The sequence below is a fragment of the Cupriavidus sp. L7L genome (assembly GCF_004353535.1).
Lineage (GTDB): Bacteria > Pseudomonadota > Gammaproteobacteria > Burkholderiales > Burkholderiaceae > Cupriavidus > Cupriavidus oxalaticus_A.
This window is the reverse complement of record NZ_SMNY01000014.1, coordinates 1-53,231: the sequence shown is the minus strand read 5'-3', so window position 1 is coordinate 53,231 and position 53,231 is coordinate 1. Positions and strand designations below refer to the sequence as shown.

At 68.3% G+C, this 53,231-nt stretch carries 55 protein-coding genes and 1 pseudogene; 21 read left to right on the top strand and 35 right to left on the bottom strand.

Annotation, left to right across the window (positions count from 1 at the left end; genetic code table 11):
* The 3 genes from E1J61_RS15885 to E1J61_RS15875 form a co-directional block, all read right to left on the bottom strand.
* Positions 1 to 243 (bottom strand): acyl-CoA dehydrogenase family protein (locus tag E1J61_RS15885; protein ID WP_207951216.1); only part of this gene is annotated, 243 nt, incomplete at its 3' end.
* 37 nt (positions 244 to 280) lie between these two features.
* Entirely contained in the window at positions 281 to 775 is a 495-nt protein-coding gene (locus E1J61_RS15880) for a PaaI family thioesterase (protein WP_133095013.1), read from the bottom strand.
* Between the two features lie 92 nt (positions 776 to 867).
* Positions 868 to 1,332, bottom strand: a complete 465-nt coding sequence (locus tag E1J61_RS15875; protein ID WP_133095012.1) for a MerR family DNA-binding transcriptional regulator — start codon at positions 1,330 to 1,332, stop codon at positions 868 to 870.
* A 207-nt stretch (positions 1,333 to 1,539) separates the two neighbouring features.
* Here E1J61_RS15875 and E1J61_RS15870 point away from each other — a divergent pair, with 207 nt between their 5' ends.
* Positions 1,540 to 2,616, top strand: a complete 1,077-nt coding sequence (locus E1J61_RS15870) for an MBL fold metallo-hydrolase (RefSeq protein WP_133095011.1) — start codon at positions 1,540 to 1,542, stop codon at positions 2,614 to 2,616.
* A 9-nt stretch (positions 2,617 to 2,625) separates the two neighbouring features.
* On the opposite strand, the gene E1J61_RS15865 is transcribed toward E1J61_RS15870, so the two are convergent.
* The 5 genes from E1J61_RS15865 to argS form a co-directional block, all read right to left on the bottom strand.
* On the bottom strand, positions 2,626 to 3,459 hold the full coding sequence (locus E1J61_RS15865; protein ID WP_133095010.1) for a helical backbone metal receptor: 834 nt from the start codon (positions 3,457 to 3,459) through the stop codon (positions 2,626 to 2,628).
* Between the two features lie 2 nt (positions 3,460 to 3,461).
* Complete coding sequence (locus E1J61_RS15860; RefSeq protein ID WP_133095009.1) at positions 3,462 to 4,265, bottom strand: SDR family oxidoreductase; 804 nt, start codon at positions 4,263 to 4,265, stop codon at positions 3,462 to 3,464.
* A 93-nt stretch (positions 4,266 to 4,358) separates the two neighbouring features.
* Positions 4,359 to 4,994: a thiol:disulfide interchange protein DsbA/DsbL gene (locus tag E1J61_RS15855; protein ID WP_133095008.1), complete on the bottom strand. Its 636-nt coding sequence runs from the start codon at positions 4,992 to 4,994 to the stop codon at positions 4,359 to 4,361.
* 184 nt (positions 4,995 to 5,178) lie between these two features.
* The gene (locus E1J61_RS15850) at positions 5,179 to 5,937 is read right to left on the bottom strand and encodes an SPOR domain-containing protein (RefSeq protein ID WP_133095007.1); all 759 of its coding nucleotides are present in this window, start codon (positions 5,935 to 5,937) and stop codon (positions 5,179 to 5,181) included.
* Positions 5,938 to 6,025: 88 nt separating this feature from the next.
* Positions 6,026 to 7,822 carry an arginine--tRNA ligase gene (argS, locus tag E1J61_RS15845; protein ID WP_133095006.1) on the bottom strand — a complete coding sequence of 599 codons (1,797 nt, stop codon included), beginning with the start codon at positions 7,820 to 7,822 and terminating at the stop codon, positions 6,026 to 6,028.
* 278 nt (positions 7,823 to 8,100) lie between these two features.
* Here argS and E1J61_RS15840 point away from each other — a divergent pair, with 278 nt between their 5' ends.
* Entirely contained in the window at positions 8,101 to 8,424 is a 324-nt protein-coding gene (locus tag E1J61_RS15840; RefSeq protein WP_063239886.1) for a DUF1840 domain-containing protein, read from the top strand.
* Between the two features lie 160 nt (positions 8,425 to 8,584).
* Here the strand turns inward: E1J61_RS15840 and E1J61_RS15835 are convergent, their stop codons facing one another.
* On the bottom strand, positions 8,585 to 9,010 hold the full coding sequence (locus E1J61_RS15835) for a DUF883 family protein (RefSeq protein WP_133095005.1): 426 nt from the start codon (positions 9,008 to 9,010) through the stop codon (positions 8,585 to 8,587).
* A gap of 49 nt (positions 9,011 to 9,059) precedes the next feature.
* Positions 9,060 to 9,224 carry a DUF1328 domain-containing protein gene (locus tag E1J61_RS15830; RefSeq protein ID WP_029047756.1) on the bottom strand — a complete coding sequence of 55 codons (165 nt, stop codon included), beginning with the start codon at positions 9,222 to 9,224 and terminating at the stop codon, positions 9,060 to 9,062.
* A gap of 285 nt (positions 9,225 to 9,509) precedes the next feature.
* Here E1J61_RS15830 and E1J61_RS15825 point away from each other — a divergent pair, with 285 nt between their 5' ends.
* On the top strand, positions 9,510 to 10,913 hold the full coding sequence (locus E1J61_RS15825) for a CHASE3 domain-containing protein (RefSeq protein WP_133095004.1): 1,404 nt from the start codon (positions 9,510 to 9,512) through the stop codon (positions 10,911 to 10,913).
* Positions 10,914 to 10,943: 30 nt separating this feature from the next.
* On the opposite strand, the gene E1J61_RS15820 is transcribed toward E1J61_RS15825, so the two are convergent.
* From E1J61_RS15820 to E1J61_RS15800, 5 genes are all read right to left on the bottom strand, one after another.
* Positions 10,944 to 11,351: a response regulator gene (locus E1J61_RS15820; RefSeq protein ID WP_133095003.1), complete on the bottom strand. Its 408-nt coding sequence runs from the start codon at positions 11,349 to 11,351 to the stop codon at positions 10,944 to 10,946.
* Positions 11,352 to 11,417: 66 nt separating this feature from the next.
* Positions 11,418 to 12,050 (bottom strand): response regulator transcription factor, encoded by a 633-nt coding sequence (locus E1J61_RS15815; RefSeq protein WP_133095002.1) that lies wholly within the window; start codon positions 12,048 to 12,050, stop codon positions 11,418 to 11,420.
* 309 nt (positions 12,051 to 12,359) lie between these two features.
* Positions 12,360 to 12,803 carry a hypothetical protein gene (locus E1J61_RS15810; protein WP_133095001.1) on the bottom strand — a complete coding sequence of 148 codons (444 nt, stop codon included), beginning with the start codon at positions 12,801 to 12,803 and terminating at the stop codon, positions 12,360 to 12,362.
* A 265-nt stretch (positions 12,804 to 13,068) separates the two neighbouring features.
* The gene (gene metH / locus E1J61_RS15805) at positions 13,069 to 15,816 is read right to left on the bottom strand and encodes a methionine synthase (protein WP_133095000.1); all 2,748 of its coding nucleotides are present in this window, start codon (positions 15,814 to 15,816) and stop codon (positions 13,069 to 13,071) included.
* A 16-nt stretch (positions 15,817 to 15,832) separates the two neighbouring features.
* Positions 15,833 to 16,894 (bottom strand): homocysteine S-methyltransferase family protein, encoded by a 1,062-nt coding sequence (locus E1J61_RS15800; RefSeq protein WP_133094999.1) that lies wholly within the window; start codon positions 16,892 to 16,894, stop codon positions 15,833 to 15,835.
* Between the two features lie 208 nt (positions 16,895 to 17,102).
* Between E1J61_RS15800 and E1J61_RS15795 the strand changes: the two genes are divergently transcribed.
* Positions 17,103 to 17,495, top strand: coding sequence for a rhodanese-like domain-containing protein (locus E1J61_RS15795; protein ID WP_133094998.1), 393 nt, complete (start codon positions 17,103 to 17,105; stop codon positions 17,493 to 17,495).
* Between the two features lie 93 nt (positions 17,496 to 17,588).
* Here the strand turns inward: E1J61_RS15795 and E1J61_RS15790 are convergent, their stop codons facing one another.
* From E1J61_RS15790 to E1J61_RS15775, 4 genes are all read right to left on the bottom strand, one after another.
* Positions 17,589 to 17,846 (bottom strand): DUF3567 domain-containing protein, encoded by a 258-nt coding sequence (locus tag E1J61_RS15790; protein WP_133094997.1) that lies wholly within the window; start codon positions 17,844 to 17,846, stop codon positions 17,589 to 17,591.
* A gap of 234 nt (positions 17,847 to 18,080) precedes the next feature.
* Entirely contained in the window at positions 18,081 to 18,923 is an 843-nt protein-coding gene (locus tag E1J61_RS15785) for an alpha/beta fold hydrolase (RefSeq protein ID WP_133094996.1), read from the bottom strand.
* A gap of 128 nt (positions 18,924 to 19,051) precedes the next feature.
* The gene (locus E1J61_RS15780) at positions 19,052 to 20,047 is read right to left on the bottom strand and encodes a DUF3108 domain-containing protein (RefSeq protein WP_243736886.1); all 996 of its coding nucleotides are present in this window, start codon (positions 20,045 to 20,047) and stop codon (positions 19,052 to 19,054) included.
* A gap of 58 nt (positions 20,048 to 20,105) precedes the next feature.
* Positions 20,106 to 20,939 (bottom strand): IclR family transcriptional regulator, encoded by an 834-nt coding sequence (locus E1J61_RS15775; protein WP_195427779.1) that lies wholly within the window; start codon positions 20,937 to 20,939, stop codon positions 20,106 to 20,108.
* Positions 20,940 to 21,192: 253 nt separating this feature from the next.
* Between E1J61_RS15775 and E1J61_RS15770 the strand changes: the two genes are divergently transcribed.
* The 7 genes from E1J61_RS15770 (at position 21,193) to rfaE2 (ending at position 28,484) form a co-directional block, all read left to right on the top strand.
* Positions 21,193 to 22,155: a tripartite tricarboxylate transporter substrate binding protein gene (locus E1J61_RS15770; protein WP_243736885.1), complete on the top strand. Its 963-nt coding sequence runs from the start codon at positions 21,193 to 21,195 to the stop codon at positions 22,153 to 22,155.
* A 91-nt stretch (positions 22,156 to 22,246) separates the two neighbouring features.
* Positions 22,247 to 23,227 (top strand): fumarylacetoacetate hydrolase family protein, encoded by a 981-nt coding sequence (locus tag E1J61_RS15765; protein WP_133094993.1) that lies wholly within the window; start codon positions 22,247 to 22,249, stop codon positions 23,225 to 23,227.
* Between the two features lie 142 nt (positions 23,228 to 23,369).
* A complete protein-coding gene (locus E1J61_RS15760; RefSeq protein WP_133094992.1) occupies positions 23,370 to 24,206 on the top strand; it encodes an enoyl-CoA hydratase/isomerase family protein in 837 nt (278 codons plus the stop codon).
* A gap of 65 nt (positions 24,207 to 24,271) precedes the next feature.
* Positions 24,272 to 25,138, top strand: coding sequence for a PhaM family polyhydroxyalkanoate granule multifunctional regulatory protein (locus E1J61_RS15755; protein ID WP_133094991.1), 867 nt, complete (start codon positions 24,272 to 24,274; stop codon positions 25,136 to 25,138).
* 58 nt (positions 25,139 to 25,196) lie between these two features.
* The gene (locus E1J61_RS15750) at positions 25,197 to 26,483 is read left to right on the top strand and encodes a patatin-like phospholipase family protein (RefSeq protein WP_371704215.1); all 1,287 of its coding nucleotides are present in this window, start codon (positions 25,197 to 25,199) and stop codon (positions 26,481 to 26,483) included.
* Between the two features lie 186 nt (positions 26,484 to 26,669).
* A complete protein-coding gene (locus tag E1J61_RS15745) occupies positions 26,670 to 27,533 on the top strand; it encodes a ferritin-like domain-containing protein (RefSeq protein ID WP_133094990.1) in 864 nt (287 codons plus the stop codon).
* A 456-nt stretch (positions 27,534 to 27,989) separates the two neighbouring features.
* Positions 27,990 to 28,484, top strand: a complete 495-nt coding sequence (gene rfaE2, locus E1J61_RS15740; RefSeq protein ID WP_133094989.1) for a D-glycero-beta-D-manno-heptose 1-phosphate adenylyltransferase — start codon at positions 27,990 to 27,992, stop codon at positions 28,482 to 28,484.
* Between the two features lie 9 nt (positions 28,485 to 28,493).
* Here the strand turns inward: rfaE2 and E1J61_RS15735 are convergent, their stop codons facing one another.
* From E1J61_RS15735 to E1J61_RS15725, 3 genes are read right to left on the bottom strand one after another with little or no spacing between them, the layout of a single operon-like run.
* Complete coding sequence (locus E1J61_RS15735; RefSeq protein WP_133094988.1) at positions 28,494 to 28,742, bottom strand: hypothetical protein; 249 nt, start codon at positions 28,740 to 28,742, stop codon at positions 28,494 to 28,496.
* 47 nt (positions 28,743 to 28,789) lie between these two features.
* The gene (locus E1J61_RS15730) at positions 28,790 to 29,629 is read right to left on the bottom strand and encodes a type III pantothenate kinase (protein ID WP_133094987.1); all 840 of its coding nucleotides are present in this window, start codon (positions 29,627 to 29,629) and stop codon (positions 28,790 to 28,792) included.
* A complete protein-coding gene (locus tag E1J61_RS15725; protein WP_133094986.1) occupies positions 29,626 to 30,507 on the bottom strand; it encodes a biotin--[acetyl-CoA-carboxylase] ligase in 882 nt (293 codons plus the stop codon). The genes E1J61_RS15730 and E1J61_RS15725 overlap by 4 nt, the downstream gene beginning before the upstream one ends.
* Before the next feature lie 193 nt (positions 30,508 to 30,700).
* Here E1J61_RS15725 and E1J61_RS15720 point away from each other — a divergent pair, with 193 nt between their 5' ends.
* From E1J61_RS15720 to E1J61_RS15700, 5 genes are read left to right on the top strand one after another with little or no spacing between them, the layout of a single operon-like run.
* Positions 30,701 to 31,831: an ABC transporter permease gene (locus tag E1J61_RS15720; RefSeq protein WP_133094985.1), complete on the top strand. Its 1,131-nt coding sequence runs from the start codon at positions 30,701 to 30,703 to the stop codon at positions 31,829 to 31,831.
* The gene (locus E1J61_RS15715) at positions 31,828 to 32,682 is read left to right on the top strand and encodes an ABC transporter ATP-binding protein (protein WP_205751645.1); all 855 of its coding nucleotides are present in this window, start codon (positions 31,828 to 31,830) and stop codon (positions 32,680 to 32,682) included. Before E1J61_RS15720 ends, E1J61_RS15715 begins: the two co-directional genes overlap by 4 nt.
* Entirely contained in the window at positions 32,679 to 33,620 is a 942-nt protein-coding gene (locus E1J61_RS15710; protein WP_133094984.1) for an MlaD family protein, read from the top strand. The genes E1J61_RS15715 and E1J61_RS15710 overlap by 4 nt, the downstream gene beginning before the upstream one ends.
* A 42-nt stretch (positions 33,621 to 33,662) precedes the next feature.
* Positions 33,663 to 34,346: an ABC-type transport auxiliary lipoprotein family protein gene (locus E1J61_RS15705; RefSeq protein WP_133094983.1), complete on the top strand. Its 684-nt coding sequence runs from the start codon at positions 33,663 to 33,665 to the stop codon at positions 34,344 to 34,346.
* A 20-nt stretch (positions 34,347 to 34,366) separates the two neighbouring features.
* Entirely contained in the window at positions 34,367 to 35,665 is a 1,299-nt protein-coding gene (locus tag E1J61_RS15700; protein ID WP_133094982.1) for a VanZ family protein, read from the top strand.
* Positions 35,666 to 35,695: 30 nt separating this feature from the next.
* Here the strand turns inward: E1J61_RS15700 and pxpA are convergent, their stop codons facing one another.
* From pxpA to E1J61_RS15670, 6 genes are all read right to left on the bottom strand, one after another.
* Entirely contained in the window at positions 35,696 to 36,436 is a 741-nt protein-coding gene (gene pxpA, locus E1J61_RS15695) for a 5-oxoprolinase subunit PxpA (RefSeq protein ID WP_133094981.1), read from the bottom strand.
* Between the two features lie 76 nt (positions 36,437 to 36,512).
* The gene (locus tag E1J61_RS15690; protein WP_133094980.1) at positions 36,513 to 37,532 is read right to left on the bottom strand and encodes a biotin-dependent carboxyltransferase family protein; all 1,020 of its coding nucleotides are present in this window, start codon (positions 37,530 to 37,532) and stop codon (positions 36,513 to 36,515) included.
* Positions 37,529 to 38,179, bottom strand: coding sequence for a 5-oxoprolinase subunit PxpB (gene pxpB / locus E1J61_RS15685; RefSeq protein WP_133094979.1), 651 nt, complete (start codon positions 38,177 to 38,179; stop codon positions 37,529 to 37,531). The genes E1J61_RS15690 and pxpB overlap by 4 nt, the downstream gene beginning before the upstream one ends.
* A gap of 120 nt (positions 38,180 to 38,299) precedes the next feature.
* The gene (gene lipA / locus E1J61_RS15680; RefSeq protein ID WP_133094978.1) at positions 38,300 to 39,295 is read right to left on the bottom strand and encodes a lipoyl synthase; all 996 of its coding nucleotides are present in this window, start codon (positions 39,293 to 39,295) and stop codon (positions 38,300 to 38,302) included.
* A gap of 40 nt (positions 39,296 to 39,335) precedes the next feature.
* The gene (gene lipB, locus E1J61_RS15675) at positions 39,336 to 40,073 is read right to left on the bottom strand and encodes a lipoyl(octanoyl) transferase LipB (RefSeq protein ID WP_133094977.1); all 738 of its coding nucleotides are present in this window, start codon (positions 40,071 to 40,073) and stop codon (positions 39,336 to 39,338) included.
* Positions 40,074 to 40,238: 165 nt separating this feature from the next.
* Positions 40,239 to 40,607: a DUF2917 domain-containing protein gene (locus E1J61_RS15670; protein ID WP_029047785.1), complete on the bottom strand. Its 369-nt coding sequence runs from the start codon at positions 40,605 to 40,607 to the stop codon at positions 40,239 to 40,241.
* Positions 40,608 to 40,856: 249 nt separating this feature from the next.
* Here E1J61_RS15670 and E1J61_RS15665 point away from each other — a divergent pair, with 249 nt between their 5' ends.
* Positions 40,857 to 41,813 (top strand): transcriptional regulator GcvA, encoded by a 957-nt coding sequence (locus E1J61_RS15665; RefSeq protein ID WP_133094976.1) that lies wholly within the window; start codon positions 40,857 to 40,859, stop codon positions 41,811 to 41,813.
* A gap of 1 nt (position 41,814) precedes the next feature.
* Here E1J61_RS15665 and E1J61_RS15660 read toward each other — a convergent pair whose 3' ends face one another.
* The 7 genes from E1J61_RS15660 to E1J61_RS15630 form a co-directional block, all read right to left on the bottom strand.
* Positions 41,815 to 42,948: a tyrosine recombinase XerC gene (locus E1J61_RS15660; RefSeq protein WP_133094975.1), complete on the bottom strand. Its 1,134-nt coding sequence runs from the start codon at positions 42,946 to 42,948 to the stop codon at positions 41,815 to 41,817.
* Between the two features lie 10 nt (positions 42,949 to 42,958).
* Positions 42,959 to 43,639, bottom strand: a complete 681-nt coding sequence (locus tag E1J61_RS15655) for a DUF484 family protein (RefSeq protein WP_133094974.1) — start codon at positions 43,637 to 43,639, stop codon at positions 42,959 to 42,961.
* A 79-nt stretch (positions 43,640 to 43,718) separates the two neighbouring features.
* Positions 43,719 to 44,861, bottom strand: coding sequence for a rod shape-determining protein RodA (gene rodA, locus E1J61_RS15650; RefSeq protein WP_133094973.1), 1,143 nt, complete (start codon positions 44,859 to 44,861; stop codon positions 43,719 to 43,721).
* A gap of 11 nt (positions 44,862 to 44,872) precedes the next feature.
* Entirely contained in the window at positions 44,873 to 47,176 is a 2,304-nt protein-coding gene (gene mrdA / locus E1J61_RS15645) for a penicillin-binding protein 2 (protein ID WP_133094972.1), read from the bottom strand.
* Positions 47,177 to 47,222: 46 nt separating this feature from the next.
* Entirely contained in the window at positions 47,223 to 47,735 is a 513-nt protein-coding gene (gene mreD, locus E1J61_RS15640) for a rod shape-determining protein MreD (protein WP_029047791.1), read from the bottom strand.
* A complete protein-coding gene (mreC, locus tag E1J61_RS15635) occupies positions 47,732 to 48,733 on the bottom strand; it encodes a rod shape-determining protein MreC (RefSeq protein WP_133094971.1) in 1,002 nt (333 codons plus the stop codon). The genes mreD and mreC overlap by 4 nt, the downstream gene beginning before the upstream one ends.
* A gap of 196 nt (positions 48,734 to 48,929) precedes the next feature.
* Positions 48,930 to 49,973, bottom strand: coding sequence for a rod shape-determining protein (locus tag E1J61_RS15630; protein ID WP_008648066.1), 1,044 nt, complete (start codon positions 49,971 to 49,973; stop codon positions 48,930 to 48,932).
* Positions 49,974 to 50,607: 634 nt separating this feature from the next.
* On the opposite strand from E1J61_RS15630, the gene gatC reads away from it, so the two are divergent.
* The 4 genes and pseudogenes from gatC to E1J61_RS15610 all read left to right on the top strand — a co-directional run.
* On the top strand, positions 50,608 to 50,907 hold the full coding sequence (gene gatC / locus E1J61_RS15625) for an Asp-tRNA(Asn)/Glu-tRNA(Gln) amidotransferase subunit GatC (RefSeq protein WP_133094970.1): 300 nt from the start codon (positions 50,608 to 50,610) through the stop codon (positions 50,905 to 50,907).
* A 103-nt stretch (positions 50,908 to 51,010) separates the two neighbouring features.
* Positions 51,011 to 52,516 (top strand): Asp-tRNA(Asn)/Glu-tRNA(Gln) amidotransferase subunit GatA, encoded by a 1,506-nt coding sequence (gatA, locus tag E1J61_RS15620; RefSeq protein ID WP_133094969.1) that lies wholly within the window; start codon positions 51,011 to 51,013, stop codon positions 52,514 to 52,516.
* 2 nt (positions 52,517 to 52,518) lie between these two features.
* Positions 52,519 to 52,977, top strand: coding sequence for a hypothetical protein (locus tag E1J61_RS15615; RefSeq protein WP_133094968.1), 459 nt, complete (start codon positions 52,519 to 52,521; stop codon positions 52,975 to 52,977).
* 23 nt (positions 52,978 to 53,000) lie between these two features.
* A pseudogene (locus tag E1J61_RS15610) lies at positions 53,001 to 53,231 on the top strand (dienelactone hydrolase family protein); the annotation flags it as partial.

The window sequence follows — 53,231 nt, the reverse complement described above, 5'->3', positions numbered from 1 at the left end:
CTCTTCCATCGCGATCATGTGCGCCAGGTAGCCCATGTTGGCGCCGCCGTATTCCTCGGCCACGGTGATGCCGAGCACGCCGAGGTCGCCCATCTTCTTCCAGGCGTCCATCGGGAACTGGTCGGTGCGGTCGATCTCCCCCGCGCGCGGGGCCAGCTCGGCCTGGGCCCAGGTACGCACGGAATCGCGCAGCATCTCGATGTCTTCGCCGAGGTCGAATTTCAGGCCTGGCAGTTCGGTCATGTCGGTCTCCTGTTTGGATTCGCTTTGTATTCGTGCTTCAGACGTGATCCAGGGTCTTGACCACGCACAGCGTCATCAGCATGGTGGCCACCTGCTTGCGGCGGCCCTGCTGCGCCGCCTGTTCGACGTAGACCTCGCCCTGCGCCACGATCAGTGTGCGCCCGGGCTTCAGCACCCGCCCCACCGCGACCAGGCGTTCGCCTTGCGCGGGGGACAGCAGGTTGATCTTGTATTCGGCGGTCAGGCCCGCCTCGCCCTCGCCCACCATCGACAGCGCGGCATAGCCGCAGGCGCTGTCGGCCAGCGCGCCAACTACGCCGCCGTGGAAGAAACCGTGCTGCTGGGTCACTCCATCGGACCACGGCATCGCGATCTCGACTTCGCCGCGCTCCACCCGCTGCAGCGTAGCGCCAAAGCTGGTCATCAGCCCCTGGCGCGAGAAACTGGTGGCGATGGCATCGGCGCGCGCGGCGGACAGCGCGTCAGGTTCGGCACTTTCGGCAGCAAGGGCACTGGTGTTGGCAGGCGTCATGGCTGGGTTCCGGTGTGGAGCGTTGGAGTATTCTATTTACGTTTACGTAAACGTCAATCCAAATCGGCACGGAAGCCGTGCCAGGTGATGCATCAGGCCGATCGCTTCCGGGCCGGGGCATCGCCGCCCTCCGTGGCCGCGGGCTTGCCGCCGGTCTGGGCGGCCAGCAAGTCCCGGCAATGGCGCTCGTGCTGGTCGATCTCGGCGAGTTGCGCCTGCAGGTCTTCCATCTGCCGTTCCAGCGCGCCGCGGTGGGCGGCAAGCGCGTGCAGGAAGCGTTCGAGCTGCGGTGCGGTGTCGCGCGGCGACTCGTAGAGATCCAGGATCTCGCGGATCTCGTTGAGAGTGAGCCCTAACCGCTTGCCGCGCAACGTCAGCTTCAGCCGGGTCCGCTCGCGGCTGTTGTAGACCCGCTTGCGGCCGCCCGGGCCTTCGCGCTCCGGCGACAGCAGGCCCTGGTCTTCGTAGAAGCGGATGGCGCGGGGCGTGACATCGAACTCGCGGGCGAGGTCGGTGATGGTGTAGGTTGCGGAGGCTGGAGGTTGCGTGACTGCCATGGGTGCGCCCAGTAAAGTGAACGGTCGTTCGTTGCGAAGTCAAGTTTTCGCTTAAGATGGAGACGAACCGCCAGAGTTGACGTTTACGTTAGCGTCAACCCTGGCGACTGGCAACTGGCGCGAACCGGAACGTTACGCCCGCGCGCCCCGCAACGAGAAAGCCTGCCTGCCCCCGCCCGGCACAAGGCTTCGAACAAGAGACTCCTCATGAACGCACTCGAACACCAGCTCCAATACCCGTTCGGCGACACCATGCCCGATCCCGGCACCAAGCAGGAAGTCGCCCCCGGCGTCTACTGGCTGCGCATGCCGCTGCCGTTCGCGCTCGACCATATCAACCTGTGGCTGCTGCGCGACCGCCTGGACGGGCGCGACGGCTGGACCATCATCGACTGCGGCATTACCAACGACACCATCAAGGCGCATTGGGAAACCATCTTCGCCAACGAGCTGGAAGGGCTGCCGGTGGTGCGCGTGCTGGTGACCCACAGCCACCCCGATCACGTCGGCCTGGCGCACTGGCTGTGCAAGCGCTTCGGCGTGCGGCTGTGGATGAGCCTGGGCGACTACATGAGCGCGCGCGTGATGGGCACCGGCACCGGTGCCGGCTCCAGCGCGGGCGGCGACGCGGCCGCCGCGCACTTCGCGCGGCATGGCCTGACCGATCCCGACAGCCAGGAAAAGCTGCGCGCGCGCAAGACCTACTACCCGTCGCTGGTGCCCGACCTGCCGGCGCAGTACCGCCGCCTGATGGAAGGCGACACGGTGCGGATCGGCACTGACGCGGCCACCTCGGGCTGGCGCGTGATAACCGGCTTCGGCCATTCGCCCGAGCACGTGGCGCTGTACAACGAAGCGACCAACGTGCTGGTGTCCGGCGACATGGTGCTGCCGCGCATCTCGACCAACGTCAGCGTGTTCGACATGGAGCCGGAAGGCAATTCGCTGCAGCTCTACCTGGACTCGCTTACCCGCTACGAGCCGCTGCCGCAGGACGTGCTGATCCTCCCGTCGCACGGCCGCCCGTTCCGCAACCTGCATACCCGCATCATGCAGCTGCGCGAGCACCATGCCGACCGCCTCGCCGAAACGCTGGAAGCCTGCCGCGAGAAGCCGTGCTGCGCGCACGATATCGTCAGCGTGATCTTCAAGCGCCAGTTCGACATCCACCAGATGACCTTCGCCATGGGCGAATCGCTGGCGCACCTGCATTGCCTGTGGCACCGCGGCGAGCTGGTGCGGCAACTGGATGACGACGGCGTGTACCGCTTCCGCGCCGCCTGATCGCGCAAGTCAGTTGGCGGCCGCCAGCGCCGCCAGGTAGCGCACGCCGTCCACCGCGCGGCTGCCGTACCACGACAGCATCTCGCCGTCGACCAGCAGCACCGGCTTGCCGAGCTGGCGCTCGAGCGCGTCGGCGTGGTCTTCGGTGAAGCGATAGGGTTCGGTCGACAGCAGCACCAGGTCGAGCTCGCGCACCAGCGCATCGCTCCAGCGGAAGGTGGGATAGCGTTCGCCGGGCGCGTTGGGGCGGCTGCAATCGCCGCCCGCGCACGCCTGCACGGCGCCCGCGCCGCCTGGCCAGGTCTGCCAGTTGGCCAGCGCCAGCATGCGGCTGATATAGGTGTCGCGCGACACCGTCATCCACGGGTCCTGCCAGATCGCGTAGAGCACGCGGCGCGCCGGCCAGGCACGCGCGCGGATGGCATCCAGCTCGGCCTGCAAGGCCGCGCACAGCGATTCGGCCTCGGTATGACGGCCAAAAATGCCGCCCAGCAGCCGGTACAGCGGCAAATTATCTTCCGGCGCGCACGGATGCGTGACGATCACGTTGGGCACGAAGGCGCGGATCTCGTCGACGGTCTCGCGCCGGTTCTCGTCGATATTGACCACCACATGCGTGGGCGCCAGCTCGCGCAGCCGCGCCACCCTGACGTCCTTGGTGCCGCCGACCTTGGGCACCGCGCGCACGGCCGGTTCCGGGTGGATGCAGAAGCCGGTGCGCGCCACCATCTGCGATTCCAGCCCGAGCGCGAACAGCAGTTCTGTCACCGATGGCACCAGCGAGGCAATGCGCACCTCGCCGCTTGCGGCGGCGTGCTGCTCTCCAATGGCATCGGTCCACATCGTCAGGGCTCCTTGCTTTCCCCGCGCCGCGGCTTGCGCGGCGCGCCGGTCGCCACCATGTCGTACAGCCAGCGCGGCATCACGTGCATCAGCCCCGCCACCACGCCCATCTGCCACGGGATCACGCGGAAGCGCCGGCCGGCGGCGATCACGCGCGCGGCCTTGCGCGCGAACACGTCGGCATCGGTCAGGAACGGCATCCGGTACGGGTTCTTCGCGGTCATCGGCGTGCGGATATAGCCCGGCGCGATCGTGACCACGCGGATGCCAAGCGGGCGCTGCTCCAGCCGCAGGCTCTCCAGCAGCTTGATCACAGCCGACTTCGACGCGCTGTATGCACCGGCGCCCGGCAGCCCGCGCACGCCGGCGACGCTGGCGATGCCGACCAGCGTGCCGCGCCGGCCGCCGGGCCCGGGCTCGCGCTGCTGCATCGCGTGCAGGAAAGGCTGGAACGTGGTCAGCACGCCGAACCAGTTGGTGTCCATCACCTGCCGGAAGGCGTCGAGGTCCTCGCGTTCGCTGGCGACGGTGCCGACCGAGACGCCGGCATTGGCGATCACCACGTCGGGGCAGCCGAAATGGCCGAGAAAGTCTTCCGCCGCGCGCGCCATCGCATCGGCATCGCGCACATCGGCGCCATAGACGCGCACCGCGCCCGGGTTAGGCAGCGTCGCCACGAATTCGCGCAGCGCGTCTTCGCGCCGGGCCACCAGGCCGAGGATGGCGCCCTGCGACGCGTATTCGCGCGCCAGCGCCTGGCCGAGTCCGCTGGAGGCGCCGGTGAGGAAGACTTTGAGGGGACGCATGGATGGAAGAAGGCTGTCCGAAATGAAAAACGGCTGGTACAGGATACCAGCCGTTCGGCAAACCACCGGCCTGTTCAAGGCCGCCAGTCGGATTTACATCTTCTTCGCCTTCACCTGCTCCACCAGGTAATCCATGGCCTGGATCGCGCCCTGCTTGTTGCCGGTGATCGACGGCGAGGTCACGTACTTGCCCTGCACCACCACGGTCGGCACGCCGTCGATCTTGTAGGCGTCGGCGATCTTGTTGGCGCGCTGGGCGTTGGTGGTCACCGTGAACGAGTTATACGCGTCCAGGAAAGCCTTGCGGTCGACGCCGTTCTTGGCCATGAAGTCGGCGATCTCGTTGCTGTCGAGCAGGCGCTTGCGCTCGACGTGGATGGCGTTGAAGACCTTCATGTTCATGGCGTCGAGCTTGCCGATGGCTTCGAGCGCATAGAAGATCTTGGTGTGCGGCAGCAGGTCGTCGCGGAAGGCGACCGGCACGCGCTTGAACACGACATTGCCGCCCTGCTTCTTGACCCAGGCTTCCAGGTCGGGCTCGAAGTCGAAGCAGTGCGGGCAGCCGTACCAGAAGAACTCGGTGACCTCGATCTTGCCCGGCGTGACCGGCTGCGGCGCCTTCAGGACCTGGTATTCCTTGCCCTCGGTGGGCGCAGCCTGGGACGGCGCGGACATCAGCAGGCCGCCCACGGCGGCGAACATGGCGAACAGTGCGGCGAGTTTCTTCATCTTGGTGCGGCCTTGCGGTTGGGTCGATGAGCGTATGACCGCGGCGGCGGCGTCCGGTTCAGCCCGGGCGCCGCCGCCGCAGTGACAAGGGTGTTGCGTTGGTTACGGCGTATTTATGACGCTTTCGTGGCCGGGTGTGCCCCGCCCAGGCGCATAACGCCCGAGCCGGGGTTCCCGCTGACCATTACTGCTTGGTGAAGCGGATCACGGACGCCTCGAAGCCCTGCGACTGCAGCCGCTCGCGCGTCTTGTTCATGTCTTCGATGCGATTGTATGGGCCCATGCGCACGCGGTACATCTTGACGCCGTTGACGTCGCGCTCGGTGATGCGGGCCTCGAAGCCCTGCATCGCCAGGTTGGCTTTCTGGCGGTCGGCGTCGTCGGCCGAGCGGAACGCGCCCACCTGCAGCAGGTAGCCGACCTTGTTGGCGTCGGCCTGGGCGATCTCGGCGATCGGGTCGGACACCGGCTTTTCCGCCGGCTTGGTTGCGACAGGCTTGTCGGCGGGTTTTTCGGCCGGCTTCTCGACGGGCTTCTCCGCCGGGCGGGTGACCGCCACCGGCGGCTCGCCGTTCTGGCGGCCGTTCTGGTGACCGTTCTGCTGGCTTGGCTGGCTCGGCTGGATGCCCGGCCTGGGTTCTGGCTCGGGCGCCTGGCCCACCGGCTTGGCCGGCGTCTTGCTCCACAGCGGCTTGTTCGGGTCGCTCGGCCCCTGGTCGGCGGGCTGCGCCGGCGGCGGCAGCTGGCTGGCGACGTTGCCCGGCTCGCTCGGCCGCGGCGCGCTCTTCTGCTGGAACGGCGTCGGCGACTTGGTGATGTAGAGGGCGACCACCACGGCGATGGCCAGCCCGACGATCAGCCCGAGCACAAGGCCCAGGAACGTCCCGCCGCGCTGCTGGCTGCGGCGGGCCTTGCGCGCATCGCGCTTGCGTTGCTGTTGCATGAAGTCCTCTTAGGTGATGCCGGGATTATAGGGCCACCGCCGGGCAGCCCTGTGGGTCCCACCGGGCGCCCCGCTGGGCGCCCGTCGATTACATGCGGCGCGGCGCCGAGACGCCGATCACCGCCAGGCCGTTGCGCAGCACCTGGCGTGTCGCGGCCAGCAGCGCCAGCCGGGCGCGCTTGACCGCCTCGTCGTCGACCAGCACGCGGTCGGCATTGTAGAAGGCGTGGAAATCGCCGGCCAGGTCGCGCAGGTAGAAGGCAACCGCATGCGGCGCCAGTTCGGAGGCAGCGTCCGACAGCATGTCGGGGAACTCGGCCAGGCGTCGGGCCAGCGCCTGCGCCTGGGCGCCGGCCTCGGGGCCGGTCACGGCCGACAGGTCGGCGCCGGCCAGCTCGGCCAGGCGGCTCTCCCAGTCGGCGCCGCCCCACGACTCGAAGATCGAGCAGATGCGGGCGTGGGCATACTGCACGTAGTACACCGGGTTCTCGTCGTTCTGCTTGAGCGCCAGGTCGACGTCGAACACGAACTCGGTATCGGCCTTGCGCGACAGCAGGAAGAAGCGCACCGCGTCGCGGCCGCGCGTGAAGTGCGCCGGCCAGTCGGCCACGCCCTGCTCCAGGCAGCCGCGGATGGTCTCGCAGGTGTCATCCTGGCCGTTGGACCATTCGATCAGGTCGCGCACCGTGACGTACGAGCCGGCGCGCTTGGAGATCTTGACCTCCTCGCCGTTCTTCATCACGGTGACCATCTTGTGCAGCACGTAGTCGGGGTAGCCCTTGGGAATCCCCATGTCCAGGCCCTGCAGGCCGGCGCGCACGCGCGCGATGGTGCCGTGGTGGTCGCTGCCCTGCACGTTGATGACCTTGGTGAAGCCGCGCTCCCACTTGGTGGTGTGGTAGGCCACGTCCGGCACGAAGTACGTGTAGGTGCCGTCGGTCTTCTTCATGACGCGGTCCTTGTCGTCGCCGTCGTCGGTGGTGCGCAGCCACAGCGCGCCTTCGCTCTCGTAGGTCTTGCCCTTGGCGACCAGCGACTGCACCGAGGCCTCGACGCGGCCGTCGCTGTACAGCGACGACTCCAGGTAGTAGCGGTCGAACTTGACGCCGAAGGCCTGCAGGTCGATGTCCTGCTCGTTGCGCAGGTAGGTCACGGCGAACTTGCGGATCGAATCGATATCCTCGACGTTGCCCGACGCGGTCACGGGCTCGCCGTCGGAGGCGCTGACGGTCTTGCCGGCGAGGAAATCGGCGGCGATGTCGGCGATGTAGTCGCCGTTGTAGGCCGACTCGGGCCAGCTGGCGTCGCCCGGCTTCAGGCCGCGCGCGCGCGCCTGCACCGACAGCGCCAGGGTCTGGATCTGTACGCCGGCATCGTTGTAGTAGAACTCGCGGTGCACATGGAAGCCCTGCCACGACAGCAGGTTGGCGAGCGCGTCGCCCAGCGCCGCCTGGCGCCCGTGGCCCACGTGCAGCGGGCCGGTCGGGTTGGCCGAGACGAACTCGACCAGTACCTGGCCCTGCACGCCGCGCTCGCGCGCGCCGTAGTGGTCGCCCTCGGCCAGCACCGCGCGCAGCACGTCGGCCTTGGCGGCTGCGGTCAGGCGCAGGTTGATGAAGCCGGGACCGGCGATCTCCATGGCCTCGACCAGGCCCTGCGCGCGCGCATCGGCCTGCACTGCGGCGACGATGCGCTGCGCCAGCTCGCGCGGATTGCTCTTGAGCGCGCGCGCCACCTGCATGGCGATGTTGCAGGCAAGGTCGCCATGGGCGGCCGCCTTGGGCCGCTCGAAAGTGACGGCGGGCAGGGTGGCATCGGCCGGGGCGAGCACGCGCACGGCATCGGTGAACGCGGCGGCGAGATTGGAGGTCTGAACAGGCAGCATGGATGTCGGAAGCCCTGTGGGCAAGTATTCAGGCGCCGCGTAAATGCGGCACCAACTGCGGCACCAACGTGCGGCACCAACGCCCGAAGCGGCATGTGACGGCAAAGGTACGCCGCGCCGCTCAACAGGCATTGAAACAGGCATTGGAATCGGGAACGCGGAATTTTATCAGGTGCTATGCTGACATCATGCGCGAAGATGGCCCCGGGCCACAATCCATGCGGCTTCCCGCCCCCGGGAACGCCGTCCCCTGCATGTCCGGAAAAGGAAACCACACCATGCTGATCACCTTCAAATCCCACGCTGCGCAAGACCTGATCATGATGAAGGATCTGGCCATCACGCTGCTGGGCATCATCGGCAAGCATCTCGGGGAACGGGGGGTGATCACCGTCGAAGAACTGCCGCGCGCGATCCAGAAGCTGGAAGCGGCAGTGACCGACGCGCGCCGCGACCATCCCGCCGGCACGGCCGTGGAAGGCAAGTCGGGAGTCGATGAAGACGAGGAAGAGCCGCTGCACCTGGGGCAGCGCGCCTATCCCTTCCTGGACATGCTGCGCGCCTCGCAGCGGGAAGGGACAAACGTCCTGTGGGGGGTGTAGCCCGAAGGCAAGGCAGCCCCGGGCGCGCCGCCGTACGCGCGGCGCGCACAAAAAAAGACGCCCGGCACCGAGTTGGGTTGCCGGGCTTCCGGACGAGGGCGCCGGAAAGGGGGGAATGCTTTTCACGGGCCCCGCCGCGCGGGGCCCGGTGCCGCCAGTCCTACTCCTCTTCGTGGTGGCGGCCGTTGGCCAGCAGCACACCGAGCAGCGCACCGATGGCAGCGGCAATCGCCACCGCCTTGAGTGGCGAATCGACGACCCGCTGGCGCGAGTGTTCGACCGCACCGTCCATCCGTTCGCGGGCGCGCATCATGCCGTCGGTGGTCTGGTCGCGCAGCCGGTGCGCCATCTCGCTGGCACGGTCGCGCAGCCGCTGGCCGGCACGCAGGCTCTCGGCCGAGCCTTCCCGCGCCAGCACTTCGATGGTGTGCTCCAACTGGGCGATCAGCGCCTTGACCTCGCCGGAAACCGGCGCAGCGGCCTCGCGCGAATCGCGCGCTGCGTGCTTGAGATGGCGGATGGCGCTGTCGGCACTGTCGGACAAGTGGTTCAGTTCCTTCCGGACTTTGGGGTTCTGGGTCAGCATAGGGTCTCCTCAGGTTGCGATCGGCACAGGAGCCGGCGCGTGGCCGGCGCTATCGCCTGCGGACCAGTCCCATCACCGCGGCCACCAGTGCCACGACCAGGAAGATGAAGAACAGGATCTTGGCGATTTCCACGGCGCCGGCAGCGATACCGCCGAAGCCGAAGATCGCCGCGATCAGGGCGATGACGAAAAATACGAGTGCATAGTGCAGCATGGCTAGGCTCCCGAAGATGGCTGACCGGGCCGGCACTGGCCCGGAGCCCAAGTGAAGACTTGCGCCACAAGGTGCAAGCTCATAGCCTCATCGTAGGAAGCCAGCCGCCGCGCCAATACCGACAGCGAGCCGATTCCGCTGTCAGCCGAGTCCTACAGCATGGCAGTAAGGGCGCGGCACGCCCGACGCATCAAGGTTGACCCATGCGGATCGATGTGATCCCATGAGCGCTCCCTGGCGCCGCACGGGCAGGCAGCGCACCCCAACCACAGGAAAGATGCCCCCATGTTCAAGCAGTCATTTCTTCCTCACACGCTGTTGCTCGCGGGCGGCATCGTGCTGACGCTGGCGGTGCTGGTGGCGTCGGAAACCGGCAATATCCGCCTGCGCGAAAGCTACACCGACGTGATCCGCTCGCAGCGCGTGCAGACCGAGCTGGCCGCGCTCAACGGCGAGCTGGTCAACGCCGAGGCTGGCCAGCGCGGCTTCCTGCTGACCGGCAAGGAGAGCTACCTCGAGCCCTACTACAAGGGGCTGCCGCGCATCGCCGAGCTGATGGCGCAGATCCGCGCGGACTATGCCAACGACCCGGAGGGGCTGAAGATGTTTGGCGACACCTCCAAGCTGATCAACAGCAAGCTCAACGAGATGGCGCTGACGCTGGTCTATGGCAAGCGCGACCTGGAAGTGGCGCTGGACCTGGTCCGCACCGACTACGGCAAGCAGACCATGGACAACGCGCGCCGCGGGCTCGACCAGCTGCAGGCGCGCGAGGCGGGCTCGGTCTCGCACCGGCTGGAAGGCGCCGAGAACGATGTGCAGCTGTCGCGCTACGGCATCGGCCTGCTGACCGCGATCAACATCATCCTGCTGCTCGCGGTCGGCGTGGGCCACGCCAAGCGCCTGTCCATGGCCGAGGCGGTGCGCGCGCAGCTGGAAGAGGAAAGCGCCAAGCTCGACCGCAAGGTGCGCGCGCGCACGCGCCAGCTGTCTGCGCTGGCGGCTCACCTTCAGCGCGTTACCGAAGACGAGAAAACCCGGCTGGCGCGCGAGCTGCACGACGAGCTGGGTGCGATCCTGACCGCCATCAAGCTCGACCTGCACTGGGTGCGCCGCCAGATCCAGCAGGCGCATCCGCAAGGCGCCGAGCGCCTGACGCGGGTGATGCTGCACGTCGACCAGGGCATCCAGATCAAGCGCCGCCTGATCGAGGACCTGCGCCCCACCGTGCTGCTCAACCTCGGCCTGCGCGCCGCGGTGTGCCAGCTGGTGGAGGAAGTCGGCGCGCGCAACAGCTGGGAAACCGAAGTCAGCGTGCCCGAGGACCTGCCGGCGCTGCGCGACGAAGCGGCAATCGCGCTGTACCGGATCGTGCAGGAATCGCTGACCAATGCCAGCAAGTACTCGGAAGCCAGGCGCGTCGAGGTCTGCCTGGCGTGCCGCGGCGAGCTGCTGACGCTGACCGTGCGCGATGACGGCAAGGGCCTGCCGCCCGACTTCGACGCCGGCAGCATCGCCGGCCACCACGGCCTGCTCGGCATGGAGCAGCGCGTCACCGCGCTGGGCGGCAGCATGAAGATCGACTCGTCGGCGCACGCGGGCGTTCGCATTCACATCGAGGTGCCGCTGACGGCATCCGTGCTGGCGCCGGCGGAGGAGCCGGAAGGCGAAGAGCCTGCACGCGCCTGATGGGTGCTGCCTGAAGGATAGCCAGGAGGATCAGGACGCCGCCGCCGCGTGCTCCTCGATCACGCGGAACACCTGCTCCAGCTCGAGCGACTTGTCGAAGAAATAATCGGCACCCGCCTCGGCGCACTGTCTGCGGTACATCTGCACCTCGGCGTGGTTGGTATAGACGATACGCACGGTGTCCGTGCCTTTGCGCTGCATTGCGCGCAGCACATTGATGCCGTTGCCCTGGCGCAGCTGCAGGTCCACGATGGCGACGTCGTACTTGCCGGCATCGAGCAGGCGCAGGGCCATGGCTTCGGTGTCGGCCCAGTCCACATTCTCGATGAACGGGAAATCCTTCAGGTATTCGAGCAGCATGCCTCGCAGGACTGCCGAGTCTTCGATCAGCAGTATGCTCAGCGCCCGGTAGGAAGTGTTCGAAGCCTGCTCCGACATGTTCTGGTTTGCAGGCCCGGTCCGGTGCGATCAGCCGCAGGCCGCGATGCGGCCCGCGGCCCGCCGCTACTCGACCAGGCCGTTCTTGATAGCGTAGTAAGTCAGGTCAGCGTTGGTCTTCATGCCCATTTTCTCCAGGATGCGGGAACGATAGGTACTGACGGTCTTGACGCTGAGAAACAATTCGTCGGCGATCACCGACACCGACTGCCCGCGCGAGAGCTTGCAGAAGATCTGGAACTCGCGCTCGGACAGCATCTGGTGCACCGGCTGCTCGGTCGGCTTGTCGAGCCCGCCGATCAGCAGGTCGGCCACCGTGGCGCTGACATAGCGGCGTCCCTGCGCCACCGTGCGGATGGCCTTGACCAGATCGTCGGGGGCGCTTTCCTTGGTCAGGTAGCCTGAAGCACCGGCACGGATCAGGTTGATGGCGTACTGGTCTTCCGGGTAGGTGGACAGGATCAGCACCGGCAGTTCAGGCTTGCGTTGCCGGATCAGCTTGAGCACATCGATGCCGTTGCGGTCTGGCATCGAGATATCCAGCACCAGCACATCGTATTCGGCGTCACGCAGCCGAGCCATGACTTCGTCGCCGCTGCCGGCTTCGCCAGTCACCTGGATGTCGGGCTCGTCGGAAATGAACTGTCGCAGCCCGGCACGCACAATCTCGTGATCGTCAGCGATCAGGACGCGGATCATGAGGGGCTCCACGGGGTTGAACGGACCGGCACATTGCCCGGTGCAGTCGGGTGCAGGCGGAACCGCTTGCGTTGCTGTCATTGTAGTGCCGGCCGCGCGCGCGGGCTGTCGGTGTCAGGCTGACATGATGCGCGGCCACAACGCGTAGAGCGCACATGGCGCAGGCCTGCGCGCCACGTTGCGGCCCGGCGTACAGCCCGGCGTACAAAAGCAAAGCGGGACGGCCTGGAGTCCGTCCCGCTTTGCTGCGGCGCGTCAGGCCCCTGAGGACCTCAGGGCCTGCGCGCCTGTGCCGACCTGGCGGCGAGCTTACTGCAACTTGGCGCCCGCCTCGGCGCCCGCGCCGACGCTGGCATCGGCCTTGGACTTCTTGGTCGACTTGGTGGCGTGCTTGCCGTGCTTGGCCTTGCTGCCGGCTTCGGCCTTGGCATCGGCCGACGTGCTGGCGCCCTTCTCGACCGCCGCACCGGCGGTGGACAGGCCCTTGTCAGCCGCGGAGCCCGCTGCCGACACGCCCTTGTCGGTTGCCGCACCCGCGGTCGACAGGCCCTTCTCGGCGGCGCTGGTGGCGCCGGTGGCGGCGCTGCCCGCGGTATTCAACGCACCCTGCGTGGCGGCGGAGGGGGAGGGCGCGGTCACCGATGTGCCGACGTCGGCCTTCGCGCCGGCGCCCACGCCAGTACCTTGTGCCATGGCCAGCGAGGAAGCGGCGGCGATCGACAGGGCGGACAGGGAGAGCAGCAGTTTCTTCATGGACAGACTCCTTTCAGGATGCCCCGCGGCGAAACATTCGTCGCGGTGTTCACGCGCTGGTGTTTGCGTGAATCGAGCCCTCAGTCTAGGGACCGCACCTGCACCGGTCTGTGAGGGATTGAAAGGCTCTGTAAGGAGTTGTGAGGCGTCGGATACGCCGCTGCAACCAGGCCGGGAAGCCGTTGCACCGGGAAATTCCCTGTGACATCAACGGGCTGGCGGCAGGATCGCGCGGCCGTGGCCGGCGCCCTGCCGTCGCACCCCGTTACAGGTTGGGCGCGAGCGCGCGCTCCAGCGTGGCGCGTTCTTCATGGCGGCGCGCCACCATGTCGTCGAGCTGGTCCTGGCCGATCTTGCCGATGGTGAAGTAGGTCGACTCGGGATGCGCCAGGTAGAAGCCGCTCACCGAAGCGGCCGGCGTCATTGCCAGAGACTCGGTGATGCCCATGCCGATCTCGGCCGCGTCGAGGAACTCGAACATCGGGCCCTTGACGGTGTGCTCCGGGCAGGCCGGATAGCCGGGCGCGGGACGGATGCCGCGGTAGGACTCGGCGATCAGCTGCTCGTTGCTCAGCTGCTCGGCCGCGTCGTAGCCCCACAGGTCCTTGCGCACGCGCTCGTGCAGGCATTCGGCGAAGGCTTCGGCCAGGCGGTCGGCCAGCGCCTTCAGCATGATCGCGCTGTAGTCGTCGTGGTCGGCCTCGAACTGGGCTTCCTTCTTGTCGACGCCGAGGCCCGCGGTGACGGCAAACATGCCCACGTAGTCGGCGATGCCGCTGTCCTTCGGGGCGACAAAGTCCGCCAGGCAGCGGTTGGGGCGGCGCACGCCATCGACCACCGGGCGCTCGCTCTGCTGGCGCACGTTGTGCCAGGTCAGCGCGACCTTGCTGCGGGTCTCGTCGGTGTAGATCTCGATATCGTCGTCGTTGACGGTGTTGGCCGGCAGCAGCGCGATCACGCCGTTGGCCGTCAGCCAGCGGCCCTGGATCAGGCGCGACAGCATGGCCTTGCCGTCCGAGAACACCTTGCGCGCCGACTCGCCGACGATCTCGTCGTTGAGGATATCGGGGAATTTGCCGGCGAGGTCCCAGGTCTGGAAGAACGGGCCCCAGTCGATGTAGTTGGCCAGTTCCGCCAGGTCGTAGTTGCGGAACACGCGGCGGCCGACGAACTTGGGCCTGGGCGGCACGTAGCCGCTCCAGTCGATCGGCGTCTTGTTGGCGCGCGCCTGCGCCAGCGTCACCATCGGCGTGGCCTTCTTGCTGGCGTGCTGGGTGCGGATGCGGTCGTAGTCGGTCTTCAGTTCGTCCAGGTACTTCGCCGCCCCTTCATCGGACAGCAGGCTCGACGCCACGCTGACCGAACGCGAGGCGTCAGGCACGTACACCACCGGCCCTTCGTAGTTGGGCGCGATCTTGACCGCGGTATGCACGCGCGAGGTGGTGGCGCCACCGATCAGCAGCGGGATCTTCTTCACGCGGAAGTAGTCGTCGCGCTGCATCTCCGACGCGACGTAGGCCATTTCTTCCAGCGACGGCGTGATCAGCCCCGACAGGCCGACGATATCCGCGCCCTCGACCTTGGCCTTTGCCAGGATCTCGTTGCACGGGACCATCACGCCCATGTTGACGACCTCGAAGTTATTGCACTGGAGCACCACCGACACGATGTTCTTGCCGATGTCGTGCACGTCGCCCTTCACGGTGGCGATCACGATCTTGCCGCGCGCGCGCACATCGCCGCCGGCCTCGGCCAGCAGGCGCTTTTCTTCCTCGATGAAGGGCAGCAGGTGCGCCACCGCCTGCTTCATCACGCGCGCGCTCTTGACCACCTGCGGCAGGAACATCTTGCCGGCGCCGAACAGGTCGCCGACGATGTTCATGCCGTCCATCAGCGGGCCCTCGATCACCTCGATCGGGCGGCCGCCGCGCGCGGCGACCTGCTGCCGGACTTCCTCGGTGTCTTCGACGATGAAGGTGGTGATGCCATGCACCAGCGCATGCGCCAGGCGTTCGCCCACGGGCACCGGCTGCTCGGGCGTGCCGCGCCAGGCCAGGTTTTCTTCCTTCTTCGCGCCGCCGCCCTTGTAGCGGTCGGCGATTTCCAGCAGGCGATCGGTGGAATCCTCGCGGCGATTGAGCACCACATCTTCCACGCGCTCGCGCAACTCGGGATCGAGCTGGTCATACACGCCGAGCTGGCCGGCGTTGACGATGCCCATGTCCATGCCCGCGCCGATCGCGTGGTACAGGAAAACGGTGTGGATCGCCTCGCGCACCACGTCGTTGCCGCGGAACGAGAACGACACGTTGGACACGCCGCCGCTCACCTTGGCGTACGGCAGGTTCTGCTTGATCCAGCGCGTGGCTTCGATGAAGTCCACGGCGTAGTTGTTGTGTTCCTCGATGCCGGTCGCGACCGCGAAAATATTCGGGTCGAAGATGATGTCTTCCGGCGGGAAGCCGACTTCATTGACCAGGATGTCGTAGCTGCGCTTGCAGATCTCGGTCTTGCGCTCGAAGGTATCGGCCTGGCCCTTCTCGTCGAAGGCCATCACCACGCTGGCCGCGCCGTAGCGGCGAATCAGTTCGGCGTGGTGGCGGAACTGTTCCTCGCCTTCCTTCAGCGAGATCGAGTTCACCACCGGCTTGCCCTGCACGCACTGCAGGCCGGCCTCGATCACGTCCCACTTGGACGAGTCGATCATGATCGGCACACGCGCAATGTCCGGCTCGGAGGCGATCAGGTTCAGGAAGCGAACCATCGCGGCCTTCGAGTCCAGCATGGCCTCGTCCATGTTGATGTCGATGATCTGCGCGCCGTTCTCGACCTGCTGGCGGGCCACCGCCAGCGCCTCGTCGAACTGGCCGTTCAGGATCATGCGCGCGAAGGCCTTGGAGCCGGTCACGTTGGTGCGCTCGCCGACGTTGACGAACAGCGTGTCGTCGTCGATGGTGAAGGGCTCGAGGCCAGACAGGCGCATCGGGCGCGGGGGCAGTTTGTTCTCGCTCATGTTCTCGGGCTCCGGCTCAGGCGGCGTCGCGGTACTGGCCGGGCCAGGTGCGGGGTTTCTTGTCGGCCACGCGCTGGGCAATGGCGGCGATGTGCTCGGGGGTGGTGCCGCAGCAGCCGCCCACCAGGTTCACCAGCCCGGAAGCGGCGAATTCCTCGACCAGCGAAGACGTGACTTCCGGCGTTTCGTCGAAGCCCGTATCGCTCATCGGGTTCGGCAAACCCGCGTTCGGGTAGCACGACACCGCGGCGTCGCACACCTTGGCCAGCTCGGCGATATACGGGCGCATCAGCGTGGCGCCCAGCGCGCAGTTCAGCCCGAAGGTGACCGGCCTGGCGTGGCGCAGGCTGTTCCAGAACGCTTCCACGGTCTGGCCCGACAGGATCCGGCCCGAGGCATCGGTCACGGTGCCGGAGATCATCACCGGCACGCGTTCGCCGGTGTCCTCGAACAGCTGGTCGATGGCGAACAGCGCGGCCTTGGCATTGAGCGTATCGAAGATGGTCTCGACCAGGAACACGTCGGCGCCGCCTTCGAGCAGCGCCTTGCCCTGCTCGTAGTAGGACTGGCGCAGTTCCTCGAAGGTGACGTTGCGCGCGCCGGGGTCGTTCACGTCGGGCGAGATGCTGGCGGTCTTGGGCGTCGGGCCGAAGGCGCCGGCGACGAAGCGCGGCTTGTCGGGCGTACTGTACTTGTCGCAAGCGGCGCGCGCCAGGCGCGCGGCCTCGACGTTCATCTCGTACGCCAGATCCGCCATCTTGTAGTCTTCCTGCGCCACGCGCGTGGCGCCGAAGGTATTGGTCTCGATCAGGTCGGCGCCGGCGGCCAGGTACTGCTCGTGGATCTCGCTGATGACCTGCGGGCGCGTCAGCAGCAGCAGTTCGTTATTGCCCTTCACGTCCACCTTGTGTTCGGCGAAGCGCTCGCCGCGGTAGTCGGCCTCGGTCAGCTTGTAGCGCTGGATCATGGTGCCCATGGCGCCATCCAGGATCAGGATGCGTTCTTGCAGCAGCCGGGGCAGCTCGGCAGCCCGGGTGTAGGGGCGCGGTGCGGCCGCGCGGGATTCAGGGGCACTCATGGCGGGGAACTCTGGAAAGGCGGCCGGCGCGATCGTGGATCGGCGGCGGGCGCTGCTGGGGCCGATGCTGGCCAAGAGCAGCGATTTTATCAGGTGTATCAAGGCCTTGCGGTTGCCTGTCGGGCCGATGGCGGCCTACACTGAGAGGCGTAACCGTCACCATTCCGGCCATTCCGCGTCCTTTGCGCGCCCCTTGTCCCCGCCGACCATGCAACACCTGTCCCCCGCCGACGCCAGCGACCTGCTGGCGCAATCGCCCGACACGCTCTTCATCGACTGCCGCAGCGAGATGGAATACCTGTTCGTCGGCCATCCCAAGGGTGCGCACAACGTCCCCTGGAACGACGGCCCCGACTGGGAGGTCAATCCGCATTTCGTGCAGATGGTGAAGAAGCTGGCCGGGCATGTGTCGGCGCGGCCGGTGCTGCTGATCTGCCGCAGCGGCAACCGTTCGGCGGCGGCGGCGCGGGCGCTGGAGGGCGCGGGCTTTGCCAACGTCTACAACGTGCTGCACGGTTTCGAGGGGGATCTCGACGGGCAGCGCCACCGCAATACGCTCAACGGCTGGCGCCACGACGGCCTGCCGTGGGAGCAGTACTGAAAGCAGTACTGAACCGCCGCCCAATAAAAACGCCCGCCGGGGCGGGCGCGATGGCAATGCCGCCGGCCGTGGCCGGCGGCAATGGAAAGCCGCTCAATGCATGACCAGCGGATGCGTCATCACGTTGTCGAACTTGGCGAGGAAGTCATCGACCTCTTCCACTGATGGCTCGCTTTCGATCAGGCGCTTGACGTCGGCGCGAAAGCTTTCAGCCAGGTGCCCGCCGAGGAAAATCTCGCGCTTCAGGTTCTTGTCGACGATTTCATAGCCGCCAAATTCGAGCGGCGCTTGCTCGACATCCGCACCGAACTCGACGATGCAGTAATTGTCGCTGTTGTAGATCATTTGCATGGCACACCTCCTGGGCGTCATGGTTGGGCGGCTTGCCCTTGTGATTCTTGCCTCGTCGATGTTGCCGTGAGGGGGCGCCGCGGCTTTACCTCCAAACTTGGGGTGACCCGCGCGAAATCAAGGCTTGGCAGGATTTAGCCGGTCACTGCGTTGCCACGTCATTGCTGCCTACATAGATTGGGCATCGTCCTTTGCAACAAGTTTCTTGAGCCTGGCGCATCAGTGTGTTGTCTGTCACGGAACGTCGCACTGGCCGCCGCACGCCGCATTGCCGAGGAACGCGTCCAGTGCCGCGTGGAAGCGTTCGGGCTGCTCCACATGCACCAGGTGCGCCGCCTGCGGCATCACTTCCAGCCGGGCGCCTCGGATGGCGGCCGCAATGCTCTGCGCCATTGCCACGGTCGCGCCCTGATCGTTCTCTCCTGCTACTACCAGCGTAGGACAATGGATACGGGAAAGCGCGCCGGCGAGATCGAAAGCCATGATCGCCTCGGCCACGCCCACATAGCCGCGCACCGGCGTGGCCACCAGCATGGCGTGGATGCGCGCCACCGCATCGGGATGGGCGGCGCGGAAGGCCGGCGTCAGCCAGCGCTCCAGCGTGGCATGGGCCAGGCCGGCCATGCCGTGCGCCTCGGCCTGGCCGATGCGGTTGTGCCACATCGGGTGCGCTTCCATCGGGGTCTGGCTGTTGGTGGCCACCAGCGCCAGCGACAGCAGCCGCTCCGGATGGCGCAACCCCAGCGTCTGCCCGATCATGCCGCCGACCGAAATGCCGCAGAAGTGGGCCTGGGGGATTTCCAGCGCGTCCATCACCGCGATCACATCGTCCGCCAGCCGGGTCATGGTGTAAGCGCCCAGCGGCGCCTCGCTGCCGCCATGCCCGCGCAGGTCGGGGCGCACCACGCGGTAGCGCGATGCCAGGTGGGCGGCGGTCTGGTCCCACAGCGCATGGCTGGCGGCCAGCGCATGGGCCAGGATCACCCACGGTCCGTCGGTGCCGTCGATGCGCACGTAAAGCTCGGCGCCGTCGGCATGGACGCGGTGCGTTTCGGCGGGTGGCGTGGCAACTGTCATGGCGGGGCTCCTGTCAGTAAGAATGCGCCAAACGCGGCGGCGTTGACCCGGGCGAGACGCTTTTTAACGATTGTTGACATTCGCCCGCTGGTTACCGGCGGTGATCGACCCCGGCGAACGGCCCGTGGCTATTGCCCGCCGTTGCCGCGGTACACCAGTTCGATCTGGGTGCCGTCGGGTTCGGTCTGCCGCAGCCGCACCGGCATCCAGCCCAGCGATTGCGCAAGCCACAACTCGACCCGGCGACGGTCATTCGCGCGGCGCGGCAGCCGCACGAAGTGCTTCGCACGTACCATGCCATTGCCCGTATCGAAATCCTCTTCTCCAACATACTGCACTTGCATCGGTTCCACATCGCGCGTATCGGCAACCTGAAACGTTTCGGTCACACCGGGGGTGACATAGCGTTGCGGATTGCCACGCACCAGGCCGACCAGCTGCAGGAACACGCTGAAGCGATCCTGGGCCCCGGGCGGGAATGGCGACTGCGCGCCGTTGCGCAGCGTGGCGATGCCGGCGGCGGTGTCAAAGCGCGATGACTCGGCCTTGTTGCGCCGGTGCTCTTCGTAGCGTTCCGGCAACAGTCCCTGCTCGGACAGCGCACCGTTGCTCTGGAACGCGAAGCGGAACCACAGCACGCGCGTTTCCACCGCGAGCCGGTAGCGGCGGCCGTCGTGCTCCCAGCGGATCAGGCCATCGGGGTTCTGCACGCCGTTGACAAAGCTGGCGTAGTGGTACGTGGCGGGCGGCGGCGCGCTGTAGACGACGCCGTCGACGCCGCCCTGCGGACCGCCGGAAGGCGCCGGCGCGGGCGCGGCGGGTGGTGTTGGCGCCGCTCCGGTGCCGCCTGGACCGGTTGCCATCTCGGCCGGGCCTTGCGGGCTGGTCGCCAACGGCGGGGCTGGCGGCTCAGGCTCGGGCTCGGGCGCCGGGACCGGCGCCGCGGCTTTCGGGCGCGGCTGTGGCGCGGGGCGCGGCCTGGGCTGGGCCGGTGGCCTGGGCGGCGGCAGCAGGACCGCCTCCAGCGTGGGTGTGTTGCTGGTGTCGAACGGGATCAGCGGCCCCGGCATGCGCAGGAATCCCACCACCGCCAGCACGTGCACAAGTACCACCAGCGCAACCACGATCACCCAGCGCCGACGGCGCCAGACGGGGGTATCCGCGCCCGGGCGGGCGCGAGGACTAGGGCTGGCCGGTTTCTCCGGCCGGGGGGACGGCACCAAGGTAGCCGAGTTCCGATGAGAGCTGTTGGGCGATATCGCGTACGCGACGATCCATCGTACCGCCCCATTCTGCATCGAACAGGCTCTGCGCGCCCAGTACGATTAACCCCATGGCGAGGTGGCCGTTGGCATCGAACACCGGCATAGAGAATGCATTGATGCCCGGCAGCACGCCGCCGAGCGTGCGCGCGGCGCCGTGCGCGCGGACTTCGGCGCAGATCGCGTCGTATTCGGACAGCGACGCCGGCATGTCCGGCACCGCGCCATTGCCGCGCGCGCCCAGCTCGCGCTCGATCAGCGGCAGGGTCTGCTTGCGCGGCAGGTAGGCGCCGTAGAGACGGCCGGTGGCGGAATTGAGCATTGGCATCACGTCGCCCAGGCGCAGGCTCACGGTGACGGGGTGGCTGGATTCCTCCCAGTGCACGATGGTCGGGCCGTGGTTGCCCCATACGGCGATGCCGGCGGTCAGGTCCATCTCGTCGCGCAGCTGCGACAGGATCGGACGCGCCTTCTTGACCGGATCGAGCCGGTTGAGGCCGGCCAGCCCCAGCTGCAGCGCGAACGGGCCCAGGTCGTAGCGGCCGCTGACGGGGTCCTGCGCCACCGTGCCCAGCCGCATGAAGCTGACCAGGTAGCGGTGCGCCTTGGCCGGGTTCATGCCGGCGGCGGCGGCGAGGTCGCGCAGCATCATCGCGCGCGGCGACGCCGCGAGGGCCTGGAGCAGCTTGAAGCCCACTTCGATGGACTGGATGCCGGAGCGCAGCTTGGCGTCGTCTTCTTCGTTTTCTGCAATGCGTGACATGGCCGGCGGCAGGGGGGCAGAGGGGATTGGGACCAGGAAATCGGCGCCCGGAGACCCGGGCAAGTTCGTAGGTAAATTTACTATAGCGAAATCGATTTACCAATTTTTAAGCCATCGGTAGACTTCCTTCGCAACAGACCCGGCGGCGCGCGTGTCGATGCCCGCCAAGCCGGGCCCCTTTTTAACACGGAGACTACCGATGCGCCCCCTGCGTCCCTTCCCTGGGCGTCGCCATGCCCATTTCATGCTCGCCGCCATGGCTGCCGCCGGCGCCCTGTTCACCGCCAGCGCGCCCGCGCACGCCGATGACTGGCCCGCCCAGCCGATCCGCTGGGTCGTGCCCTACCCGGCCGGCGGCGGCACCGACGTGGTGGCGCGCACCGTCGCCCAGGCGATCACGCCGGGGCTGGGCAAGCAGGTGGTGATCGACAACCGCCCGGGCGCTGCCACCATCGTCGGCGCCGATGCCGTCGCGCACGCCAAGCCCGATGGCTACACCGTGCTGACCGCCGACACCGCCACGCTTGCGGCCAATCCATCGCTGTACAAGAAGCTGCCGTACAACCCCGACAAGGACTTCGTCTATATCGGCCAGCTGGCGCGCTTCCCGCTGGTGCTGGTGGCCACTCCCAAGTTCCCGGCGCGCACGCTGAAGGAAGCCATCGAGTACGCGCAGAAGAACCCCGGCAAGGTCAACTTCGCCTCGCCCGGCGCGGGCAGCCCGCACCACCTGGCCATGGAGCTGTTCATGGACCAGGCCAGGGTCAAGATGACGCACGTGCCCTACAAGGGCGCGGCGCCGGCGGTGCAGGACCTGCTCGCCGGCCAGGTCGACCTGATGTTCCTGGACCTGGCCTCGGGCCAGCAGAACGTCAGCGCTGGCAAGCTGCGCGCGCTGGGCGTGGCCACGCCGAAGCGGCTGGCGGTGCTGCCCGGCGTGCCGACCGTGGCCGAAGGCGGCGTGAGCAACTTCGAGGCCTACGCCTGGCAAGGCCTGGTGGCGCCGGCGGGCACGCCCAAGGCGGTGGTCACGCGGCTGAACGCCGAGCTGGTCAAGGCGCTGAAGACGCCCGAGGTGCAGAAGAAGCTGGAAGGCGTGGGGGTCGAGGCGGTGTCGGGCACGCCCGAGGAATTCGCTGCCTACGCGCGCGCCGAAGCCGAGCGCTGGGGCAAGCTGATCAAGGCCAAGGGCATCACGGTCGACTAAGCCACCCGCAGGGGCGCGCAGCGTGGCGCGGTAGACTAGCGGGCGCTGCGTCCGCCGCGCGGGCGCCCCGCTCTCTACCGCATCGCATCCCATGAAACTCGCAACCCTGAAGGACGGTTCGCGCGACGGCCAGCTGGCGGTCGTGTCGCGCGACCTGAAGCAAGCCCACTTCGCCACCGACATCGCCGGCAAGCTGCAGACCGCGCTGGACGACTGGCATTTCTACGCGCCGCAGCTGCAGGACCTGTACGACGCGCTCAACACCGGCCGCGCGCGCCATCCGTTCGCGTTCAATCCCAAGGACTGCATGGCGCCGCTGCCGCGCGCCTACCAGTGGGCCGATGGCTCGGCCTACGTCAACCACGTCGAGCTGGTGCGCAAGGCGCGCGGCGCCGAAATGCCGCCCGAGTTCTGGACCGACCCGCTGATGTACCAGGGCGGATCGGACGACTTCCTCGGCCCGCAGGATGACATCGTGTGCGCCAGCGAAGCCTTCGGCATCGACTTCGAGGCCGAGGTCGCGGTCATCACCGGCGACGTGAAGATGGGCGCCACGCCCGAACAGGCCGGCGAAGCCATCCGCCTGGTGCTGCTGGCCAACGACGTCTCGTTGCGCAACCTGATCCCCGCGGAACTGGGCAAGGGCTTCGGCTTCTTCCAGAGCAAGCCGGCGACCGCCTTCTCGCCGGTCGCCGTCACGCCCGACGAGCTGGGCGAGGCCTGGCGCGAGCGCAAGGTGCACCTGCCGATGACGGTGCACTGGAACAGCAGGAAGGTCGGCCAGCCCGACTGCGGCACCGACATGGTGTTCGACTTCGGCCAGCTGATCGCGCATATCTGCAAGACCCGCAACGTGCGCGCCGGCAGCATCGTCGGCTCGGGCACGATCTCCAACGTCGACCGCAAGAAGGGCTACTGCTGCATCGCCGAGAAGCGCATGCTCGAGACCATCGACGACGGCAAGCCCGCCACCGAGTTCATGAAATTCGGCGACGCGGTCAAGATCGAGATGTTCGACGCGCAGGGGCATTCGGTGTTCGGGGCGATCGACCAGCTGGTGGCCGCGCCCTGAGCCGGCAACTGAGCCGGCAACTGAGCCGGCCGCTCCTGTCGGCAAGGGTGCGCCGGATGTGCATATAATTGACCGACCGATCGGTTGGTAAATCCACGATGCACCCGGCGCGGCCGCGCGCCACTCACCTGACAGGCCCCCCATGACTGCCCCGAACGACGCCTCTTCCACCGAACTTTCCGAACGCTACGCGCGCTACCGCGCGCTGACGCTGCGCCGCCACGGCCCCATCCTCGAGATCGTCATGGGCGCGGCGCAGTCGGCCAACCAGAAGCTGGCCACGGCCGACGCCAACATGCACCGCGAGCTGGCCGAGATCTGGCGCGACGTCTCCGCCGATCCCGACATCCGTGTGGCGCTGATCCGCGGCGAGGGCAAGGGCTTCTCCGCCGGCGGCGACCTGGCGCTGGTGGAAGACATGGCCAACGATTTCGAGACCCGCACGCGCGTGTGGCACGAAGCGCGCGACCTGGTCTACAACGTCATCAACTGCGACAAGCCGGTGGTCTCGGCGATGCATGGCCCGGCCGTCGGTGCCGGCCTGGTGGCAGGGCTGCTGGCCGATATCTCGATCGCCGCGAAGACCGCGCGCATCGTCGACGGCCATACCCGGCTGGGCGTGGCCGCGGGCGACCATGCCGCGATCGTGTGGCCGCTGCTGTGCGGAATGGCCAAGGCCAAGTACTATCTGATGCTGTGCGAGTCGGTCAGCGGCGAAGAGGCCGAGCGGATCGGCCTGGTCTCGCTGGCGGTGGAAGAGGACGAACTGGTGGCGCGTGCCTTCGAGGTAGCCAACCGGCTGGCGGCGGGGTCGCAGACAGCGATCCGCTGGACCAAGTACGCCCTCAACAACTGGCTGCGCATGGCCGGTCCCGCTTTCGATACCTCGCTGGCGCTCGAATTCATGGGCTTTGCCGGCCCCGACGTGCACGAAGGCATGGCGAGCCTGCGCCAGAAGCGGCCGCCACAATTCAGGTAACGACGACGCAGCCGCGCGGCCCGCATCCGGGCGCGAGGGCTGCGCCGCACACGGAGCACGCGACCATGTTCGGACAGATTCCCGATTTCACCAACGGCTTCGACTTCATGCGCCGCCTGTGGGGTGGCAGCGCCGGCATGTCCGGCGGCCTGATGCCCGGGCTGCAGGCGATGACGCCGCCGATGGACCTGGATGACCTCGACAAGCGCATTGCCGACCTCAAGGCAGTGGAGAGCTGGCTGCAGCTGAACACCAACCTGCTGCGCACCACGATCCAGGGCCTGGAGGTGCAGCGCGCCACGCTGGTGGCGCTGCAGACCTTCGGCAACGCGCTCTCGCCCGACGCCATGCAGTCGGCAATGGAAAACGTGGCGCGGGCCGCCAATGCGCCGAGCGCAGCGCCACCGCAGCGCGCCGGCGCCGACACCGGCGCAGGTTCCGGCACCACCAGGCCCCGCGAAGAAGCACACGCGGCGCAGGCCGGCGCCGAGCCGGAGCCGGCTCCCGAGCCGTCGGCCGAGGCAGCGCCAGACGCTGCACCCGAAGGCGCACCCAACGCCGCGCTGTGGTGGGACCTGCTGCAGCACCAGTTCAGCCAGATCGCCAGCAGCGCAGCCGCGGCCAGCATCGCGCCGTTCAACATGGGCGCCTTCGGCGCCGGCGGCATGCCGGCACAGCCGGGGGCCGCGCCGGACGGCGGGTCCGCGGCCAAAGCCACCTCACGCAAGGCCGCTGGCAACGGCAACGGCGCCAGGGCGAGCGCCACGGCAAAGAGCGGCGCCACGAGTGCAGCCAAGTCGGGGACCAAGGCTGCGGCCAAGCCCGCTGCAAAGAAAACTGCCGCAAAGAAGCCCGCTGCCGGCAAGACGGCCAAACCCACGCCCACCGGCAACCACGCCGCCAAGGACGACGACAACGGCGGCGACGAATGACGCAACTGCGGACGCAACTGCGCACCGCCTGACCTGTCGCTACGCAGCGCCTTCCCCCATGCACCGCGAGCCCCTGCCGGGACACCATCCGACCCCGCACAACGGCCCTGGCGTCCCTGGCGCGCCTAACGGCCCCAATCCCAACGCCACCGCGCTGATCATGATGGGCGGCGGCGCGCGCGCCGCCTACCAGGCTGGCGTGCTGTGCGGGCTGGCGCGCATTGCCGCGCGCCACGGCAAGGCCCATGGCGGGCTGCCGTTCGGCATCATCGCCGGCACCTCGGCGGGCGCGATCAACGGTGCCGGGCTGGCCATCAATGCCGGCGATTTCCAGGCCGCCACGCAAAGCCTGGGCGCGCTGTGGCACGGCATCCATGCCGACGACGTCTACCGCACCGACGTGCTGCGCGTGGGCATATCGGGCGCACGCTGGCTGTCGACGCTGGCGCTGGGCTGGGCCACGCAGCGCCGGGCACCGCGCGCGCTGTTCGACAACACGCCGCTAGGCGGCATGCTGGGCGAGCTGTTCGATCCCGCGCGGGTGCAGGCCAGCCTGGACAGCGGCGCGCTGCAGGCGTTCGCGGTCACCGCGCTGTCGTACAGCACCGGCCGCCACGTCACCTTCTACCAGTCGCACCACCGCATCCATCCGTGGCACCGCAGCCAGCGCATCGCTGTGCCGGCGCCGATCACGGTGGACCACCTGCTGGCCTCTGCATCGATACCGTTCCTGTTCCCCTCGGTTCCGCTCGAGATCGACGGCCATCACGAGTGGTTCGGCGATGGCACCATGCGGCAGATGTCGCCGCTGTCGCCGGCGATCCACCTGGGCGCATCGCGCATCCTGGCGATCGGCGCAGCCTCGCGCCAGCGCTCGGGCTGGTTCGACACCGTGCCCGCCGGCGGCTACCCGTCGCTGGCGCAGGTGGGCGGCCAGGCGCTGGCCAGCATCTTCCTGGACGGCCTCAATGCCGACCTGGAGCGGCTGCTGCATATCAACCGGCTGCTGGCGCGCATGCCCGAGATCGCCGGCGACCGCGAAGGCTGGCGCCCGGTGCAGGTCATGACGATCTCTCCCAGCGAACCGATCGAGGCGCTCGCCGCCGAACACCAGAAGCAGCTGCCGCGCACCGTGCGCGCGCTGCTGGCGCCGCTGGGCGGTACCGAGGCGCGCGGCGCCGCCTTCGCCAGCTACCTGCTGTTCGAGCCCGAGTTCACCCAGGCGCTGATGGCGCTGGGCGAGCGCGACGCCGAAGCGCAGGCCGCCGAACTGGCTGCGTTCCTGTATGGCGTGGTGCCGGGCACTGCACCTGCCGCCTTGCGCGAGGGCGCGGTTTCGCCCTGAGCACCTGCCCGCCAGGCGCCGTTGCTGGCACCTGTGCCGTCCGGCGCGCCGCTGATCGCCCGCAATATGCAGTCGGCTGCGCCAAAGCTCCGCAAAAGTCGTTGCATTTGCCCCTATCCGCCCTAAAAAAGGAGAAGAGAATAATTCGCATCTGGTAGAATCTGCCCGTAATTTCAAAGGCTTACCATGCTCTACCCCGAACTGTTCAAATCGTTGGAAGCCGTCCGCTGGCACATGGACAAGGACATTCCCTGGGATACCTTCGACGCCAGCCTGCTGACGGACGACCAGGCCAAGACCATTCGCATGAACGCGATCACGGAATGGTCCGCCCTGCCGGCGACCGAGATGTTCCTGCGCGACAACCGCCACGATTCCGACTTTTCGGCGTTCATGAGCATCTGGTTCTTCGAGGAACAGAAGCACTCGCTGGTGCTGATGGAGTACCTGCGCCGCTTCCGCCCGGACCTGGTGCCGACCGAGGAAGAGCTGCACGCCGTGCGCTTCGAGTTCGACCCGGCGCCGCCGCTGGAAACGCTGATGCTGCATTTCTGCGGCGAGATCCGCCTGAACCACTGGTACCGCCGCGCCGCCGAATGGCACTCGGAACCGGTGATCAAGCATATCTACCGCACCCTGTCGCAGGATGAAGCCCGCCACGGCGGCGCGTACCTGCGCTACATGAAGAAATACCTGGCGCAATTCGGCGACAGCGCGCGCGCCGCGTTCGCCAAGATCGGCGTGCTGATGGCATCGGCGCGCCGCACCGAAAAGCCGCTGCACCCGACCAACCTGCACGTCAACAAGGCGCTGTTCCCCAACGACACCGTGCAATCGCGCCTGCCCGACCCCGACTGGCTGGAGAAATGGCTGGACGAGCAGATCCGCTTCGACGAAGGCTGGGAGAAGAAGGTCATCGAACGGATCCTGCACAATATGTCGCTGCTGTTCGAACGCACCTTTGAATCGGTGCAGGACCTGAACCGCTACCGCAAGGAACTGAACGCCCGCCTGCCCGGCGCCGGCGGCGCCCAGCCGGCACAGGCCTGATCGGCGGCTAGCTGCCAGCCTCACAAAAACCCCGCTGCGGCGGGGTTTTTTCATTTGGCGCATCGGCGCCGCCATTCCCGGCTATTCGGCAATCCGCACCGGCGCCTGCCAGTTTCCCGGCGGGCCAGGTGGTATCCGGTTACTACCGTGCGGAAAAATACCCGGTTTTAGCCGGACGTACACATTCGCATTGGCCGCAATGCCAATCCAGTGCGCCATTCCGAGATATCTCTTAATTCTGAAAACAAAACACTTAAATCACTTGGCGCGATTATTTTTTGCCCCATGTTATTGATCCGACTTCAGTTATTGGAGCAGATCATCAGGTTCTCCTGACCGGGCGCCGTCATGGGGTAGGCAGCGCTGAACGGACGGCGAACCTCGGCGGACGGGGTACCATTCGGACAAGCGTGCCGGCGCCGCCAGCGCCGGCCTCCACCATCCGATCCCTGACCCATGTCCGTACCCGCCTTCGAATCCAAGCTGACTCCCGCCGACAACCACGCCGAGCTGGCCGCGCGCATCGCCGCGCTGCCGCGCCCGCTGGTGTTCACCAACGGCGTCTTCGATATCCTGCATCGCGGCCATGCCACCTACCTGGCGCAGGCGCGCGCGCTGGGCGCGAGCCTGGTGGTCGGCGTCAACAGCGATGCCTCGGTCAAGATGCTGGGCAAGGGCGACGATCGCCCGCTCAATCACGAATCGGACCGCATGGCGCTGCTGGCCGCGCTGGCGTCGGTCGACCTGGTGGCGATGTTCCGCGAGCAGACGCCGGTCGAGCTGATCCGGCTGGTGCGCCCCGACATCTACGTCAAGGGCGGCGACTATGACATCGATACGCTGGAAGAAACCCGGCTGGTGCGCAGCTGGGGCGGCCAGGCCTACGCCATCCCCTTCCTGCACGACCGCTCCACCACCAAGCTGCTGACCAAGGTGCGCCAGGCCGGCTGAGCCGCGCGCTCAGTCCTGACGCCGCGCCACCGGCAAGGTGCCACGCGGCGCGGCGTCTGCCGCGCGCGAAGGTGCCGGCGGCAGCTGCTGCAGGCGCTCGGCGCGCACTTGCTGCCCGAGCCGGTGCGGCTCGCGCGGCGTGCCGAACCAGCCGCCAAGCGGATTCGCGCCGAACAGGCCGGCCAGCGCCGCCACCATCAAGGCGTTGGCAAGGAGCAGCAACATCAGGGCAATGCGCAGGGCGCGTGGGGCGGACATGGACGGCGGCAGAGCGTGCGGGAATTACGTGGTCAAGGCGATGGCCGCTAGGCCTCGGCCGACGCCATCGCATGCAGGCCGAGCAACACCAGATTATCGTGCATCTCGAAGGGCACCGCGAGCGCGCCGGACAGCGCGCTGCGTGCGCCGCCGGACAGCAGGCAGCGCGTCGTCCCGCGTTCGCCCAGCGCGCGCCAGGTGCGTTCGATCGCGCCCGCCTGCGCGGCCAGGCAGCCGGCGGCGATCGCGTCGTGGGTGTTGTCGGCCCAGCGCAGATGCGCGCCGGCCACGGTGCCGGCCTCCTGCACCTCCTTCACCTCCAGCGCCGGCAGCTGCGCGGTATTGCGCGCCAGCGTGCCCAGCATCAGCGCCAGCCCCGGCAGGATCAGGCCGCCCTCGAAGCGAGCGCGGCCATCCGCGCCGACGGTGACGATATCGAGCGTGGTCGCGGTGCCCGCGGTCACGACCAGCAGCGTGTCGTGCGGCAGCCAGCGATGCGCGCCGATGGCGCCGACCCAGCGGTCGACACCCAGTTGCGTGGGCTCGCGGTAGCCGTTGACGAGGTTGCCGTGCGCCGCACTGCTGCGCACCCACTGCACCGGCGCGCAGCCGCCGAAGGCGTCGGCCAGCGCAGCATCGACGGCGGCGGCGATCACCGGGCCGGCGACGTTGGTGATCCAGACCGCCGGCATCGGGCCGGTGCCGCGCAGCGCGCGCAGGTCGGCGGCCAGCGTCTTCAGCGCGTTTTCATCGGCATGCGCGACCGCGCCACCGTGCTGCCACGGCGTGGGCAAGCCCGCCCCGGCCGGCAGCGGCGCGCCGGCCTCGCACCATGCCCATTTCAGGCGCGTATTGCCGATGTCGATCAGCAGCTGCGGCACGCTCATGCGCCATCCTCCTGCCCCGGCGCCGGGCGCAGCGACAGCTCGCCGCTGGCCACCCGCTCCAGCCCCGTCGGGGTTTCCAGCAGCAGCTGGCCGGCCTCGTCGACGCCGCGCGCCAAGCCCTCCGCGATCACCTTGCCGTCGTGCAGCAGCCGCACCGGCTGGTCGCGGTAGGCATCGGCGGCGGACCAGCGCCGCGCCATCGGCCCGAAGCCATGGGCCAGGAACGCGGTGCGCATCGATGCCAGCCGCTCCAGCACCGCAGCCAGCAGGCGCGCCGCGTCGCGGCTGGCGTCGAAGCCCGGCACGGCCTCGGCCACGCCGGCCAGCTCGCGGCCCAGCGCGGCTTCCATCTGCGCATCGCGCACCAGGTTCAGGCCGATGCCGATCACGGCCCAGATCCGGTTCTGCCCGGCGCGCACCGATTCGATCAGGATGCCGGCCAGCTTGCGGCCATCGATCTGCAGGTCGTTCGGCCATTTCAGGCCGACGCGCGCGCCCAGGCGCGGGTCGACATCGCCGAGCGCTTCGGCCAGCGCCAGCCCCACCGCCAGGCTCAGGCCGGTGAGTTGTGCCGGCGCCAGCGCGAGCGGCAGCGCCACCGAGAAGGTCATGCCCGCCTGCCCCTGCCACGGCCGTCCCAGGCGCCCGCGCCCGGCTGTCTGGCGGTAAGCCAGGCGCAGCCAGCCGGCATCCGACCAGGGTGCGTGGCGGCACGCGGCGGTCAGGTCGGCATTGGTCGAGCCGGTTTCTTCGACCAGCTCCAGCTTCCAGTCGCGCAGTGCCGGCGGCAGCGCGGCGCGCAGGGCGGCGGGATCGATGCGCCAGGAGTCGGACGGGCCCGAGGCGGGCGTGAGGGAGGATTCAGGGGCGTCTGGCATGGGAAGCTGCGCTGGTGGCAATCTGCGGTGCGGAGTGGTGCGAAAGCTGGCAGGCATGGCGCCTGCCCGACTGCCGCATTGTAGCCGCGCGGCACGTATGCTCCAGGACCGCCCCCCTGCCCCGACGCGGCCGCGGTCGCGCCAGCCGGGCGGGTGGCTTAGAATCGGGACTCGGCCATCACATCGCTAGCCCTTGGAACGACAGACGACGCCAGACTTCCATATCACGCGCGGGGACGGGACCGTCAGCGTAGCGCTGAGTGGCGACTGGACCGCGCTCGCGCTGGCCGGCTGCCACCAGGCCCGGCAGCTGCGCACGCAATTGCACGAACTGGCGCAGGCGCCGGAGCATGCGCAATGGTCGCTGGCCGAAGTGCAGCGGCTGGACCATATCGGCGGACAGCTGCTGTGGCAGGCGTGGGACGGCAAGATGCCGCAGCAGATCGAGGCCAGCGAGGGCCAGCGCCGTGTATTCGAGCGCATCGCCGCGGTGCAGGACGAAGGCTGGAAGAAGCACATGGTGGACCGCTTCAACCCGATTACGCTGTTAGGCGCCAACGTGATGTCGTTCGGCGTGCAGCTGGTCATCGGCATCACCATGCTGGGCCAGCTGGCGTTCGACCTGCTGCGCTTCGCGCGCATGCCGCAGCGCGGCCCCTGGCGCGAGGTCTCGGCAAATATCTACAACGTCGGCTACAAGGCGCTCGGAATCACCGCGCTGGTCGGGTTCCTGATCGGCATCGTGCTGTCGTACCTGTCGGCGAACCAGCTGCGCATGTTCGGCGCCAGCACGTTCATCGTCAATATCCTCGGCATGGCGGTGATCCGCGAACTGGGGCCGGTGCTGGCGGCGATCCTGATCGCGGGCCGGTCCGGCTCGGCCATCACCGCGCAGATCGGCGTGATGCGCGTCACCGAAGAACTCGATGCCATGCGCGTGATGGGGATCTCGCACGGCTTCCGGCTGATCATGCCGCGCGTGATCGCGCTGGCCATCTCGATGCCGCTGCTGGTGGCGTGGACCGACGTGATGGCGCTGGCCGGCGGCATGGTGGCCGCGCGCATGCAGCTCGGCATCAGCGCCGCGTTCTTCCTGCGCGAACTGCCCGACGCGGTGCCGGTGGCCAACCTGTGGCTGGGGCTGGGCAAGGGCGTGGCATTCGGCATCCTGATCGCGCTGACGGCGTGCCACTTCGGGCTGCGTATCAAGCCCAATACACAAAGCCTGGGCGAAGGCACCACCGCGTCGGTGGTGACCTCCATCACCATCGTGATCCTGGCCGACGCGGTGTTTGCCGTCCTGTTCAAGGACGTGGGGATATGAGCGCGCCAACGGAACCGTCCGCGCCCTCCGTGCCGCCCGCGCCGGCGCAGCGTACCGCGGTGATCGAGGTGCGCAACCTGGTCAAGCGCTTTGGCAAGGCCGTGGTGCACGACCACGTCGACCTGGACGTGTGGCGCGGCGAGGCGCTGTCGATCGTGGGCGGCTCGGGCAGCGGCAAGACCGTGCTGCTGCGCCAGATAGTGGGGCTGGAGCGGCCGACCTCGGGCAGCATCAAGGTGTTCGGCGAAGCCCCGGCCAAGTTGCGCCCGGCGCAGCTGCAGGCGCTGCGCAACCGCTGGGGACTGCAGTTCCAGCGCGGCGCGCTGTTCTCGGCGCTGTCGGTGATCGACAATATCGCACTGCCGCTGCGCGAGTTGCGCGCGCTGCCGGACAACCTGATCTGCCGGGCGGCGCTGCTCAAGCTGCAACTGGTGGGCCTGTCGGCGCGCGATGCGGACAAGATGCCGTCGGACCTGTCCGGCGGCATGATCAAGCGCGTGGCGCTGGCACGCGCGCTGGCGCTGGAGCCGGAACTGCTGTTCCTCGACGAGCCTACCGCCGGCCTCGATCCGATGGCTTCGGACGACTACGTGGCGCTGATCCGGGAACTTCGGCGAGAGCTGGGCCTCACGGTAGTGATGATTACGCACGACCTCGACACGCTGGTGGCGCTGTCCGACCGCGTCGCGGTGCTGGCCGACCACAAGGTCGTCGCCGCCGCGTCGATCCCTGAAGTGGTAAAGGTGGACCACCCCTTCATCCGCGAATATTTCCTGGGCGAACGCGCCCAGCGCGCCTTGCAGGCGCTGCCGCAAGCGGGGCAACCCGCGGCGCCTCCCGGAGAAGCATGATGGAAAACAAGTCACACGCGTTCCTTGCCGGCGTGTTCACCATCGGCCTGGCAGTGCTGGTGCTGTTCGCGCTGTTCTGGTTCAGCAGCGACCACGCCGTGCGCGTGCCGTACGACCTGATCACGCGCTCCACCGTGAACGGGCTCGGGCCGCAGGCCGACGTCAAATACCGCGGGTTGGCGGTGGGCAAGGTGGAGTCGATCAAGTTCGACCCGCAGGTGCCGGGCCAGATCATCGTGCGCATCAGCGTCAACCAGGACACGCCGATCACGCGCACCACCTACGCCACGCTGGGCTTCCAGGGCGTCACCGGCATCGCCTACGTGCAGCTGGACGACACGGCCGCGCATGCGGGTGCCGATGCCTCGCCGCCGCTGCGCACCTCGCCCAAGGCGGTCGCGCGCATCGCCATGCGCCCGGGCTTCTTCGAAGAGCTGGAAAAGCGTGGCGATTCACTGCTGACGCAGACCGAGACGCTGATGGCCTCGCTCAGCGAAATGTTCCAGACCGCCAACCGCAATGAACTGATGGCCGCGATCCGCTCGGTGCGCAAGACCGCCGAGGACTACTCGAAGCTGTCGGACGCGCTGGCGCCGGCGGCCAACCGCCTGCCGCGCGTGGCCGAGAACCTCAACGCCACGCTGGAATCGACGCGGCGCCTGACGCAGGAGCTGGCCAGCCCCAACGGCACGGTGCTGCGTACGGTCGACAGTGTCGGGCACGACCTGCAGGGTGCGGCGGCGTCGGTGCAGACCGCGGCCGGCAACTTCAGCCAGGAGACGCTGCCGCAGCTCAACGGGCTTGCACGCGATGCGCGCCAGACCGCACGCAGCTTCGCGCGTGCCGCCGGCCAGTTCAACGACAGCCCGACCAGCGTGCTGTTTGGCGCGCCGGCGCCGGTGCCGGGGCCGGGCGAGCCGGGCTTCAGCACGCCCTGATGTAACAGACGACATGACGACGACGAACCGACGACCATCGCCATGCCAGACAACGACAACCGCCAAGGCCTCGCCGTGATCCCTGCCACCGACAATTCACGCCGGACCATCCGCCCCCGCACCGCCGCCACACTGCTGGCGCTGGCCGGCGCCGCGCTGGTGCTGTCCGGCTGCGCGCTGTCGCGCGGGACGCCGACCGTCACGTACGACCTGGGGCCGTCCGCCGCGCTTGCCGGCACGGCAGGCAATGCTGCCGGCGCAGCGCCCGCGCCGCTGCCCAGGCTGCGCGTATCGCAGACCGACGGCCCCGACTGGCTTGAAGGCAATGCACTCTACTACCGCCTGCTGTATGCGCAGGCGCAGCGGCTGCAACCCTATGCCACGCAGCGCTGGGTGATGTCGCCGACGCGCCTGTTCGACGAGCGCCTGCGCGAGTCGGTGTCGGCGCGCGGCGGGCTGGCCTGGGCCGGCGATACCAGCGTGCCGGGGCTCAAGGTCGACCTGCTGGCCTTCGAGCAGGTGTTCGACAGCACCACCACCAGCCAGGGCGTGGTGCGGCTGCGCGCCACCGTGTTCCACCGCGGCCAGCTCGGCCAGCAGACCTTCGAGGTGCGCCGGCCCGCGCCCAGCGCCGACGGCGCCGGCGGGGTCAAGGCGCTGGCCGAAGCCAGCGACGCCGCCATCGCCGCGCTGCTCGACTGGACCGCCACGCTGCCGCTAAAGTAAGACAGACAAGGAGATTTGCCATGGAGCCGGCTGCCCCGCCGCCCTCCGCACCGCCCCCGGCGCCGGCTGCGCAACCGGCGGCGCCACCGATGGCGCAACCGGCGGAAACTGCGACCGTGACCGAACCCTCCGGCCCGCAGTATTCGCCGCTGGCCCGCGTGGGGCTGATTTGCTTCACGCTGCTGGTGGTGTATGCCAGCCTCTACCCGTTCTCCGGCTGGGTCGACAACGGCATCTCGCCGTTCGCCTTCGTCACCGCGCCCAAGCCGCGCTATATCACCGACTTCGACCTGATGACCAATGTCATCGGCTATGTCCCCTTCGGGGCGCTGGTGGTGCTGTCGCTGCATCCGCGCATGTCGGGCGGGCGCGCGACGCTGGTGGCGCTGTGCGCCGGCGCGCTGCTGTCGGCCTGCATGGAGGCCTTCCAGACCTGGCTGCCGAACCGGATCTCGTCCAACATCGACCTGATCACCAATGCGCTGGGGGCGCTGCTGGGCGGCGCGGTGGTGGCGCCGTTTACGCACGCGCTGATCGACGACGGCCGGCTGACGCGGCTGCGCCATGCCTGGTTCGAGCCGCATGCCAGCTTTGCCATCATCCTGCTGATGCTGTGGCCGTTCGCGCAGATCTTCCCGCAGGAGCACCTGTTCGGCATGGGCGGCATCGTGCGCGAATGGCTGACCGATCCCGAATCCTGGCCGATGCAGGTGCTGCAGATGCTGTTCCCGCGGCTGGAGGCGTGGCAGGTCCACATCGGCCTGCGGCCCGAGGACATGCAGAGCCAGCAACTGCTGGAATCGCTGGTGACCGCCAGCAGCTGGATCGGCACCGGCCTGTTCGCCTCGATCGCCATGCGCCGCAACGCGCCGATGCTGCGCATCCTGGCCGGCCTGCTGGCTGCCGCGCTGCTGATCAAGGCCACCGCGGCCGAGTTGCAGTTCCCGGCCGACAGCGCCTTCAACTGGCTGTCCGAAGGCGGCCGCTTCGCGCTGCTGACCAGCTCGCTGGTGCTGGCGCTGCTGCTGTACCTGCCGCGCTGGCTGCGCGCGGTGCTGGCGATGGTAGCGCTGCTCGCGCTGGTGGTGCTGACCAACGTGCTGCCGTCGAATCCCTATGCATGGATTTCCGAGCAGGGCTGGCGCATGGGCCGCTTCATCCACTTCAACAGCCTGGCGCAATGGCTGGGGTGGCTATGGCCGTTCCTGGCGTTCTGCTATGTGATCTGGCGCTTCGAGCAGGTCAGCCTGCGCCGCCACGCCATGAAGAAGGCCGCGGCGCGCCGCGAGTCGGCCGCGGCCGGCACGCAGGAACCGTGACTGCGTGATTGCGGGGGGCGCTGTCAGTTGTCAGTTGCCGGCGCGGATGGCAATGCCCTCGGCGGTGAGCCGTTCGCGGATGCGGCGCGCAAAGGCCAGCGCATGGGCACCGTCGCCGTGCAGGCACACGGTCTCCGCCTGGATCGGCACCCAGGTGCCGTCGATGGCGCGCACGCGCTTCTCGCGCACCATGGTCAGCGTCTGGTTCAGCGCGACTTCCTCGTCCTCGTGCAGGGCGCCGGGCGTGCCGCGCCTGACCAGCGTGCCGTCGGGGTTGTAGCCGCGGTCGGCAAACACCTCCTGCTTGACGCGCAGTCCGGCCTCCCTGGCGATGTCGATCATGTGGCTGCCGGCCAGGCCGAAGAACACCAGGTCGGCATCGAAATCCCGCACCGCGCGCACGATGGCGCGCGCCAGCACCGGGTCGCGCACGGCCTGGTTGTACAGCGCGCCGTGCGGCTTGACGTGGTGCAGCTCGCCGCCCTGCGCGCGCACGATCGCCTCGAGGGCGCCGATCTGGTACAGCATGTCGGCATAGACGTGCTCGGGGTCGCGCTGCATCTCGGTGCGGCCAAAGTTCTCGCGGTCCGGATAGCTCGGGTGCGCGCCGATGGCGACCCCATGCTCCAGCGCCCACTTCACCGTTTGCACCATGGTGGCGGCGTCGCCCGCATGCCAGCCGCACGCTATGTTGGCGGAACTGATCAGCGCCAGCAGCGCCTCGTCGTTGCCGCAGCCTTCGCCGAGGTCGGCGTTCAGGTCGATCTGCATTGCCGTTCTCCCGGGCGGTGCGGTGACGGGGCCGCGATACCGCCTTCTGTCGATGTGTACAAATACCGCGGACGGCTCAGGCCGCCGCGCGGGTCAGCGTGCGCCGGCGCGCGGCGATGGCCATGCCGTCGCCCTGCCATTGCAGCGCCTGTTCGATCTGGCGCAGGTAGCGGTCCAGCTCCGCCTGCGCGGCGGCGGCCTGTGCCAGCGTCACCGGCACGAAGCGCACGGCCGCGCCCAGCGGCACCTGCGCCAGCCGCCACAGGTCGGCGCCGATCACCACGCCGATCTTGGGATAGCCGCCGGTGGTCTGCGCATCGGCCATCAGCGCGATCGGCTGGCCGGCCGGCGGCACCTGCATCACGCCCGGCACCACGCCGTGCGACAGCAGGTCGGCGCTGCGCTCGGCGCGGCGCGCCAGCGCGGGGCCGTTCAGGCGCAGGCCCATGCGGTTGCTGTTGGGCGTGACAACCCAGTCGGACTGCCACAGCGCCTGCTGCGATTCCGCCTCGAAGTCTTCATACTCCGGGCCCGGCAACATGCGCACCGGCGTGGCCTTGCCGTCGACGTCCGCGGGCAGCGCCCACGCCGGCGCCTGCACGCCGATCCAGTCGCCATCGGCCGCCAAACCCGCGCGTCCCACCGGCAAGCGGTCGCCCTCCTGCAGCGCGCGGCCATCCAGGCCACCAAAGGCGGCCTTCAGGTCGGTACTGCGCGAGCCCATCACCGGCTCCACGGCAATGCCGCCTGCCACGCACAGATAGGCATGTGTGCCGCCACGCGCCGGCGGCAGCACCAGGATCTCGCCGGCGTGCGCGTCGAAGGCATGCCAGGACCAGACCGGCGTGCCATCCAGCGTCGCGCCGCACTCCGCGCCAGCCAGCGCGACGCGCATGTCCGCATGGAAGCGGACCGCGGCGCGTCCCAGCGTGAATTCAATGGCGGCGCACCCGGGCGCATTGCCCAGCAGCCGGTTGCCGACCGCCACGGCCAGCGTATCCATCGCCCCGCAACTGCCCACGCCAATATGGCGGAAGCCGGTACGGCCCAGGTCCTGCACCGAGGCGAGCGCGCCAGGTCGGATGATTTCGATCACGCGATGATTTCCTCGGCGACAAAGCGCACGGTATCGCCGGGCGCCAGCAGGGACGGCGGATCGCGATCCGCGACGAAGAGTGCGATATCGGTGTGGCCGATCAGCTGCCAGCCGCCCGGCAGCACCGCCGGATAGATGCCGGTCTGCTCGCCGCCGATGCCGACCGAGCCGGCCGGCACCGCCAGCCGCGGCTCGCGCCGGCGCGGCGTGGCCAGCTCGGGCACCAGCCCGCCCAGATAGGCAAAGCCAGGCTGGAAACCCACGAAATAGACAACATACTCGCCGGCGGCATGGCGGCGCGCCACTTCACGCGGCGACAGCCCGGTGTGCGCGGCCACGTCGGCCAGGTCCGGCCCATGCCCACCGCCATAGCGCACCGGGATCTCGACCACCTTGCCGGTGGTGTTGCGCGCCTCGCCGGAGGCCCAGGCCTGCTTCAGGCCGCGCTCCAGCCCTTCGACATCGGCGCTGCCGTCGAAGATCACCGTCAGGTTGTTCATGCCCGGCACCACGTCGACCACGCCGCGCCACCCTTCGGCCCGCGCCGCCATCGCCCAGATGCGGCGCTGGACCTCGAGCGATGCGGGCGGCGCCACGCTGTAGAGCAGCGCTCGTTCGGCGAGGCGGTGGATGGTGCAGGGGCTCATGGGATTCCTGGTAGCGCACTTTTTACCAGTGTAGGCTGGCAGCCCGGGGAATGCGATGCGCAAAGCAAAACGGCCGGGATTAGTCCCGGCCGCTCTGACAAGTCATGAACCCGATGCTGCTCAGGCAAACCCCGCCTGATGCGCCTGCTGGTCAGCATGGTACGAGCTGCGCACCATCGCACCCACGGCAGCGTGGGTGAAGCCCATCTTGTAGGCCTCTTCCTCGAACATCTTGAAGGTGTCCGGGTGCACGTAGCGCAGCACCGGCAGGTGGTGGTTCGACGGCGCCAGGTACTGGCCGATGGTCAGCATGTCGATGTCGTGCGCGCGCATGTCGCGCATGACTTCCAGGATTTCCTCGTCGGTCTCGCCCAGGCCGACCATCAGGCCGGACTTGGTCGGAACGTTCGGATTGCGGCGCTTGAATTCCTGCAGCAGCTTGAGCGAGTGCGCGTAGTCCGCGCCCGGGCGGGCCTGCTTGTACAGGCGCGGCACGGTTTCCATGTTGTGGTTCATCACGTCAGGCGGGCAGGCCTGCAGGATGTCCAGCGCCTTGTCCAGGCGGCCGCGGAAGTCGGGCACCAGCACTTCGATGCGGGTGTCGGGCGACAGCTCGCGCGTCTGCGAGATGCAATCCACATAGTGCTGGGCACCGCCGTCGCGCAGGTCGTCGCGGTCGACGCTGGTAATCACCACGTAGTTCAGCTTGAGCTGGGAGATGGTGCGCGCCAGGTTGCCGGGCTCGTTCACGTCCAGCGGATCCGGGCGGCCATGGCCGACGTCGCAGAACGGGCAGCGGCGCGTGCACTTGTCGCCCATGATCATGAAGGTCGCCGTACCCTTGCCGAAGCATTCGCCGATGTTGGGGCAGCTGGCTTCCTCGCACACCGTCACCAGGTTGTTGGCGCGCAGGATGTCCTTGATCTCGTAGAAACGCGAATTGCCGGTGGCGGCCTTCACGCGGATCCAGTCCGGCTTCTTGAGCTTTTCGGCCGGCACGATCTTGATGGGGATGCGTGCGGTCTTGTCGGCCGACTTTTGCTTGCGGGTCGGGTCGTACGCCTCCGCGGGGGACTGCGGGGCTTCGCTGGAAGTGGCGATCAGGGCGTCGCTCATACATTTCTCCGCACGCGCTCAGCGTGCATTTCGCTTTTGACTAGGAGGCCAGGGCCGGGTCGGCATTCACGTCGGCGGCTTCAGCCGCCAGCACGCGGGACTCGTGCGCTGCCAGCACTTCGCACAATGCAGCCGCCAGGCGCTGTGCGATGTCGGTTTGTCGTGCCGCGGTCACGGGCATGGGGGCGCCATCGGCATCCGCCACCGGGCAGGTGGCGCCCGCGGTCGCCATGTCGACCGTTTCCAGTCCGGCATAGCCGCAGGGATTGATGCGCAGGAACGGCGACAGGTCCATCTGCACGTTGAGGCTGACGCCGTGGTAGCTGCAGCCGTTGCGGATCTTGAGGCCGAGCGCGGCAATCTTGGCGCCCTGGTGCGGCCCGTCGGACAGGTAGATGCCGGGGGCGCCGGGCTTGCGTTCGGCTGCGAGATTATACGCCGCGAGCGTGTCCAGCACTGCCTGCTCGATGGCGTGGACCAGCTCGCGCACCATCAGGTGCCGGCGGCGCAAATCGAGCAGCAGGTAAGCCACTACCTGGCCTGGACCGTGATAGGTGATCTGGCCGCCACGATCGATCTTCACTACCGGGATGTTGTCGTCAGGCGACAGCAGGTGTGCGGGATCGCCCGCCTGGCCCAGCGTGTAGACCGGCGGATGCTCGACCAGCCAGATCTGGTCGGGTGTCTCGGGGGAGCGTGCGGCGGTGAAGGCGCGCATCGCGTCGAAACACGGCTGATAGTCCTCGCGGCCGCGTTCGATGATCTGAATCGGATGCATGGCGAGAGTGTAACGAAAAGGGCCGGCTTGCGCCGGCCCTGCTCTGCTCCCGTCAGTCTTGCCGCACCGAGGACTTGCCGCTTGCGTCACGCGGCCAGGCCAGGCGCAGATGCGCGTGGCGCCGGTGTAACGCGGACGAATCCCCGCCCGCTTCCCGCGTCGGCTTCAGGATGCGGCCGCCTGGTCCTGGTTAGGCGTCCATTCCGTGCCTCGAACCAGCCGGCGCAGGCTGCGGTACACCAGGTGCGGCACATCCGCCAGCGCCAGCGCCGGACGGCGCGCCTCGGCGATCAGCGCCAGGCGTACCGGTTCCTGCGCGCGCGGGTCGATGCTGACCACCACCTCGTCGCCGGAGCGGAGCAACAGGCTGCCGCCACAACGCAGCCAGTAGTCTTCCGAATCGCCTTCGCGCGTCAGCCACACGTCCATGCCATTGGCTTTCTCGACATGCAGGCGCTGGGCGGCGTGCACCGACAGCGCGGTGACTTCGCCAGGATTCAGGGTGAACACGGTCGTTGTGAGCACGGTTTTCATCGAAGTTCTCCGTTCAGCCGGCCGGGGGCACTTGCGCCACGCTGTCGCCGATGGGGCAACGAATCCACTGAAATTGGCCCGGCAAGGGGACCAGGCCAGTTAAACCTTGTGGAATTCGCTGTTAAGTAAGTCGCTACAGCGGGGGCCGGTGATGGAATATTAGTGATTGCCCTGACACTATCAAAACGATATATTTTCTTTGTTCTTGTTAGTCAAACTCACATACACCCGACTTCACCGGAGGCAGCCATGGCCTGGAAAAGCGCCTGGGAAAAGGACCTGCCGCGCGGCTGGCACCGCGAGCTGCCGCGCCTGCCGGCACTGACCGCCCTGCGCGCGTTCGAGGCGGCGGCGCGCCACGAGAGTTTTTCGCGCGCGGCGACGGAGCTGTTCGTCACCCACGGCGCGGTCAGCCACCAGATCCGCGCGCTGGAAGACGAGCTGGGCCTGCCGCTGTTCGAGCGCCACGGCAAGCGCGTGGCGCTGACCCCCTCGGGCCGCATCTACGCCGAACGCGTACGCGACGCGCTGCTGCAGATCGCCGATGCCACGCGCGTGCTGCAGGCCGGCAACCGCGACAAGCGCCTGACCATCAGCACCATGCCCTCGTTCGCCGCGCGCTGGCTCACGCCGCGCATCGGCAGCTTTATCGAGCGTCATCCGGAGCTCGACGTCGAGCTGCTGTCGTCGAACACGCTGGTCAACTTTGCCCATGAGGAAGTCGATATCGCGCTGCGCATGGGCAGCGGCGACTATCCCGGCCTGTATGTGGAAAAGCTGCTCGACGACGTCTTCTTCCCGATGTGCAGCCCCAGCTTCAACGGCGGCCGGCTGCCACAGAAACCGGAGGAGATGGCCGGCCTGCCGCTGCTGCGCGGCGAGGGCGATCCGTGGAAACCGTGGTTCGAGGCCGCCGGGCTGGACTGGCCCGAGCCGCGCAAGGGCCTGCTGATGGAGGATTCGTCGCTGCTGCTGCAGGCCGCGTCGGAGGGCCAGGGGATCGCGCTGATCCGCTCGTCGCTGGCCTACAACGACCTGCTGGCGGGGCGCGTGGTGCGGCTGTTCGATGTCAGCATCCCGTGTCCGTGGCTGCTGTACTTCGTCTGTGCGCCGGGCTCGCTCAACCTGCCCAAGGTGCAGGCCTTCCGCAGCTGGCTGATGCCGGAGATCGAGCGCTTTCGCGAGGTGCTGGCGCAGTGGGAGTGAGCTAGTCCCCGGCTTCGTCCGCTTCGTCCGCTTCGTCCGCTTCGTCCGCTTCGTCCGCTTCGTCCGCTTCGTCCGCTTCGTCCGCCTCGTCGGGCGGTGGCGCCGAACGCCGTCCCGCGCGCGGGTGCGCCTTGTCGTAGACGCGCGCCAGGTGCTGGAAATCCAGCGCGGTATAGATCTGCGTGGTCGAGATGCTGGCGTGCCCCAGCATCTCCTGCACCGCGCGCAGGTCGCCCGACGACTGCAGCACGTGCGTGGCAAACGAGTGCCGCAGCATATGCGGATGCACGTCGGCCGGCACGCCGGCGCCCAGCGCCTGCTGCTTGAGCCGCAGCTGCACCGTGCGCATCGACAGCCGGCGCCCGCGCGGTCCCAGGAACAGCGCGTGCGCGTCGTCGGGTGCCGCGCCGGGGCGCAGCAGCGTGTCGCGTACCGCGATCCAGGCGCGCAGCGCCTCCATGGCCTTGCTGCCGACCGGCACCGTGCGCCGGCGTGCGCCCTTGCCGGTCACCGTCACTTCGGCGCCAGCCAGGTCGAGCCAGCCGCTGGACCGGTAGCCGTCGGCGTCGGCATAGCGCAGGTCCAGCTGCACCAGTTCCGACAGCCGCAGCCCGCTGGAATAGAACAGTTCATACACCGCATGGTCGCGCAGGGCCTGGGCATCGGTGCCGGCGCTGTGGGCAACCAGCGCCACCGCATGCTCGACCGACAGCGCCTTGGGCAGCGCATGGCCGGAGCGCGGCGCGCGCACGCCTTCGACCGGATTGACCGTCACGCCATGGCCATGCCGCGCCGCCCACTGGTAGAAGCCGCGCCACGCCGACAGCGTGCGGGCGATGCTGGTGCCCACCAGCCCGCTGCCATGCAGCCTGGCGGCGAAGTTGCGGATATGGTGGGTCTGCAGCGCCAGCAATGCGACGCCGCTCGCGTAGCGCGTGGCATGCGCCTGCAGCACGCGCAGGTCGCGGCCATAGCTGGCGAGCGTATGGTCGGCGAGCTTGCGGCTGCCGCGCAGCCAGTCGAGATACTGTACGACCAGCGGATCGGCCGGCCGATCTGACGACGGCGACGGCGGCGGCGCGCCGTCATCCGCCAACGCGGGAGCGGGCTGGCGCGGCGGCCGGCGTGCGCTCACGGCATTGGCCTCAGTCGCGCAGGCGGTTCAGCGCGGCGCCGGCGACTTCGCCGATCTGCGCCAGGTAGGCGGTGCCCATGCCTTCATGGAAGCGGCGCGGATCGGGAGATCCCAGCACCAGCAGGCCGAACGCCGTGCCCTGCACGTCCGCGCCGGCATCGGCCGCGCGCACGGGCACGCGCAGCGCGACCATCGCCAGCGAAACGATGTCGTCGCGCTCCAGCAGCGCTGCCGCCTCGAAGCCGCTGTTGGCGCCGCAATACGGCGCGCGCAGGCCCTCGGCAAACAGGCGCATGTCTTCGCTGGCATCCTGCGCGACTTCCATGTGGGCGTATTGTTCGGCCACGTTCCACAGGCGCAGCGCGACCGCGGGCACGTCGAACGCCTGCTGCAGGCCGTCCTGCACGGCATACGGCAGCGCGTGCGAATCGGCCTCGGCCAGCAGCCGCAGCTGCCAGTCGTGCAGGCGCTGCTGGGTACGGTCGTTGTCGTGGCCATGGCGTACCAGGTCGGCCAGGCGCAGCTCCAGGCCCTTGTTCTTCTCGCGCAGGATTTCCATCTGGCGTTCCTGCAGCGATACGGCGCGATGGCTGTGCGGGCTGGTCAGCTGCACGGTGGCCAGCAGCTCGGCGTGCTCTTCGAAGAATTCGGGATGGCTCTGCAGGTAGGCGGCAACGTCTTGGGCGTTCATGGGGCTTGGACCGGTAGAGGAAAATTGGGTGGCAGTTTAGCAAAGGGGAGCCGCGCCCCCCTTTCCTGTGCCGCCCGCGCTACGTCTGTATCAACCGCTTCTGCCGCGAAATACTCAGCAGGAGCCCAACCCCCGCCCCCAGCGTCACCAGCGCCGTCCCGCCATAGCTAATCAGCGGCAGCGGCACGCCAACCACCGGCAGGATTCCGCTGACCATGCCCATGTTGACGAACGCATAGGTAAAGAAGATCAGCGTGATCGACCCGGCCAGCAGCCGCGAGAACAGCGTCGGCGCGTTGGCGGCGATGAACAGCCCGCGGAAGATCAGCAGCAGGTAGAGCACCAGCAGCAGCGCATTGCCGATCAGGCCGAACTCTTCGGAGTAGACCGCGAAGATAAAGTCGGTGTGCTTCTCGGGAATGAATTCGAGGTGGGTCTGCGTGCCCTTGAGGAAGCCCTTGCCCTCGACCCCGCCCGAGCCGATCGCGATGATCGACTGGATGGTGTGGAAGCCCTTGCCGAGCGGATCGCTGGTCGGATCGAGCAGCGTGCATACGCGGTGCTGCTGGTAGTCGTGCAGCACCGGCCAGTTCACGCCCGGCGCGCAAATGTCGTTCTGGAACGTGATCAGCAGCGTGATCGCCACCACCAGCAGCCCCAGCAGCGGCAGGATCAGCTTCCACGACAGCCCGGCGAAGTAGATCACATACAGGCCGGCGGCCATCACCAGCAGCGCGGTGCCAAGGTCAGGCTGCTTGGCGATCAGGCCGACCGGGATCAGCAGCAGCCCCAGCGCGACGATGAAGTCGAACCACCGGATCACGCCCTCGCGCTTCTGGAAGTACCACGCCAGCATCAGCGGCATCGAGATCTTCATGATCTCGGACGGCTGGATCACCATGCCGACATAGAGCCAGCGGCGCGCGCCCTTGCGGATCAGCCCGAACATGGCCACCGCGATCAGCAGCGCCACGCCGACCGTGTACATCGGCACCGCCACCCGCATCAGCGTCTGCGTGGGCAGGTAGGCAATCACGAGCATCACCACGTACGACAGCAGGATGTTGCGCAACTGGTCTTCGACGCGGCCCGGCATGTCGATGGCGGCCGAGTACAGCGCGACGACGCCGGTGGCAAACAGCAGGAAGACGATCAGCGAAAGCGGCTTGTCAAAACCGGTCAGCGCGGTCTTGATCAGGGACATGACGCGGCGGCGATCCATGCGCGTCTCCTTCAGCGGGTGGCGTCGGCACCGCTGGCCGCCTTGGCGGACACGGGCTTGACGCGAGGTTTGGGCGCGGGCGCCCTGGCGGGCTGCACGGCGGGGGCGGAGGCCGGCTGCGGCGCGGGCTTGCTGTGGCCGAGGGCCTGCAGCATGCGCTGGTCCAGCGTCTCGACGGCCGAGGCCGGCGCGATCGCCTCGGCGTTCAGCGCGGCGGCAATGGCCTCCGGCGTCACCGGCTGCGCGCCGGAAGCCGCGGCCACGGCGCTGGCGGCGGCGCTCGCGGGCGCGGCACCGGAGGACATCACCGTGGCACTGGCAATGCTGGCGGTCTGGCCGGTGGTGAACACGCTCGGCGTATCCACGGGCGGACGGCCGGCCACGCGCTCGCTGGCCGGGGGCGCCATCGCCTCCAGTTCGGCCGGCCACTTGCCGGTCAGGTAGTAGTCCATCAGCTTGCGCGCGATCGGCGCGGCCACCGCGGCGCCGAAGCCGGCGTTCTCGACGATCAGCGCGATCGCGATCTTCGGCTGGTCGGCCGGCGCGAACGCGGTGTACAGCGAGTGGTCGCGCTTGTGCTCGGCCAGCGCGTGGTGGTTGTACTTCTCGCCCTTGGACAGGCTGTAGGTCTGCGCCGTGCCGGTCTTGCCGGCCGACTCATAGGCCGCGCCGGCGAACACGCGCGCCGCGGTGCCGGCATGCGTCACCGCCACCATGGCGCGCTTGATCACGTCGATGTCGGCCTGCTTGAACGGGATCGTGTAGCTTTCCTTGGGCACCGTCAGCGTGCGCTTGCGCGTGACCGCGTCCTCGACCGCCTTGACCAGGTGAGGCTTCATCACCTTGCCGTTGTTGACGATCACCGAGGTCGCCTGCGCCAGCTGCAGGATGGTGAAGCTGTTGTAGCCCTGGCCGATGCCCAGCGAGATGGTCTCGCCGTCATACCACTTCTGCTGCTCGGGCTTGCGGTAGGCGCGGCGCTTCCACTCGGTCGACGGCAGGATGCCGCGGCTTTCGCCCTCGATGTCGATGCCCGTGATCTGGCCGAAGCCCAGCGGCTTCATGAAGTCATGGATGCCGTTGACGCCCATGTCGCGCGCCAGCGCGTAGTAGTACGTGTCGCACGAATGCACGATCGAGCTGTGCATGTCGACCCAGCCGTGCCCGCCCGGCTTGTCATCGCGGAAGGTGTGGTTGCCCAGCGTGAAGAAGCCCGGGTCCGACATGCCCCACGCCGCGGTGCGCTTGCCGGTGCTCAGCGCCGCCAGCGCCATGAACGGCTTGTAGGTCGAGCCCGGCGGATACGTGCCACGCAGCGGGCGGTTCAGCAGCGGCTTGTCGGGCGAGCCGTTGAGCTCGTTCCAGGTATTGGTATCGATGCCCTCGACGAACAGGTTGGGATCGAAGGTCGGCTTGGAAACGAACGCCAGGATGTCGCCGGTGGTCGGCTCGATCGCCACCAGCGCGCCGCGGCGGTCGCCGTAGAGCGCCTCGGCCAGCTGCTGCAGGCGGATGTCGAGCGACAGGATCAGGTTATTGCCCGGCGTGGCGGGCGAGGTCGACAGCGTGCGGATCGGGCGCCCGCCGGCGCTGACTTCCACTTCCTCGAAGCCGGTCAGGCCGTGCAGCTCGGTCTCGTAGCTCTGCTCCAGGCCGATCTTGCCGATGTAGTTGCTGCCCTTGTAGTTGTCGGCGTCCTTGCGCGGATCGTACTTGGCGCTGTCGGCATCGTTGGCCTCGTCCATGGCCTCGATGCGCTCCTGGTCGCGCTGCGAGATGCGGCCCAGGTAGCCGATCACGTGCGAGGCCGACTCGCCCAGCGGGTACTGGCGGAACAGCCGTGCGCGCACGTCCACGCCAGGGAAGCGGAAGCGCTGCGCGGAGAAGCGCGCCACTTCGGCATCGGTCAGCTGGCTGCGGATCGGCAGGCTTTCAAAGCTGCGCGACTCTTCCATCAGCCGCTTGAAGCGGCGCCGGTCGCGCGGCTGGATCTCCACCAGCGTCGACAGGCTTTCGATGGTGTTTTCCAGCGTATCGGTCAGCTTGGACGGCGTGATCTCCAGCGTGTACGCCGAATAGTTGCGCGCCAGCACGATCCCGTTGCGGTCCATGATGATGCCGCGGTTGGGCTCGATCGGCGCCACCGAGATGCGGTTGTCCTCGGCCTTGGCCGAGTACTGGTCATGCTTGTACCACTGCAGCCACAAAAAGCGCGCGAACAGCAGGCCAAAGCAGATCACCGTGAACAGGGCCGCGGCCGCCACGCGGATGCGGAAGCGGCCGATTTCCAGTTCGACGTTGCGGATTTCGGTCATGGTACTGCGCGGGGCCTGTTAGGGACGGGTGGCGTCAAATCTGGCGTCAGATCGGACGCGTCTCGTCGACATCGCTCGAACGGCGCTGCGGCGCCAGCAGCAGGCTGGTCGCCAGCGGCCACAGCAGCGCCTCGATCGCCGGCGCCAGCAGCAGCGGCCAGCCGGGCAGCGGCGCGCCCATCGCCAGGCGGATCAGCACCGGCACCGCGTGCGCGATGAACAGCAGCGGCAGCACGTGCAGCGCCTGGGTGTAGACCGTGAACCACAGCACGCGGCGGTGGATGGTGATGGCAAAGTAGGCCAGCAGCGTATAGGCCAGCGCATGCTCGCCCAGCAGGCGCGCATCATGCACGTCCATCAGCAGGCCGAGCGCAAAGGCCACGCCCATGCCCACCTTGCGCGGCTGGTGGATGTTCCAGAACACCAGCACCAGCGCCACCATGTCGGGGATCCACAGCGTGTCGCCCCACGGCATCAGGTTGAACAGGAACGCCAGCACGAAGCTGAGCGCGATAAAGGCGGGATTGACCGGCCGCAGCAGGTATTGGGGGTTGGTCACCGTTGGCCCTCCCTGGCGTCCCTGGCGTCCCTGGCGTCCCTGGCCTCTCTGGCGGAAGGCGCCTTGGCCGCCGCGGCGCTGGCCGCGGCCGCGCGTGCGGCGGCGGACTTGGCGCCCTTGACCGGCGCCTCGGGCTTGGACTCGACGGTCTCGCGCGGCGGGATCGCGGAGTCGTAGCGCACCACCAGCAGCTGCCGGTGCGCGCGCACGCCTGCCACCGGCTCGCAGTAGATGCGCGAGAACGCGGTGTCGGCCTTGCGCTCGATATGGACGATCTTCGCCACCGGCAGCCCCGGCGGATAGATGCCGTCCAGCCCCGACGTCACCAGCAGGTCGCCCTGCTGCAGGTCGGCGGCGGCGGCCATGAAGCGCAGGTCCAGCTGGCCCGCGCGCGCGCCGCCGAAGGCGACGCTGCGCAGGCCGTTGCGCACCACCTGCACGGGGATCGCCTGGTCCTTGTCGGTCAGCAGCGTCACTTCGGACTGGAACGGCGACACGCGCGTGACCTGGCCCACCACGCCGCGCTCGTCGATTACCGGGTAGCCGGCGCGCAGGCCCTGCTGGCTGCCCTTGTCGATCACGATGCGCTGGCTGTAGGGGTCGCGCGCGTCGTAGAGGATCTCAGCCGCCGTCACCGGCGTGGCCGATTGCTGGGCCAGGCCCAGCAGCTTGCGCAGCTGGTTGTTCTCGGCCTCAAGCTGCGCCTGGCGCACCGAGGCCTCGGCCTGCTGCACGGCGATCTGGCGCAGTTCGCGGTTCTCCGAGGCGAGGATCGCCGAAGACTGCGCGTAGTCGAACACCGTGCGCAGCGCGTCGCGTGGCACCAGCACCAGGCGTTCGACCGGCATCAGCACGGTGGCGGCCACCTGCCGGCCAACGCTGAGCGCGTTGAAACGGGCGTCGATCACCAGCAGCGCCAGCGCGATGCCCACGTAGAGCACCAGCCTGGCGACAGCGGAGGAGCCTTGCTTGAAGAGCGGCGGAGGAGAGTAATCCATTTACCCGAACGCAGGCCGGTGCACGCATGCGAATGCCGCAAACACCGCGCCGCCCGCGGTGCCGCGCCCGGCGTGGGCACGGCGCCGCAGGGCGGCGGGCGTTGCCGGGGCGATCCCCCGGCGGATGCGGCGCCGCGACACCGCCCTGATCCAACGATCCGGCAGGCCGCGCATCGCCACGTGCAGTTCCTGGTGCTTACTCGTAGGAGAAGATGCTGCCCAGCTTGTCCATGCGTTCCAGCGCCATGCCGGAGCCGCGCACCACGCAGGTCAGCGGGTCTTCGGCGACCAGCACCGGCAGGCCGGTTTCCTCGGCCAGCAGGCGATCCAGGTCGCGCAGCAGCGCGCCGCCGCCGGTCAGCATCATGCCGCGCTCGGCGATGTCGGCGCCCAGTTCCGGCGGGGTCTGTTCCAGCGCGATCTTCACCGCCGACACGATCTGGTTCAGCGGATCGGTCAGGGCTTCCAGGATTTCATTGGACGAAACGGTAAAGGCGCGCGGGATGCCCTCGGACAGGTTGCGGCCCTTGACTTCCATCTCGCGGACTTCGGAGCCCGGGAAGGCCGAGCCGATTTCCTTCTTGATCGCTTCGGCGGTCTGCTCGCCGATCAGCATGCCGTAGTTGCGGCGGATGTAGTTGACGATGGCCTCGTCGAACTTGTCGCCGCCGACGCGCACCGAACCCTTGTAGACCATGCCGCCCAGCGAGATGATGCCCACCTCGGTGGTGCCGCCGCCGATGTCCACCACCATCGAGCCCGACGGCTCCGACACCGGCAGGCCGGCGCCGATCGCGGCCGACATCGGCTCCTCGATCAGGTACACCTGGCTGGCGCCGGCGCCCAGGGCGGATTCACGGATGGCGCGGCGCTCGACCTGGGTCGAGCCGCACGGCACGCAGATGATGATGCGCGGGCTCGGACGCAGCAGCTTGCTGTCGTGCACCATCTTGATGAATTGCTTGAGCATCTGCTCGGTGACGGTGAAGTCGGCGATCACGCCATCCTTCATCGGGCGGATCGCCTCGATGTTGCCCGGCACCTTGCCCAGCATCTGCTTGGCTTCCTTGCCCACCGCCGTGATCGTCTTCTTGGCGTTGGGGCCGCCTTCCTGGCGGATCGCGACGACCGAGGGCTCGTCCAGCACGATGCCCTTGTCGCGCATGTAGATCAGCGTGTTGGCGGTGCCGAGGTCGATCGCCAGGTCGTTGGAGAAGTAGCTGCGGAGAAATCCGAACATCAGGAGTCCTGTCTGTGATGGTGTTCGCGGGTAGGCGAAGCGGCCGGCGCCGCGGGCGGCCCGGCCACGAATTGCTTGGGTGTTGAATACGGAATGGTTCTCGGCTTCCCGGCCCGCCCACGCTCCGGCGCGGTGGGCCCGGGCCGGGTGCTGGATTGGAGTCGGGTTCGGCACCGCCGCCGTCATGCCGCGCAGGCCGGCCCTACGGGAACCTTTGATTAGACCTCGCGAGAAAGTTCGCGACGATGCGCACGAAAATGTGCAGGCACCGGCGCGTCATGACCCGTTGCATTCGGGCGTGTCGTGGCCGGTGGCAAAGGCCTAATCAGAGGACCCAGGTTCGCCCTTCGGGCACCTTCGGCCGCCAGGCACGGCGGGCCAGCCGGGGACCGGCTTGCGGCAAAGTGACGAAGGCGTTGCCAAAGGTCGAGAGCACGCAATGATACCTTATAATTCCTGCTGCTTCGGGCGTTTACGGCCTGAAAAACCCTGTAATTCCGATGGCTCCGTTGCGCCGTTGCAGCGTCCCGGAGCCGCCCTGTCCGACCGCGCGACGCCACCGCCGCACGGCCGGCCGCCGGCCGCTGCCGGCACCTTCCGCATCCGAGCATCCGAGCATCCGAACCACCACGCCATGGCCCTCGACCTATCCGACGTCAAGCGCATCGCCCACCTGGCCCGCATCGAAACCAGCGATGACGAGGCCGAACAGACGCTTGCGCAGCTGAACAACTTTTTCTCGCTGGTCGAGCAGATGCAGGCGGTCGACACCACCGGCATCGAGCCGCTGGCGCACCCGCTGTCGGCCGTACGCGACATGGTGCAGCGCCTGCGTGACGATGCAGTCACCGAGAGCGACCGCCGCGACGACTACCAGCGCCCCGCCCCGGCCACCGAGAACGGGCTGTACCTGGTGCCCAAGGTCATCGAGTGACCTGCGCCGGCCGCGCGCGTTGCCAATCCTTGTCGAAGCTTGCAGGATCTTGCCGCCCGGCCGACCCAGCCAGTACGCCACCCCGAATGCCAACCCGACTGTCATGCCCTTTTCCGCTGATTCCGTGACCTCCCTGCGCCAGCTCGCCGACGCCCTTGCCGCGCGCACCGTCTCCGCCGAGGAACTCGCGCGCGAGTACCTGTCCCGCATCGAGCAGGCCGCCGCGCTCAACGCCTTTATCCACGTCGACCCCGAGCGCACCCTGGCGCAGGCGCGCGCCGCCGACGAGCGCCGCGCGCGCGGCGAGGCCGCGCCGCTGACCGGCGTGCCGGTCGCGCACAAGGACGTGTTCGTCACCCGCGGCTGGCGCGCCACCGCCGGCTCGAAGATGCTGGGCAACTATGAAAGCCCGTTCGACGCCACCGTGGTCGAGCGCATGGCCGCCGCCGGCATGGTCACGCTGGGCAAGACCAACATGGACGAATTCGCGATGGGCTCGTCCAACGAGAACTCGCATTTCGGCCCGGTGCGCAACCCGTGGGACACCAGCCGCGTGCCCGGCGGCTCGTCGGGCGGCTCGGCCGCGGCCGTCGCCGCCGGCCTGGCGCCCGCCGCCACCGGCACCGACACCGGCGGCTCGATCCGCCAGCCGGCGTCGTTCTCGGGCATCACCGGCATCAAGCCGACCTACGGCCGCGTGTCGCGCTACGGCATGATCGCCTTCGCCTCGTCGCTGGACCAGGGCGGCCCGATGGCGCACTCCGCCGAGGATTGCGCGCTGCTGCTCAACGCCATGGCCGGCTTCGACCCCAAGGACTCGACCAGCATCCCGCCGGAGCAAGGCGGCGTGGACGAGGACTACACGCGCCTGCTGGGCCAGCCGCGCGCCGGCGCCAGCGCCGAGCGCCCGCTGGCGGGCCTGCGCATCGGCCTGCCGAAGGAATACTTCGGCAAGGGCCTGTCGGCCGACGTCGAACAGGCCGTGCGCGCCGCGCTGGCCGAGTATGAAAAGCTGGGCGCCACGCTGGTGGAGGTGTCGCTGCCCAAGACCGAGCTGTCGATCCCGGTGTACTACGTGATCGCGCCGGCGGAGGCTTCGTCCAACCTGTCGCGCTTCGACGGCGTGCGCTATGGCCACCGCGCCGCCGAGTACCGCGACTTGCTCGACATGTACAAGAAGAGCCGCGCCGAAGGCTTCGGCCCGGAGGTCAAGCGCCGCATCCTGGTGGGCACCTATGTGCTCTCGCACGGCTACTACGACGCCTACTACCTGCAGGCGCAGAAGATCCGCCGCATCATCGCCGACGACTTCCAGCGCGCCTTCGCCCAATGCGACGTGATCATGGGCCCGGTGGCGCCGACGGTGGCGTGGAAGCTGGGCGAGAAGACCTCGGACCCGGTGCAGATGTACCTGGCCGATATCTTCACGCTCTCGACCAGCCTGGCCGGCCTGCCCGGCATGAGCGTGCCGTGCGGCTTCGGCGATGGCAACATGCCCGTGGGCCTGCAGCTGATCGGCAACTACTTCGACGAGGCGCGCCTGCTGCAGGCCGCGCACGCGTTCCAGCAGGCGACCGACTGGCACCTGCGCCGCCCCGCCAAGGCCTGACCATGAACTCGACCTTCCTCCGGCTGCTCGCCGCCCTGGTATTCGCCACGCTGGTGGCGGGCTGTATCCAGCTGCCGATCATCGGCAAGCCCACGCCCATCGCCAGCCGCGACATCGACCTGGCCGGCGACTGCCGCCGCACCGAGGAAGACGGCTTCCGCGAGGACGCCCAGCTGCGCGTTTCCGACAACACCGTGCAGCAGCTATCGTGGAAGCTGTGGGTGGGCCGGCGCGGCTCGTGCACCTTCAACCTGGCCGACTTCCGCCAGGTCCAGAGAAAGCCGCATATCGAGCTGCGCGCCAACGACGGCAGCGGCTGCAAGCTGATGGTCTGGCAGGACCCGCGCCGCGTCACGCTGGCGCATGCCAACTGCCAGCAGCGCTGCACGCCCGGCATCTATGAACAGGCCTGGCCCGTGATGTTCGAGCCCGGCAGCGGCGGCTGCGCCGCCACGCGCTGATAACCGCAGATACCGCAACCGACATGCCGCGCATGCCCGCCTTCCGGCCCCACCCTGCCAGCGCCAGCCGCGCCGCGCGCCGCGCTGCGGCGGTGATGGCGCTCGGCCTGGTTGCGTGGTCGGGCGGCGCCGCGGCGCATGCACCCGACCTGCCGCCGCCGGCGCTGGTACAGCCGCCGCTGCTGTCGCCGGCCGGCGCGCTGGCGCCGGGCACGGTGACGCGCCAGGGAGCCGGGCCGGCGACGGCAGCCACC

Coding starts and splice junctions, on each gene's coding strand:
- E1J61_RS15880 (WP_133095013.1), bottom strand. CDS start 775: ATGACGCCTGCCAACACCAGTGCCCTTGCTGCCGAAAGTGCCGAACCT.
- E1J61_RS15875 (WP_133095012.1), bottom strand. CDS start 1,332: ATGGCAGTCACGCAACCTCCAGCCTCCGCAACCTACACCATCACCGAC.
- E1J61_RS15870 (WP_133095011.1), top strand. CDS start 1,540: ATGAACGCACTCGAACACCAGCTCCAATACCCGTTCGGCGACACCATG.
- E1J61_RS15865 (WP_133095010.1), bottom strand. CDS start 3,459: ATGTGGACCGATGCCATTGGAGAGCAGCACGCCGCCGCAAGCGGCGAG.
- E1J61_RS15860 (WP_133095009.1), bottom strand. CDS start 4,265: ATGCGTCCCCTCAAAGTCTTCCTCACCGGCGCCTCCAGCGGACTCGGC.
- E1J61_RS15855 (WP_133095008.1), bottom strand. CDS start 4,994: ATGAAGAAACTCGCCGCACTGTTCGCCATGTTCGCCGCCGTGGGCGGC.
- E1J61_RS15850 (WP_133095007.1), bottom strand. CDS start 5,937: ATGCAACAGCAACGCAAGCGCGATGCGCGCAAGGCCCGCCGCAGCCAG.
- argS (WP_133095006.1), bottom strand. CDS start 7,822: ATGCTGCCTGTTCAGACCTCCAATCTCGCCGCCGCGTTCACCGATGCC.
- E1J61_RS15840 (WP_063239886.1), top strand. CDS start 8,101: ATGCTGATCACCTTCAAATCCCACGCTGCGCAAGACCTGATCATGATG.
- E1J61_RS15835 (WP_133095005.1), bottom strand. CDS start 9,010: ATGCTGACCCAGAACCCCAAAGTCCGGAAGGAACTGAACCACTTGTCC.
- E1J61_RS15830 (WP_029047756.1), bottom strand. CDS start 9,224: ATGCTGCACTATGCACTCGTATTTTTCGTCATCGCCCTGATCGCGGCG.
- E1J61_RS15825 (WP_133095004.1), top strand. CDS start 9,510: ATGTTCAAGCAGTCATTTCTTCCTCACACGCTGTTGCTCGCGGGCGGC.
- E1J61_RS15820 (WP_133095003.1), bottom strand. CDS start 11,351: ATGTCGGAGCAGGCTTCGAACACTTCCTACCGGGCGCTGAGCATACTG.
- E1J61_RS15815 (WP_133095002.1), bottom strand. CDS start 12,050: ATGATCCGCGTCCTGATCGCTGACGATCACGAGATTGTGCGTGCCGGG.
- E1J61_RS15810 (WP_133095001.1), bottom strand. CDS start 12,803: ATGAAGAAACTGCTGCTCTCCCTGTCCGCCCTGTCGATCGCCGCCGCT.
- metH (WP_133095000.1), bottom strand. CDS start 15,816: ATGAGCGAGAACAAACTGCCCCCGCGCCCGATGCGCCTGTCTGGCCTC.
- E1J61_RS15800 (WP_133094999.1), bottom strand. CDS start 16,894: ATGAGTGCCCCTGAATCCCGCGCGGCCGCACCGCGCCCCTACACCCGG.
- E1J61_RS15795 (WP_133094998.1), top strand. CDS start 17,103: ATGCAACACCTGTCCCCCGCCGACGCCAGCGACCTGCTGGCGCAATCG.
- E1J61_RS15790 (WP_133094997.1), bottom strand. CDS start 17,846: ATGCAAATGATCTACAACAGCGACAATTACTGCATCGTCGAGTTCGGT.
- E1J61_RS15785 (WP_133094996.1), bottom strand. CDS start 18,923: ATGACAGTTGCCACGCCACCCGCCGAAACGCACCGCGTCCATGCCGAC.
- E1J61_RS15770 (WP_243736885.1), top strand. CDS start 21,193: ATGCTCGCCGCCATGGCTGCCGCCGGCGCCCTGTTCACCGCCAGCGCG.
- E1J61_RS15765 (WP_133094993.1), top strand. CDS start 22,247: ATGAAACTCGCAACCCTGAAGGACGGTTCGCGCGACGGCCAGCTGGCG.
- E1J61_RS15760 (WP_133094992.1), top strand. CDS start 23,370: ATGACTGCCCCGAACGACGCCTCTTCCACCGAACTTTCCGAACGCTAC.
- E1J61_RS15755 (WP_133094991.1), top strand. CDS start 24,272: ATGTTCGGACAGATTCCCGATTTCACCAACGGCTTCGACTTCATGCGC.
- E1J61_RS15750 (WP_371704215.1), top strand. CDS start 25,197: ATGCACCGCGAGCCCCTGCCGGGACACCATCCGACCCCGCACAACGGC.
- E1J61_RS15745 (WP_133094990.1), top strand. CDS start 26,670: ATGCTCTACCCCGAACTGTTCAAATCGTTGGAAGCCGTCCGCTGGCAC.
- rfaE2 (WP_133094989.1), top strand. CDS start 27,990: ATGTCCGTACCCGCCTTCGAATCCAAGCTGACTCCCGCCGACAACCAC.
- E1J61_RS15735 (WP_133094988.1), bottom strand. CDS start 28,742: ATGTCCGCCCCACGCGCCCTGCGCATTGCCCTGATGTTGCTGCTCCTT.
- E1J61_RS15730 (WP_133094987.1), bottom strand. CDS start 29,629: ATGAGCGTGCCGCAGCTGCTGATCGACATCGGCAATACGCGCCTGAAA.
- E1J61_RS15725 (WP_133094986.1), bottom strand. CDS start 30,507: ATGCCAGACGCCCCTGAATCCTCCCTCACGCCCGCCTCGGGCCCGTCC.
- E1J61_RS15715 (WP_205751645.1), top strand. CDS start 31,828: ATGAGCGCGCCAACGGAACCGTCCGCGCCCTCCGTGCCGCCCGCGCCG.
- E1J61_RS15710 (WP_133094984.1), top strand. CDS start 32,679: ATGATGGAAAACAAGTCACACGCGTTCCTTGCCGGCGTGTTCACCATC.
- E1J61_RS15705 (WP_133094983.1), top strand. CDS start 33,663: ATGCCAGACAACGACAACCGCCAAGGCCTCGCCGTGATCCCTGCCACC.
- E1J61_RS15700 (WP_133094982.1), top strand. CDS start 34,367: ATGGAGCCGGCTGCCCCGCCGCCCTCCGCACCGCCCCCGGCGCCGGCT.
- pxpA (WP_133094981.1), bottom strand. CDS start 36,436: ATGCAGATCGACCTGAACGCCGACCTCGGCGAAGGCTGCGGCAACGAC.
- pxpB (WP_133094979.1), bottom strand. CDS start 38,179: ATGAGCCCCTGCACCATCCACCGCCTCGCCGAACGAGCGCTGCTCTAC.
- lipA (WP_133094978.1), bottom strand. CDS start 39,295: ATGAGCGACGCCCTGATCGCCACTTCCAGCGAAGCCCCGCAGTCCCCC.
- lipB (WP_133094977.1), bottom strand. CDS start 40,073: ATGCATCCGATTCAGATCATCGAACGCGGCCGCGAGGACTATCAGCCG.
- E1J61_RS15670 (WP_029047785.1), bottom strand. CDS start 40,607: ATGAAAACCGTGCTCACAACGACCGTGTTCACCCTGAATCCTGGCGAA.
- E1J61_RS15665 (WP_133094976.1), top strand. CDS start 40,857: ATGGCCTGGAAAAGCGCCTGGGAAAAGGACCTGCCGCGCGGCTGGCAC.
- E1J61_RS15655 (WP_133094974.1), bottom strand. CDS start 43,639: ATGAACGCCCAAGACGTTGCCGCCTACCTGCAGAGCCATCCCGAATTC.
- rodA (WP_133094973.1), bottom strand. CDS start 44,861: ATGGATCGCCGCCGCGTCATGTCCCTGATCAAGACCGCGCTGACCGGT.
- mrdA (WP_133094972.1), bottom strand. CDS start 47,176: ATGACCGAAATCCGCAACGTCGAACTGGAAATCGGCCGCTTCCGCATC.
- mreC (WP_133094971.1), bottom strand. CDS start 48,733: ATGGATTACTCTCCTCCGCCGCTCTTCAAGCAAGGCTCCTCCGCTGTC.
- E1J61_RS15630 (WP_008648066.1), bottom strand. CDS start 49,973: ATGTTCGGATTTCTCCGCAGCTACTTCTCCAACGACCTGGCGATCGAC.
- gatC (WP_133094970.1), top strand. CDS start 50,608: ATGGCCCTCGACCTATCCGACGTCAAGCGCATCGCCCACCTGGCCCGC.
- gatA (WP_133094969.1), top strand. CDS start 51,011: ATGCCCTTTTCCGCTGATTCCGTGACCTCCCTGCGCCAGCTCGCCGAC.
- E1J61_RS15615 (WP_133094968.1), top strand. CDS start 52,519: ATGAACTCGACCTTCCTCCGGCTGCTCGCCGCCCTGGTATTCGCCACG.